46 protein-coding genes (2 of these 46 cut by a window edge) are annotated in these 57,671 nt (G+C 71.9%); 25 read left to right on the forward strand and 21 right to left on the reverse strand.

The features are described 5' to 3' along the window. The 14 genes from AACH10_RS03000 to AACH10_RS03065 form a co-directional block, all read left to right on the forward strand. Positions 1 to 553, forward strand: the 3' portion of a protein-coding gene (locus AACH10_RS03000) for a hypothetical protein (protein WP_341408869.1). The gene continues 383 nt to the left of window position 1, outside the view; the window shows 553 of its 936 coding nt (coding positions 384-936); the start codon falls outside the window, past its left edge; the stop codon is at positions 551 to 553. A 13-nt stretch (positions 554 to 566) separates the two neighbouring features. Continuing rightward, positions 567 to 1,211 carry a PilN domain-containing protein gene (locus AACH10_RS03005; protein ID WP_341408870.1) on the forward strand — a complete coding sequence of 215 codons (645 nt, stop codon included), beginning with the start codon at positions 567 to 569 and terminating at the stop codon, positions 1,209 to 1,211. After that, entirely contained in the window at positions 1,208 to 1,975 is a 768-nt protein-coding gene (locus tag AACH10_RS03010; RefSeq protein ID WP_341408871.1) for a hypothetical protein, read from the forward strand. Before AACH10_RS03005 ends, AACH10_RS03010 begins: the two co-directional genes overlap by 4 nt. 46 nt (positions 1,976 to 2,021) lie before the next feature. Next, a complete protein-coding gene (locus AACH10_RS03015; RefSeq protein ID WP_341408872.1) occupies positions 2,022 to 2,648 on the forward strand; it encodes a hypothetical protein in 627 nt (208 codons plus the stop codon). Further along, complete coding sequence (gene mshL / locus AACH10_RS03020; protein WP_341408873.1) at positions 2,645 to 4,435, forward strand: pilus (MSHA type) biogenesis protein MshL; 1,791 nt, start codon at positions 2,645 to 2,647, stop codon at positions 4,433 to 4,435. Before AACH10_RS03015 ends, mshL begins: the two co-directional genes overlap by 4 nt. Before the next feature lie 28 nt (positions 4,436 to 4,463). Continuing rightward, a complete protein-coding gene (locus tag AACH10_RS03025) occupies positions 4,464 to 6,197 on the forward strand; it encodes a GspE/PulE family protein (protein WP_341408874.1) in 1,734 nt (577 codons plus the stop codon). 20 nt (positions 6,198 to 6,217) lie between these two features. After that, positions 6,218 to 7,471 carry a type II secretion system F family protein gene (locus AACH10_RS03030; protein WP_341408875.1) on the forward strand — a complete coding sequence of 418 codons (1,254 nt, stop codon included), beginning with the start codon at positions 6,218 to 6,220 and terminating at the stop codon, positions 7,469 to 7,471. A gap of 101 nt (positions 7,472 to 7,572) precedes the next feature. Further along, positions 7,573 to 7,986, forward strand: a complete 414-nt coding sequence (locus AACH10_RS03035; RefSeq protein WP_341408876.1) for a prepilin-type N-terminal cleavage/methylation domain-containing protein — start codon at positions 7,573 to 7,575, stop codon at positions 7,984 to 7,986. 126 nt (positions 7,987 to 8,112) lie between these two features. After that, entirely contained in the window at positions 8,113 to 12,504 is a 4,392-nt protein-coding gene (locus AACH10_RS03040) for a DUF6701 domain-containing protein (protein WP_341408877.1), read from the forward strand. Then, on the forward strand, positions 12,494 to 15,397 hold the full coding sequence (locus AACH10_RS03045) for a DUF6701 domain-containing protein (protein ID WP_341408878.1): 2,904 nt from the start codon (positions 12,494 to 12,496) through the stop codon (positions 15,395 to 15,397). The genes AACH10_RS03040 and AACH10_RS03045 overlap by 11 nt, the downstream gene beginning before the upstream one ends. A gap of 70 nt (positions 15,398 to 15,467) precedes the next feature. Continuing rightward, complete coding sequence (locus AACH10_RS03050; RefSeq protein WP_341408879.1) at positions 15,468 to 15,911, forward strand: type II secretion system protein; 444 nt, start codon at positions 15,468 to 15,470, stop codon at positions 15,909 to 15,911. After that, complete coding sequence (locus AACH10_RS03055; protein WP_341408880.1) at positions 15,901 to 16,365, forward strand: prepilin-type N-terminal cleavage/methylation domain-containing protein; 465 nt, start codon at positions 15,901 to 15,903, stop codon at positions 16,363 to 16,365. Before AACH10_RS03050 ends, AACH10_RS03055 begins: the two co-directional genes overlap by 11 nt. Then, on the forward strand, positions 16,362 to 17,246 hold the full coding sequence (locus tag AACH10_RS03060; RefSeq protein WP_341408881.1) for a prepilin-type N-terminal cleavage/methylation domain-containing protein: 885 nt from the start codon (positions 16,362 to 16,364) through the stop codon (positions 17,244 to 17,246). Before AACH10_RS03055 ends, AACH10_RS03060 begins: the two co-directional genes overlap by 4 nt. Then, positions 17,243 to 17,752 (forward strand): MSHA biogenesis protein MshP, encoded by a 510-nt coding sequence (locus tag AACH10_RS03065; RefSeq protein ID WP_341408882.1) that lies wholly within the window; start codon positions 17,243 to 17,245, stop codon positions 17,750 to 17,752. Before AACH10_RS03060 ends, AACH10_RS03065 begins: the two co-directional genes overlap by 4 nt. 45 nt (positions 17,753 to 17,797) lie before the next feature. Here AACH10_RS03065 and AACH10_RS03070 read toward each other — a convergent pair whose 3' ends face one another. From AACH10_RS03070 to AACH10_RS03090, 5 genes are all read right to left on the reverse strand, one after another. After that, positions 17,798 to 18,667, reverse strand: a complete 870-nt coding sequence (locus tag AACH10_RS03070; protein WP_341408883.1) for a 2OG-Fe(II) oxygenase — start codon at positions 18,665 to 18,667, stop codon at positions 17,798 to 17,800. A 17-nt stretch (positions 18,668 to 18,684) separates the two neighbouring features. Beyond that, the gene (gene yaaA / locus AACH10_RS03075; RefSeq protein WP_341408884.1) at positions 18,685 to 19,467 is read right to left on the reverse strand and encodes a peroxide stress protein YaaA; all 783 of its coding nucleotides are present in this window, start codon (positions 19,465 to 19,467) and stop codon (positions 18,685 to 18,687) included. Positions 19,468 to 19,540: 73 nt separating this feature from the next. Further along, complete coding sequence (ypfH, locus tag AACH10_RS03080) at positions 19,541 to 20,287, reverse strand: esterase (RefSeq protein ID WP_341408885.1); 747 nt, start codon at positions 20,285 to 20,287, stop codon at positions 19,541 to 19,543. Positions 20,288 to 20,344: 57 nt separating this feature from the next. After that, positions 20,345 to 23,656, reverse strand: coding sequence for an error-prone DNA polymerase (locus AACH10_RS03085; RefSeq protein WP_341408886.1), 3,312 nt, complete (start codon positions 23,654 to 23,656; stop codon positions 20,345 to 20,347). Between the two features lie 15 nt (positions 23,657 to 23,671). Beyond that, on the reverse strand, positions 23,672 to 24,343 hold the full coding sequence (locus tag AACH10_RS03090; protein WP_479725273.1) for a phage integrase N-terminal SAM-like domain-containing protein: 672 nt from the start codon (positions 24,341 to 24,343) through the stop codon (positions 23,672 to 23,674). A 338-nt stretch (positions 24,344 to 24,681) separates the two neighbouring features. On the opposite strand from AACH10_RS03090, the gene AACH10_RS03095 reads away from it, so the two are divergent. The 6 genes from AACH10_RS03095 (at position 24,682) to AACH10_RS03120 (ending at position 28,901) form a co-directional block, all read left to right on the forward strand. Then, entirely contained in the window at positions 24,682 to 25,047 is a 366-nt protein-coding gene (locus AACH10_RS03095; protein WP_341408887.1) for a hypothetical protein, read from the forward strand. Between the two features lie 936 nt (positions 25,048 to 25,983). Further along, complete coding sequence (locus tag AACH10_RS03100) at positions 25,984 to 26,538, forward strand: hypothetical protein (protein ID WP_341408888.1); 555 nt, start codon at positions 25,984 to 25,986, stop codon at positions 26,536 to 26,538. An 80-nt stretch (positions 26,539 to 26,618) separates the two neighbouring features. Then, positions 26,619 to 27,020 (forward strand): hypothetical protein, encoded by a 402-nt coding sequence (locus AACH10_RS03105; RefSeq protein WP_341408889.1) that lies wholly within the window; start codon positions 26,619 to 26,621, stop codon positions 27,018 to 27,020. 68 nt (positions 27,021 to 27,088) lie between these two features. Beyond that, the gene (locus AACH10_RS03110; RefSeq protein WP_341408890.1) at positions 27,089 to 27,511 is read left to right on the forward strand and encodes a hypothetical protein; all 423 of its coding nucleotides are present in this window, start codon (positions 27,089 to 27,091) and stop codon (positions 27,509 to 27,511) included. Between the two features lie 104 nt (positions 27,512 to 27,615). Continuing rightward, positions 27,616 to 28,101, forward strand: coding sequence for a GNAT family N-acetyltransferase (locus AACH10_RS03115; RefSeq protein WP_341408891.1), 486 nt, complete (start codon positions 27,616 to 27,618; stop codon positions 28,099 to 28,101). Positions 28,102 to 28,412: 311 nt separating this feature from the next. Further along, complete coding sequence (locus AACH10_RS03120; protein WP_341408892.1) at positions 28,413 to 28,901, forward strand: hypothetical protein; 489 nt, start codon at positions 28,413 to 28,415, stop codon at positions 28,899 to 28,901. A 12-nt stretch (positions 28,902 to 28,913) separates the two neighbouring features. Here AACH10_RS03120 and AACH10_RS03125 read toward each other — a convergent pair whose 3' ends face one another. The 8 genes from AACH10_RS03125 to guaD all read right to left on the reverse strand — a co-directional run bounded on the left by AACH10_RS03125 (position 28,914) and on the right by guaD (position 42,245). Next, complete coding sequence (locus tag AACH10_RS03125; protein ID WP_341408893.1) at positions 28,914 to 29,963, reverse strand: adenosine deaminase; 1,050 nt, start codon at positions 29,961 to 29,963, stop codon at positions 28,914 to 28,916. 84 nt (positions 29,964 to 30,047) lie between these two features. After that, complete coding sequence (locus AACH10_RS03130; RefSeq protein WP_341408894.1) at positions 30,048 to 33,707, reverse strand: MASE3 domain-containing protein; 3,660 nt, start codon at positions 33,705 to 33,707, stop codon at positions 30,048 to 30,050. A 92-nt stretch (positions 33,708 to 33,799) separates the two neighbouring features. Next, positions 33,800 to 35,965, reverse strand: coding sequence for a putative bifunctional diguanylate cyclase/phosphodiesterase (locus AACH10_RS03135; RefSeq protein ID WP_341408895.1), 2,166 nt, complete (start codon positions 35,963 to 35,965; stop codon positions 33,800 to 33,802). A 196-nt stretch (positions 35,966 to 36,161) separates the two neighbouring features. Further along, on the reverse strand, positions 36,162 to 37,319 hold the full coding sequence (locus AACH10_RS03140) for a BMP family ABC transporter substrate-binding protein (RefSeq protein WP_341408896.1): 1,158 nt from the start codon (positions 37,317 to 37,319) through the stop codon (positions 36,162 to 36,164). Between the two features lie 24 nt (positions 37,320 to 37,343). Beyond that, positions 37,344 to 38,264 (reverse strand): ABC transporter permease, encoded by a 921-nt coding sequence (locus tag AACH10_RS03145; RefSeq protein WP_341408897.1) that lies wholly within the window; start codon positions 38,262 to 38,264, stop codon positions 37,344 to 37,346. Between the two features lie 4 nt (positions 38,265 to 38,268). Continuing rightward, positions 38,269 to 39,339 carry an ABC transporter permease gene (locus AACH10_RS03150; protein WP_341408898.1) on the reverse strand — a complete coding sequence of 357 codons (1,071 nt, stop codon included), beginning with the start codon at positions 39,337 to 39,339 and terminating at the stop codon, positions 38,269 to 38,271. Further along, the gene (locus AACH10_RS03155) at positions 39,336 to 40,913 is read right to left on the reverse strand and encodes an ABC transporter ATP-binding protein (RefSeq protein ID WP_341408899.1); all 1,578 of its coding nucleotides are present in this window, start codon (positions 40,911 to 40,913) and stop codon (positions 39,336 to 39,338) included. The genes AACH10_RS03150 and AACH10_RS03155 overlap by 4 nt, the downstream gene beginning before the upstream one ends. A gap of 30 nt (positions 40,914 to 40,943) precedes the next feature. Then, positions 40,944 to 42,245 (reverse strand): guanine deaminase, encoded by a 1,302-nt coding sequence (guaD, locus tag AACH10_RS03160; protein ID WP_341408900.1) that lies wholly within the window; start codon positions 42,243 to 42,245, stop codon positions 40,944 to 40,946. Positions 42,246 to 42,365: 120 nt separating this feature from the next. Between guaD and xdhA the strand changes: the two genes are divergently transcribed. From xdhA to AACH10_RS03180, 4 genes are read left to right on the forward strand one after another with little or no spacing between them, the layout of a single operon-like run. Beyond that, positions 42,366 to 43,913: a xanthine dehydrogenase small subunit gene (gene xdhA, locus AACH10_RS03165; protein ID WP_341408901.1), complete on the forward strand. Its 1,548-nt coding sequence runs from the start codon at positions 42,366 to 42,368 to the stop codon at positions 43,911 to 43,913. Further along, positions 43,910 to 46,300 (forward strand): xanthine dehydrogenase molybdopterin binding subunit, encoded by a 2,391-nt coding sequence (gene xdhB, locus AACH10_RS03170; RefSeq protein ID WP_341408902.1) that lies wholly within the window; start codon positions 43,910 to 43,912, stop codon positions 46,298 to 46,300. Before xdhA ends, xdhB begins: the two co-directional genes overlap by 4 nt. A gap of 7 nt (positions 46,301 to 46,307) precedes the next feature. Further along, the gene (gene xdhC, locus AACH10_RS03175) at positions 46,308 to 47,186 is read left to right on the forward strand and encodes a xanthine dehydrogenase accessory protein XdhC (RefSeq protein WP_341408903.1); all 879 of its coding nucleotides are present in this window, start codon (positions 46,308 to 46,310) and stop codon (positions 47,184 to 47,186) included. Further along, positions 47,183 to 47,623, forward strand: coding sequence for a copper chaperone PCu(A)C (locus AACH10_RS03180; protein ID WP_341408904.1), 441 nt, complete (start codon positions 47,183 to 47,185; stop codon positions 47,621 to 47,623). Before xdhC ends, AACH10_RS03180 begins: the two co-directional genes overlap by 4 nt. Here AACH10_RS03180 and AACH10_RS03185 read toward each other — a convergent pair. From AACH10_RS03185 to AACH10_RS03200, 4 genes are all read right to left on the reverse strand, one after another. After that, a complete protein-coding gene (locus AACH10_RS03185) occupies positions 47,598 to 48,806 on the reverse strand; it encodes a PepSY-associated TM helix domain-containing protein (protein ID WP_341408905.1) in 1,209 nt (402 codons plus the stop codon). The genes AACH10_RS03180 and AACH10_RS03185 overlap by 26 nt on opposite strands. Further along, entirely contained in the window at positions 48,803 to 50,902 is a 2,100-nt protein-coding gene (locus tag AACH10_RS03190) for a TonB-dependent receptor (protein WP_341408906.1), read from the reverse strand. Before AACH10_RS03190 ends, AACH10_RS03185 begins: the two co-directional genes overlap by 4 nt. 170 nt (positions 50,903 to 51,072) lie before the next feature. Then, complete coding sequence (locus tag AACH10_RS03195; protein ID WP_341408907.1) at positions 51,073 to 51,507, reverse strand: DUF2946 family protein; 435 nt, start codon at positions 51,505 to 51,507, stop codon at positions 51,073 to 51,075. Positions 51,508 to 51,604: 97 nt separating this feature from the next. Continuing rightward, complete coding sequence (locus AACH10_RS03200) at positions 51,605 to 52,408, reverse strand: Crp/Fnr family transcriptional regulator (RefSeq protein WP_341408908.1); 804 nt, start codon at positions 52,406 to 52,408, stop codon at positions 51,605 to 51,607. Positions 52,409 to 52,560: 152 nt separating this feature from the next. Between AACH10_RS03200 and AACH10_RS03205 the strand changes: the two genes are divergently transcribed. Continuing rightward, the gene (locus tag AACH10_RS03205; protein WP_341408909.1) at positions 52,561 to 53,118 is read left to right on the forward strand and encodes a hemerythrin domain-containing protein; all 558 of its coding nucleotides are present in this window, start codon (positions 52,561 to 52,563) and stop codon (positions 53,116 to 53,118) included. Here AACH10_RS03205 and AACH10_RS03210 read toward each other — a convergent pair whose 3' ends face one another. From AACH10_RS03210 to AACH10_RS03225, 4 genes are all read right to left on the reverse strand, one after another. Next, on the reverse strand, positions 53,119 to 54,018 hold the full coding sequence (locus AACH10_RS03210) for a 2-hydroxyacid dehydrogenase (RefSeq protein ID WP_341409194.1): 900 nt from the start codon (positions 54,016 to 54,018) through the stop codon (positions 53,119 to 53,121). 50 nt (positions 54,019 to 54,068) lie between these two features. Next, the gene (locus AACH10_RS03215; protein WP_341408910.1) at positions 54,069 to 55,046 is read right to left on the reverse strand and encodes a Bug family tripartite tricarboxylate transporter substrate binding protein; all 978 of its coding nucleotides are present in this window, start codon (positions 55,044 to 55,046) and stop codon (positions 54,069 to 54,071) included. Between the two features lie 43 nt (positions 55,047 to 55,089). Then, positions 55,090 to 56,589 carry an aldehyde dehydrogenase (NADP(+)) gene (locus AACH10_RS03220; RefSeq protein WP_341408911.1) on the reverse strand — a complete coding sequence of 500 codons (1,500 nt, stop codon included), beginning with the start codon at positions 56,587 to 56,589 and terminating at the stop codon, positions 55,090 to 55,092. Between the two features lie 62 nt (positions 56,590 to 56,651). After that, positions 56,652 to 57,671, reverse strand: the 3' portion of a protein-coding gene (locus AACH10_RS03225; protein WP_341408912.1) for an SMP-30/gluconolactonase/LRE family protein. Its footprint extends 117 nt past the window's final position; the window shows 1,020 of its 1,137 coding nt (coding positions 118-1,137); its start codon lies off the right edge, out of view; the stop codon is at positions 56,652 to 56,654.

The raw sequence follows: 57,671 nt of genomic DNA on the forward strand, positions 1-57,671 counted from the left end.
GCCGCAGCTGATCGCCGTGGCCGCCGCCGAAAGCCATGTGCGGCCGCTGGTCACGCAGGCGCACGACGCCGGCCTGCCCTGGACCGCCATCGACGTGGCCGAGACCGCGCTGCGCAACCTGGCCCTGCTGGTTCAGCCCGAGGGCCGCGCGCTGGCCCTGCTGCACTGCCAGGCCAGCCACGCCACACTGGTGGTCACCTATGCCGGCGAGTTGCTGTCGTCGCGGCAGATGGAGCTGTCGGCCGAGCAGTTCGTGGCCGACGACCTGGACGAGCGCCAGCGCGCCTTCGACCAGGCCGGCCTGGAACTGCAGCGCACGCTCGACGGCATCGAGCGCGCCTACGGCCAGGTGACGCTGTCGCAGCTGCTGATCACCCCGATGCCGGGCGTGGCCGACCTGGCCGCGCACCTGGCGCCGCTGCTGTACGTGCCGGTGGCCCCGCTCGACCTGAGCGAGGCACTGGACTGGTCGGCCGTGCCCGGCCTGCTGGACGACCCGGCCGCGATCAACCGCGCGCTGCTGGCCATCGGCGCCGCACTGCGCGAGCACTGACACCCCCCGCGCCATGGCCCAGCAGCTCAACCTCAACGACCCGCGCTTCGCGCCGCAGCCCCAGCGCTTTGCCGCGCACCACGGCCTGCTGGGCATGCTGCTGGTGCTGGGCCTGTGCAGCGTGGTCGGCGCCGGGCTGCGCATCACCGCCTCGCGCCAGCTGGCCCAGGCCCAGCAGCATGAAGGTGCGCTGGGCCCGCTGCGCCAGCAGCTGATGCGCCAGTCCGGCAAGGCCGGCCCCGCCGTCAACGGCGAGACCGAACTGGCCCAGCTGCGCCTGCAGGACAGCGGCCAGCAGCGCGTGCTGGCGGCCCTGCAGGCCGGCGTGGCCGGCGTGCGCGAGGGCCCGTCGGAGTTTCTCGTGGCCCTGGCGCGCCAGGCCAACGGCGCGGTGTGGATCACCGGCTTTGCGGTGTCCGAGGACGGCAACGCGCTGGAGCTGGACGGCCGCATGCTCGACCCGGCCGCGCTGCCCGACTACCTGCGCCGGCTGAATGCCGAACCCCGCTTCCGCGGCCGCCCGTTCGCGCAGCTGAGCCTCAAGGCCACCCCGCCCAGCGAGACCGGCCTGGCGCAGACCGTGGCCGGCAGCCACGCGCCGGCCACCACCGACTTCGCGCTGCGCTCGACCGTCGCCGCCTCGGGGGCGCAACCATGAACCTCGCCGAACGACTGCTGGCCAGCCCGCAGCTCACCCGACTGCACACCGAGCTGCGCCAGCTGCAGCGCCGCTTCGACGAACGCACGCCGCGCGAGCGCCTGGCCATCATCGCGGTGGGCCTGGTCACCGCGCTGTCGCTGGGCGATGCGCTGTGGATCAGCCCCGGCATGGCCGCGCTGCAGGCCGCACGCCAGCGCGCCCAGGCGGCCCAGGGCCAGCGCCAGAACGCCATGGCCGACCTGGAGCGCCTGCAGACCGTGGCCAGCGCGCAAGGCCAGCAGCTGCAGAGCGAGCTGAAGACCTGGCGCCACAAGGTGCGCGAGGGCGACGCCGCGCTGCGCCAGCACCAGGACACGCTGGTCGGGCCCGACGCGATGGTGCAGCTGCTCGACCATGTGCTGGCCCGCCACGGCGGCCTGCGCGTGCGCGCCATGCGCTCGCTGGGCCGCACCGACCTGCTGGCCACCACCACCCAGGCCACCGGCAGCACCAGCGGCGTGCTGGCGGCGGCCGCGGCCTCGGCGGCCCAACCGCTCACCGGCGCGGCCCCCGGCGGCGCGCCCACGCTGTACCGCCACGGCGTGGAGATCACGCTCGAGGGCAGCTTCGGCGACCTGCTGTCGTACCTGCGCACGCTGGAGTCCATGCCGCAGCACGTGCTGTGGGGCGGCCTGCAGCTCAAGACCGTGCAACACCCCAACACCCAAATGACGCTGCGCCTGTACACGCTCAGCCGCGACCGCCACTGGATGGAGATCTGACGTCGACACGCATCCCGCGTGGCGCGCCGAGCGCTGGAGAAACCGCATGCCTGCCCTGCCCACACCGTCGCTCGTCCTTCCTCTGTTCCCACCCCTGGGCCGCCGCCTGCTGCGCGGCGCACTGGCCGCGGCCACCGCGGCCGTCGCCGCGGTTGGCGCCGCGGTGGTGGCCGCCCCGCCGCTGACCGCCCTGCCCGACCCCACCCGCCCGCCGGCCGCGCTGGCCACCACCACCGTGCCGGGGCCGATCGCCTCGGGCCGCGTCAGCGGCGCCGCGCCGGCACAGCCCGCCGCCGAGGCCGCCCGCGCGCCGGCCCTGCCGCGGCTGCAGGCGGTGCAGCTGCGCCAGGGCAACGAGACCGCGCTGATCGACGACCGCATGGTGCGCGTCGGCGACAAGGTGGGCGACCGCGTCGTCGTCGCCATCGATGCCGAAGGCGTGCTGCTGCGCGGCGCCGCCGGCAGCGGCAACAACGCCAACGGCAGCGGCGGCGAGCGCCGCCTGCGCCTGCTGGGCGGCGACGAGAAGCAGCCGCCCGGCACGATCCAGATCACCCGCAGTGCCCGCTGGCAGCCGCCGGCCGAGCCGCTCGTCGCCGACCCGGCCCTGGCCGGTGCCTCGGCCCCCGGCCGCCCGGCCCCGGTCTCGCTGGCCGAAAGGACCCGTCCATGACATTCCGCCGCCACGCCCCCTGTCCCAGCCGCGCCACGGCCCTGGCCATCGGCGCCACGCTGGCGCTGGCCGGCCTGCTGCTGCAGGGCAGCGCCCGTGCCGCCGACACGCCGGCGGCGGCCGCCACGCCGGTGGCCCCCCAGGAGGACGTGTCGTCCACCGTGGTCATCACCGCGCGGTCGGCGCCACGCATCGTCATCACGCGCAGCCCGGCCGCCGACGCGCCCGAGGCCGCCGACACGCAGAGCGCGGCCCTGGCCACCAGCCAGGTGGCGCCCGCCGGTCCGGCACTGCAGGTGGCGGCCGCGCCAGCAGCCGTGCCGCGCAGCGCGGCCGAGCCGCGCTTCGACCTGTCGGTCAACAACGCCCCGGCGGCCCAGGTGTTCCTGCAGCTGGCCCAGGGCACCAGCTACAACATGCTGGTCTCGCCCGATGTCAGCGGCACGCTGTCGGTGACGCTGAAGGACACCACGGTGCCCGAGGCGCTGGACACGATGCGCGAGCTGTTCGGCTACGACTTCCGCATCACCGGCAACCGCATCTTCGTCTACTCCAACGCCGTGCAGACGCGGCTGTACCGCGTGAACTACCTGCCCGGCCGCCGCCAGGGCGAGAGCGACCTGCGCGTGACCAGCAGCGCCATCTCGCAGTCGGCCGCCGGCAACACCAGCAGCGGCAGCGGTACCGGCACCGGCGCCGCCGCGCGCCCGAACGACAACGCCCAGGTGCGCACCACCTCGGACGCCAACTTCTGGCAGGAGGTGCAGGCCTCGCTCACCGCCATGGTGGGCGCCCAGGGTGGCCGCGGCGTGGTGCTGAACCCGGCCGCCGGCGTGGTGGTGGTGCGTGCCACCCCGGCCGAGCTGCGCCAGGTGGAGCAGTACCTCAAGGCGGTGCAGCTGTCCATCGAGCGCCAGGTGATGCTGGAGGCCAAGATCATCGAGGTGGTGCTCAGCAAGGACGCGCAAAGCGGCGTCAACTGGGCCGGCTTCGGCAAGCTGCCGGGCAGCAACACCAAGTTCAGCATCGGCACCGCGGCGCCGGGCACCACGCTCAGCAACAACAGCAGCACGGCGCTGACCACGGCCGACGGCACCAAGATCTCGCCGGGGGCGGACATGGCCGCCGGCTCGCTGGGCCGCGGCTTCTACGGCCTGGCCTTCCAGGCCGCCAACTTCGCAGCGCTGCTCAACTTCCTGGAGACGCAGGGCAATGTGCAGGTGCTGTCCAGCCCGCGCATCGCCACGCTGAACAACCAGAAGGCGGTGCTGAAGGTGGGCTCCGACGAGCTGTATGTCACCGGCATCAGCTCCAGCACCACCACCGCCGGCAACAACGCGGTGAGCTCGCCCTCGGTGACGCTGCAGCCCTTCTTCTCGGGCATCTCGCTGGACGTGACGCCGCAGATCGACGACGCCGGCAACGTGATGCTGCACGTGCACCCGACGATCAGCGTGGTCACCGAGAAGAGCAAGAACATCGACCTGGGCGCACTCGGCAACTACAAGCTGCCGCTGGCCGCCAGCACCGTGAACGAGACCGACTCGATCGTGCGCGTCAGGGACGGCCAGATCGTCGCCATCGGCGGCCTGATGAAGCAGGAATCGACCAATGAGCGCACCGGCCTGCCCGGCCTGGCCGACGCGCCGGTGGTGGGCAACCTGTTCCGCCAGACCAGCGTGGTGACCAGCAAGCGCGAGCTGGTGATCCTGCTCAAGCCCTCGATCATCCAGCAGGACGGCGCCTGGCCCGAGCCGATGCCGCCCGAGGCCACGGCCAGCCGCTGAGCCCCCGTCAGAAGCAACGCGCAACACCATGGCCCGCCCCGAACGCGTCCGCCTCGGCGACCTGCTGATCCAGGAGGCGCTGATCACCGCCGCGCAGCTCGACGAAGCCCTCGTCGAGCAGAAGAAGACCGGGCGCAAGCTCGGCCGCATCTTCATCGACCGGCAATGGGTCACTGAAGTGCAGATCGCGCGCGCACTGGCCCGCCAGCTGCGCGCGCCCTTCATCGACCTGGCGCTCAGCCCGCCCACCGCCGAGATGGCCGCGCTGCTGCCCGAGATGCATGCGCGGCGGCTGCGCGCGCTGCCGATCGCCGATGCCGACGGCACCATGCGCGTGGCCATGGCCGACCCCACCGACCTGGCGGCCTACGACGAAGTGACGCGCCTGGCCAAGGTGGAACTCGACCTGGCCGTGGTGGCCGAGACGCAGCTGCTGGCCGCACTCGACCGCGTGTACCGCGGCGGCGACGAGATCGCCGGCCTGGCACGCGAGCTGACCAACGACATCGCCAGCGTCGAGGACGAGGTCGGGGACATCCTCGGCCTGTCCACCGCCACCGCCGAGGACGCGCCGGTGGTGCGCCTGCTCAGCTCGATGTTCGAGCAGGCGCTGCGCATGCGCGCCTCCGACATCCACATCGAGCCGCTGGACCGCCTGCTGCGCATCCGCTTCCGCATCGACGGCGTGCTGCATGTGCAGACCGAGGCCGATGCCAAGATCGCCGTGGCCGTGGCCCTGCGCCTGAAGCTGATGAGCGGGCTGGACATCTCCGAGAAACGCCTGCCGCAGGACGGCCGCTTCCACGTCAAGCTGCGCACCGGCGCGCTGGACGTGCGCATCTCCACGCTGCCCACGCAGCATGGCGAATCCGTGGTGATGCGTCTGCTCAACCACAACGCCAGCCTGCTGCAGCTGCGCGGCATGGGCCTGCCGCCGGCACTTGGCGCGGCCATCGAGCGCGCACTCGGCCGGCCCAACGGCCTGGTGCTGGTGACCGGCCCCACCGGCAGCGGCAAGACCACCACGCTGTACGCCGCGCTGAACCAGCTGAACAACACCGAGCGCAAGATCATCACCGTCGAGGATCCGGTCGAGTACCGCATGGCCGGCCTGAACCAGGTGCAGGTGATGGACAAGATCGACCTGAGCTTCGCGCGCGTGCTGCGCGCCGCGCTGCGCCAGGACCCCGACGTGATCCTGATCGGCGAGATGCGCGACCAGACCACGGCCGAGATCGGCCTGCGCGCGGCCATGACCGGCCACCTGGTGCTCAGCACGCTGCACACCAACGACGCGCTGTCCACCGCGCTGCGCCTGGTGGACATGGGCGTGCCGCGCTACATGGTGGCCATGTCGCTGCAGCTGGTGCTGGCCCAGCGCCTGGTGCGCACCGTGTGCCCGTCCTGCGCCCAGCCGCACCAGCCCGAGCCGGCCCAGCACGAGTGGCTGCGCCAGGTGCTGGGCGCCGAGGCCCTGGGCCAGGCCGAGGCCGACGCCACCATCGCCGGCCTGCGCCGCGGCCGCGGCTGCAGCGACTGCAACCACACCGGCTACAGCGGCCGCACCGGCGTCTACGAGTTCATCGAGATGACGCAGGAGCTGGTGGAGGCCATGGCCGACGACGACCCCGTGCGCTTCATGCAGGCCGGGCGCCGCCAGATGGCCGGCGCCACGCTGCGCCGCGACGCGCTGCGCCTGGCGTTTGCCGGCCGCACCACGCTGGACGAGGCCATGCGCGTGGGCACCGACATCGAGCTGTGAACCGCGCGCACTGAACACCCATGGCCATCCGTTTTGCCTACACCGGCCAGGGCCCCGCGGGCCCGGTCAGCGGCGAGCTCGAGGGCGCCGATGCCGCCACCGTGGCCGGCGCGCTGCAGTCGCGCGGCATCACGCCGCTGCGCATCGCGCCCGCGGCCGGCGGCGCCCCCAGCTCGGCACCGGGCCGCGGCCCCACCGCCGCGCCCGCCGAAGGGCCCTGGTGGCGCCGCGCCCGGGTGGGCGTGATCGACCTGATGCTGTTCTCGCGCCAGCTGCACACCCTGCTGCGCTCGGGCGTGCCCATCCTGCGTGCGCTGGCCGGGCTGCAGGAGTCGAGCGTGAACCCGGCGATGAAGCACACGCTGGCCGAGGTGCGCCACAGCCTGGAGTCGGGCATCGAGCTGTCCAAGTGCCTGGCCCAGCAGGCCGGCGTGTTCGACGCCTTCTATGTGGCCATGGTGCGCGTGGGCGAGATGACCGGGCGGCTGGACGAGGTGTTCATGCGCCTGTTCGCCCACCTGGAATTCGAGACGCTGATGACCCAGCAGGTCAAGTCGGCGCTGCGCTACCCGATGTTCGTGATCAGCGCGATGGTGGTGGCCGTGGGCGTCATCAACGTGCTGGTGATCCCGGCCTTCGCCGACGTGTTCCGCAGCTTCGGTGCGCAGCTGCCGCTGGCCACGCGCATCCTGGTGGCCAGCTCCAACTTCACGCTGCAGTGGGGCTGGCTGCTGCTGGCGGCCGCGGTGGGCGGCGGCATCGGCCTGAAGCGCTGGATCGCCACGCCCGAGGGCCGGCTGGCCTGGGACCGCTGGCTGCTGAACGCGCCGCTGGCCGGCCCGATCGTGCGAAAAGCCACGCTGTCGCGCTTTGCGCGCAGCTTCTCGCTGGCGCTCAAGAGCGGCGTGCCGATCGAGCAGGCACTGACCATCGTGGCGCAGACGGTGGACAACGCCTGGATCGGCCGCAAGGTGGAAGGCATGCGCGAGGCCGTGGAGCGCGGCGACACCATCCTGCGCGCCGCCGTGGCCACCGGGGTGTTCACGCCGGTGGTGCTGCAGATGATCGCCGTGGGCGAGGAGACCGGCGCGGTCGACGAGCTGATGGACGAGATCGCCACGCTCTACACCAGCGATGTGCAGTACGAACTGAAGACCCTGTCGCAGCAGATCGAGCCGATCCTGATCGGCTTCCTGGGCGTGATGGTTTTGGTGCTCGCGCTGGGTGTGTTCCTGCCGATGTGGGACCTGGGCCGGGTTTCCCTCAAGAAATGAAGCGCGCCGTCCGATATCCCCCACAGGCCCGCCCGAAGAAATTCCAAGCGGCAGAGCCGCTTGCCCCTTCCTCTCCTCTTCTCGCTGTCTGGAGTGCCACCATGAAAGCTCGCCAATCCGGTTTCACGATGATCGAACTGATCGTCGTCATCGTCGTGCTCGGCATCCTTGCCGCCACCGCCCTGCCCAAGTTCATCGACATGAGCAGCGATGCCAAGAGCGCCGCACTGCAGGGCGTCACCGGCGCCGCGGCCAGCGCGATGACCATCAACTTCAGCGGCTGCGCCGTCACCGGCCACGTGGCCACCACCGGCAAGTGCGTCAAGGTGGACAACTGCAACGACCTGGGCTCGATCCTGCAGGGCGGCATGCCCTCGGGCTACAGCATCGGCGCGGTGGCGCTGGGCGACGGCACCCACACCGCCGCGGGCAACGGCATCGAGGGCACCTGCACCATCACGCAGACCAGCGGTGGCGCCACGGCCACCTTCACCGGCATCTCGGCCGGCAACTGATTCCCGGCAAGCCGGCGCCCCAGCGGCGCCGGCACCGCGACGGCGCCACCCCGGTGGCGCAAAAGCACGCCACCTCTCCCGCTATTTCGCGCCTCCTCACGGCGGCAGCGGGACATCATCAGGTGGATGTGCAAGCTGCTTTCGCGACCTGACCCTGCCAGCGGGCGCCTTCGCGCCTGGCTGGCAGCGCTGTTTGTGCTGGCACTGCTGGCGGCCAGCCCCCGCGCCTGGGCCGCGGCCTACAGCTTTCCCGGCGCCCTGCCGGCCGGCTGCAGCGGCAGCAACGGCAGCTACAGCTGCACCAACCTGACGCTTGGCTACGGTGACACGGTCACCATCGGCTCGCCCAAGCCGGCCACCATCACCGTCAGCGGCAACCTCAGCACGGCCAATGCCCGCATCAATGCCAGCGGCTCGGCCAGTGACCTGACCCTGGTCGTCAACGGCCAGTTGCTGCTGCAGTACCAGGCCGTGCTGGTGGCCAACGTCACCGCCGGCAGCATCAATGACGAGACCGGCTCGGCCAGCGTCACCGGCCACCTCAGCGCCACCGGCACCGGGCCGCTGACGCTGCGCTGGAACACCACCGTCAGCGGCGACCTGAGCACCGGCAGCGGCACGCTCACGCTGATGGAAAGCAACACCATCGCCGGCTCGCTCAGCAGCACCAGCGGCGCGGTGAACATCGGCTACCGCAGCGCCATCAGCGGCAACGTGAGCAGCGGCGGCGCCATCAGCGTGGGCCAGGAGGTCACGGTCAACGGCAGCGTCACCGGCGGCAACGGCTCGGTGACGGTGGGCTACGCCGCACGCGTGACCAGCAACGTCACCACCAATGCCGGCGCCATCCTGCTGGCCAACCTGGCACAGGTGAACGCGTGCGTGAAGAGCACGGCCTCGGCCAGCATCACGCTCGACTACCAGTCAGTGGCCGCCGGCGTGTGCTGCGGCAGCGGCACCTGCGGCCAGGCCTGCGTGGCCAACAACTCCACCTACGCCATGCCGCCGGCCTGCAGCACGGCGGTGACACCCACCTACGCCAACGCATCCACGCCCTACGCCTGGATCGACGCCAGCAGCCACACCAAGATCGGCACCAGCACCACGCCTTACCGCTTCAACGGCGGCAACGGCTGCGGCACCACGCCGCCGACGCTGGACGACACGATCAGCGACCCCATCCCGATCGGCTTCAGCTTCAGCTTCCAGGCCACCACCTACACCAGCGTGCGGGTGATGACCAATGGCCGCGTGCAGTTCGGCAGCACCACCACCTGCGGCTACGGCACGGCCAATGCCGGCCCGCCGCAGGACTACGGCTACCAACTGCCCGACAGCGGGCTGAACACCACGATGAAGGTGTTCGGCGCCGACCTCGACCCCACCAACCTGGCCGAGAAGCCCGACTACCCCTCGGCCTCGTCGCGCACCAGCTGCACCAGCCTGGCCAACTGCTACGTCAGCGTGGCCACCATCGGCACGGCGCCGCAGCGCAAGTTCGTCGTCACCTGGTACCACGTGCCCGAATGGGTGTCGGCATCGAACACCAGCGGCTCGTTCGACGTGCAGCTGATCCTCAACGAGAACGGCACCTTCGTCTACCAGTACGGCACCATCAGCCACGGCGGCACCGGCACGGCCGAGGTGGGCTGGCAGATCAGCAGCACCGACTACGACGTGATCGAGTTCGGCGCCGCCAGCGAGCCGCCGCCCAATTCGGCCCTGGTGTTCTACGTGGCCTCGCCGGTGCTGGCCTGGTACCAGGCCGAGGAAGGCGCTTGGTCGGCCGGCGGCAGCGGCCAGGTGCGCGACAGCAGCGGCAACGGCCTGCACGGCACGCCACTGGGCCAGGTGCAGGTGAACGCCAGCGGCAAGATCTGCCGCGGCGCCAGCATCCCGCTGGACACCACGGCCGCCGGCGTCAACGCGCTGCGCCTGGGCGCCACCTTCGCGTCGGGCGGCAGCCAGACGCTGGCCGGCACCGGCGCGGTGATGTTCTGGATCAAGGCCAACACCGCCTGGCAGGGCGTGCGCGACGCCCAGCTGGTGGACGCGGCCACGGCCAGCGGCGAGTGGTTCCACCTGGTGCGCCTGGCCAGCGGCGTGCTGCGCTTCGCGGTGACCGACAGCACCGGCGTCGTGCGCAGCGTCGACACCCCGGCGCAGACCTTCGCCGCCAGCACCTGGCAGCACCTGGCCATCGTCTGGAACTTCAACGGCAGCCCCACGGCCAACAGCGACAGCCTGGCGATCTACGTCAACGGCACGCGCGTGGCCTACACCACCTTCACCAGCGACGGCTCGCTGCCCGCGTCGCTGGGCGCGCTGCACATCGGCGACAACCCCAGCGGCTACACCGGCCAGGGCGGCACGGTGAACTCGGCCGACGCGGTGATCGACGAGGTGCAGGTGCTGAACTACGTGCCCACCAACGCCCAGGTCACGGCGCGCATGAACGACACCCATGCCTGCGACACCTTCGGCTACGACCACCTGGAGCTGCGCCACGCCAGCTGGAGCGGCGTGGCCTGCTCGCCGGCCACCCTCACCGTGGTGGCCTGCGCCCACAGCACCGTGCCCTGCACCAGCTACTACACCAAGGGCGCCGTGATCACGCTGACCAACAGCACCGGCAGCGCCTACTGGCTGAGCGGCAACGACGCCACCGTGACGCTGGGCTGGGGCCAGTCCAGCGCCAGCAAGGACGTCTACGTGGGCACCGGCACCGCGCTGCTGGGCGTGGGCTCGGCCAGCCCGGCCCCCACCAACGTGGCGCGCTGCAACGGCACCGCCGGCAGCTGCCTGTGGACCAGCAACGCCAGCGGCCTGCTGCTCGATGCCAGCGCCATCACCGGCGGCAAGCCGCAGGCCTTCACGGTGCAGGCGGTGGAATCGGTGGGCGCCTCGCCGCCGCAGGCCTGCCGCGCCATCCAGGGCCTGGGCAGCGGCGCGCTCAAGCTGTGGGCCACGCCGGTGTTGCCACTGGCCTTTGCCGGCACCAGCACGTCGGCCGGCGTCACCGTGGGCGGCACGCCGCAGGTGGCCACCGCGCAGGGGGGCCCCTACACCGCGCTGGGCACGGCCATGCCGGCCAGCGCCACGCTCAGCGGCCTGAGCTTCGATGCGAACGCCGGCACGCCGCTGTGGCTCAAGCACATGGACAGCCACCGCTTCACGCTGTCGGCGCGGCTGAGCACCACCGCCCCGCCGCTCACGCTGGACGGCAGCGCCCTGGTCACGGCCCTGCCGGTCGGCCTGGGCGTCACGGTGCCGGCGGCGCGCCAGGCCAGCGCCGCGGTGCAGACCGCCTGCGCCGCCGGCCCCTCCAGCGGCTGCGACAGCACCGGCGGCGCCGCAGCGCGCACCGGCGCGGCGGGCGACAGCTTCAGCAGCACGGTGCTGGCCGCGCTGTGGACCTCGGACACCGACACCGACCTGTCGGACAACCCGGTGGCCCCCAGCGTCACCGCCGCGGCCACGCTGAGCCCGGTGCTGCTGGCACCGCAGGGCGGCAGCGCCGGCGTGCTGGGCAGCGTGGCGGCCACGCTCACCGGCGGCAGCAGCGGCGCGCAGACGCAGAGCTGGTCGCAGTCGGGCGTGATGCGCATCGGCGCCAGCGCCTCCTGGCTGGGCAGCAGCTTGAGCGGCCAGTCGGCGGCTATCGGCCGCTTCTCGCCACACCACTTCCGCACCGTGGCCAGCGTGCCGGGCTGCGGCACCTTCACCTACTCGGGCCAGCCGATCACCACGGTGGCGGTCAGTGCGATGGACGGTGCCGCCGTGCCCACGCCCACGGCCAACTACCGCGGCGCCTTCGCGCGCACGGTCACGCTCAGCGACAGCAGCGGCGCGGCCGGCAGCTTCAGCGCCAACACCATCGCGGCCGGCGGCTTCACGCTGGGCCTGGCCTCGGCCTCGCCGGTGTTCACCTTCACCAGCGCGCTCACCGCACCGGCCACGCTGAGCCTGCGCGCCAGCGACGGCGAGGCCAGCTCGGCCGGCATCACCGGTGCCGAAGCGTCGGCCCCGGTGCGCAGCGGGCGGCTGCGCCTGTCCAACGCCTTCGGCCAGGCGCGCGCCCCGCTGCAGGTGCCGCTGAGCGCCGACTACTGGAGCGGCGCCGCCTGGGTGGTCAACAACCTGGACAGCTGCACCCTGGTGCCGGCCGCCAGCATCAGCCTGACCAACCCGCGCGATGCGCGCGGCGAGCCCAGCGCGGCCACCAGCAGCGCCACGGCGGTCAGCCTGGTGGCCGGCCGCGGCCTGCTGGTGCTGACGGCCCCCAGCCCGGCCGGCAGCAGCCTGACGCTGGACATCGGCATCAACCTGGGCAGCGGCAACCAGGACAACGGCTGCCTGGCCGTGCATGCCGGCACCACCGGTGCCGCACGGCCCTGGCTGCGCAGCCGCAACGGCAGCTGCAGCACCACCTGGGACCGCGACCCCTCGGCCCGCGCCAGCTTCGGCATCCACAGCCCCGAGACGCGGCGCAACGTCCATGTGCGCGATGTGTTCTGAGGGCCGCGGCCACCAGGCTGTCCGCGCCCTCGGCCTCGCCCTGGCGCTGTGGCTGGCCGGCGGCTGGGCCACGGTGGCCCGCGCCGCCATCACCGAGGTGGTGTGGGGCACCTTCGCCACCAGCAGCGGCGGCCCGGTGACCAGCGCCACCGTGCCCACGCGCGGCATCGGTGCCACGCTGGCCACCGGCGACGTGGGCGTGGCCGTGCTGTCGCTGCGCAACACGCTCAGCATCACCCCACCGGCCGGCTGGACGCTGCTGGCCGATCACAGCGACGGCCTGGGCGGCCGCACCTGGGTGTACCTGCGCATCATCACCAACCCCAGCACCGAGCCGCAGTTCCACACCTGGACCTTCCCGCCCTCGTACCTGGTGGCCTCGGGCATCCTGCTGCGCGGCGTGGACACCGCCAGCCCGCTGCACACCAGCGCCACCTGGGGCGATGCCACCAGCGGCAGTGCCGTCACGCTGCCGGGCATCACCACCACCACATCGGGCGTGCTGCAGCTGGGCGTGGCCGTGGTGGCCAATGCGCCGGCCAGCTTCACGCCGCCCGCCGGCATGAGCGAGCGGGCCGACGCCGCCTCCAACAGCACCAGCGTGGGCATCAGCCACACCATGTTGACGCAGCTGGAAGGCACGGCCGGCAGCCTGAGCGCCGCGCGCACCGTCAATGCCAGCCGCAGCGGCGCGCGCACCGGCATTCTGGTCGGGCTGAACCCGGCGCCGCCGGCCCCCACGCTGCACCACATCGAGCTGCGCCACGGCAGCGGCCAGTCGGTCACCTGCATGCCGGCCACGCTGACCGTGGCGGCCTGCGCCAACGCCAGCTGTACCAGCCTGTACACCGGCGGCGTCAACGGCGTGCTCACGGCCAGCGGCACCGGCATGACCGTGAACTGGCCCGACGGCGCCAGCTTCGACATCCCGGCCGGCAGCGGCACCGTCACCCGCCGCATGCACCAGACCACGGCCGGCACCACCACGGTGGGCGTGCAGTACGCCAACCCGGCCGCCGTCTGCACCTTCGGCAGCCCCACGTGCAGCTGGACGGCCAGCAGCAGCGGCTTCGTGTTCGATGTGCCCGACCACCGGGCCGGCCAGACGCAGAGCGTGCAGATCAGCGCGCTGAGCGCGGCCAGCAACACCAGTTGCGCGCCGGCGCTGGCCGGTGCCACGCGCAGCGTGGTGCTTCGCTGCACGCCGCAGAACCCGGCCAGCGGCAGCCGCGCCGTGACCGTGGGCGGCGCGGCGCTGAATGCCGGCAACAACGCGCAGGCCAGCTGCGATGCCGGCGGCCGCAGCCTGAGCCTGAGCTTCGACGCCAATGGCCAGGCCAGCCTGGCGGTGGCCTATGCCGACGCCGGCCGCGTGGCGCTGTCGGCCACCTACACCGGCTCGACGGCCAATGGCGACAACGGCCTGGTGCTCAGCGGCACCGACAGCTTCACCGCCGCGCCGACCAGCTTCCAGGTGGTGCCCAGCGCCGGCCCGCTGCGCGCCGGCGGCAGCTTCTCGGCCACCGTCACGGCGCTCAACGCCGCCGGCACGGCCATGCCCAACTTCGGCCGCGAGAGCCCGGCCGAAACCGTGAGCCTGGGCTTCGTGCGCATCCAGCCCACCGGCAGCGGCGCCAGCGACGGCAGCTTCAGCGGCACGCGCACGTTGGGTGGCTTCACGTCCGGTGCGGCCACCGCCAGCGACCTGTCGTGGAGCGAGGTGGGCCGCGGCGACCTGGTCGCCCGGCTGGTGAACAGCAGCTACCTGGGCGCCGGTGTGCGCCCGGCCGGCAGCAGCGCCGGCAGCGGCGCCACGGTCTGCGCTGCCGAAGGCGGCAGCTGCACGGTGCCCGGCGGTGGCACCGGCACCGTGTACTTCGGCAGCGCCAGCGGCTGGGTGGCGCGCCCCGGCAGCAGCGGCAGCGTGGCCTGCACCAGCGCCGCGCTGGGCCAGCCCGCCGCCGACGCCGACCGCGGCTGCATCGCCGTGGCCACCAGCGGCAGTGCCACCGGCTCGGTGGGCGACTTCATCCCCAGCCATGTCGACCTGACGGCCAGCGCCGCCTGCGGCAGCTTCAGCTACGCCGGCCAGCCGGTCAGCCTGACGCTGACCGCCCGCAACGCCGCCGGCGGCGTGACGCTCAACTTCGACGGCAGCGGCAACACCACGCCCAGCTTTGCCCAGGCCTTCGGGCTGGCCGAAGCCGGCGCGCTGGGCCTGGGCAGCCTGACGGCGGCCTCGGTGCCGGCCACGGCCTTCGCGGCCGGCGTGGCCAGCGCCAGCGCCAGCTACGCCTTCACGCAGAAGACCACCGCGCCTCAGACGCTGACGCTGCGCGCCAGCAACGGCGCCAGCGGCGCCGCCGCCATCAGCTCCAGCGGCCAGGCCGAGCCGGCGCTGGCGCTGCGCAGCGGCCGGCTGCGCCTGTCCAACGCCTTCGGCAGCGCCCGCGCGGCGCTGCAGGTGCCGCTGAGCCTGGAGTACTGGAGCGGCCAGGCCTGGCTGGTGAACAGCGCCGACACCTGCACCACGCTGCCGATGGCCGCGGTGGGCCTGAGCCGCCCACGCGACGCGCTGGGCCAGGCCAGCACGGCCAGCACCACGGTCAGCGGCGTGGGCCTGACGGCCGGCCGCGGCGCCCTGACGCTGAGCGCGCCCTCGCCCGCCGGCCGCACGCTCACCGTGGACATCGCGCTCAACCTGGGCACGCTTTCTGCCGATCAAGCCTGTCAGGGCAGCCAGCCCCCCACCACCGGGGCGGGCGTGCCCTGGCTGCGCAGCCACAACGGGGCCTGCGCCGCCACGGCCGACCGCGACCCCGCCGGCCGCGCCAGCTTCGGCATCCACAGCCCCGAAACCCGCCGCCTCGTGCATGTGCGCGACCTCCACTGACCCCCACCGCCGCAGTCCCCGCCGCCGTACGCGCCGCCCCTGGCCGCCAGGGCGCGCGCGTGGCTTCACGATGGTGGAGCTGATCGCCATCGTGCTGCTGCTGGGCGTGCTGGCCGCGGTGGTGGTGCCGCGCCTGGACAGCGCGCTGGCGCTGGGCGGCAGCGCCTGGCGCGACCAGGTGAGCGCCGCGCTGAAGACCGCGCGCAGCCTGGCCCAGGGCCACCGGCGCCTGGTGTGTGCCAGCGTGGCCACCGGCAGCGTGACGCTGAGCATCGCCGCCACCAACCCGGCCAGCGCCTGCACCGGCACGCTGGCCGGCGCCGATGGCCAGTCGGCCTGGGCACGCGACGACGGCAGCCACACCACCACGGTGACGCCGGCCGGCATGCTGTACTTCCAGCCCGACGGCCGCATCACCAGCGACGGCGCCGGCACCAGCACCGTGAACGCCAGCATCGCCATCACCGGCGAGAGCGCGATCACCCTCACCGGCACCACCGGCCATGTGGACTGAGCGCCGCCCGCCGCGCGGTTTCACGCTACCCGAGGTGATCATCGCCATCGTGGTGGTGGGCGTGGGCCTGGCCGGCGTGCTGCTGGCGCTGCGCACGGCCACCGGCCGCAGCGGCGACCCCGTGGTGCAGCGCCAGATGCAGGCCATCGCGCAGGAGCTGCTCGAGGAGATCCAGCTCAAGCCCTATGCCCCGGCTGCCAACAGCGCCGCCGCCGGCTGCGCGCGCGACACCTTCAACGACGTGTCCGATTACCACGGCCATGCCAGCACCGGCATCTGCGCGGTGGACGGCACGGTGATCCCCGCGCTGGCCGGCTACAGCCTGTCGGTCAGCGTGAGCACCGGCACGCTGGCCGGCGTGGCGGCGGCCAAGCGCATCGTCATCACCGTCAGCCAGCCGGCCAGCGGCCAGTCGCTGCAGCTGGTGGGCTGGCGCACGGATTACGCGTCATGACGGCTGCATGGCCACGCCAGCGCGCCGCACGCCGGGCACCGCCCCGCGGCTTCACACTGATCGAGCTGGTGGTCACGCTGGTGCTGATCGGCGTGCTGGGCGCCACGCTGGCGGTGTTCTTCAAGCCGGCCTTCGACATGTACCTGGCCGCACGCCACCGCGCCGCGCTGACCGCCGAGGCCGACCAGGGCCTGCGCCTGATGCTGCGCGACGTGCAGACCGCCGTGCCCAACTCGGTGCGCGCGCCCACCAGCAACTGCTTCGAGACCGTGCCCACGCTGGGCGGCGGCCGCTACCGCCGTGACACCGACACCGTGAACAGCGGCTCGGCCCCGGTGGACACCGGCGGCAGCACCAGCCAGTTCGACGTGCTGACGCCGCTGACCACCGTGCCCGCCGTGGGCGACTGGGTGGTGGTGGACAACCAGAACCCCGGCGACGTGTACGCCGGCGCCAACCGCACCCAGATCACCGCGGTGAGCACGCCGTCGGCCACGCTGGGCCGCCACCGCCTGAGCGTGAACGCGATGCAGTTCCCGCTGGGCTACGACGGCGCGCGCTTCACGCTGGTGCCCAACAACCAGAAGGCGGTGTTCTACGTGTGCAGCGGCGCCGGCACCACGCTGGACGCCCAGGGCAACGCGCCGGGCCGCCTGGTGCGCCTGGCCAACTACGGCTTCAACGCCGCCACGCCCACCAGCTGCCCCGCGGCCACCGGCGGCGACGTGGTGCTGACTGGCGTGCGCTCGTGCCGCTTCGTCTACGAGGCCAACCAGGGCGCCACGCAGCAAAGCGGCTTCATCTCCATCCAGCTGGAGCTCACCCGCAACGGCGAGACCGCCAGCCTGGTGGTGGGCGCGCATGTGGTGAACATCCCATGACCCGGCACCCAGCCACCCCACGGCAGGCCCCGCGCCCCGGCACCGGCCGCACCAGCCGCACCGGCATGCCGGCCCGCGGCCTGGGTGCGGTGGCGGTGATCATCGTGCTGGTGACGCTGGCCGGCCTGGCCGCCGCAGTGCTGCGCCTGGGCCAGCAGTCGCAGGTGACGGTGGCGCAGGACGTGCTGTCACTGCGCGCGGCGGCGGCCGCCCGCGCCGGCGTGGAATGGGGCCTCTACCAGGCCTTCAAGGGCAGCTGGACCAGCTGCAGCAGCGCCAGCCAGACGCTGGACCTGGCCACCGACTACGGCATGAAGGTGGCCGTGAGCTGCGACTCGCGCGTCTACAACGAGGGCGAGAGCGCGCCCGGCGTGGCGCAGACCGTGCGCGTCTACACCATCGATGCGCTGGCCTGCAACGCCACCGCCTGCCCCGATGCCACGGCCGCGGTGCGGGCGGGTTATGTGGAGCGGCGCCGGCAGGTGCACGCGGTCGACGCCCAGTAGCCGCCAGACGGGCGCCGGCCGGCCTCCGGCGTGGTCGCTGGCGCGTCAGATGAACTCGCGCTCACGCAGCCACTTGGTGGCCACCCACTTGTCGCCCTTGACCACCGGCGCGCCGCCATGCAGCGTGCGGCTGACCGGGTGGGCGCGGTCGTAGCTGAAGAACACCGCGTTGCCCTTGATCGGCGCCACCTCGAAGCCCACGTCGGGGAAGGTGGTGGCGCCGCCCTGCTCGGGCGTGTTCAGGTACATCACCACCGTGCCCACGCGCTGGCCGCCACGGCGCAGCACCGCGGCCATGCCGGGCTGCGTGGGGTCGAAGTAGTCGTGGTGCGGCTTGTACTCGGCACCCGGGCGGTAGTGCAGCACCTGCAGGCCCTCGCCGTTCTCCACCGGCCAGCGCAGCAGCGCGGCGATGCGCGCCTCGACGGTCGCGCACAGGCCGTTCTCGGCGCGGCCGAAGAACATGCCCTCGCTGGTGCGGGCGGCGTTCACCTCGTTGCCGCCGGTCTCGTAGACCACGGTTTCCGAGCGCGCCATGCGCGGCGCGGCCGCGGCCACCATGGCGTCGCATTCCTCGTCGGACAGCAGGCCGCCGAACACCACCACGCGCGGATGGCTCATCACGGCCAGCACCGTCACCTCGCGGTCGTGCGCCCACAGCCGAGCCGGGGCGCCGCGCAGGTCGGGCTCGGGCACCGGCACCGAGGCCGGCAGGGCCTGCACCGGGGCCGCGCCCGGCACCTGGGCGCTGCCGGCCAGGTGCGCCGACAGCGTGTTCTCCAGCGCGGCCACGGCCACGTCCTCGTCCCAGCCACTGCCGCGCATGGCGGCCAGCACGTCCTCGGGGCGGCAGCCGGCGCGGGCCTGCTCGATGATCCACTGCCGCAGTTCAGGGGTGACTTTTTGCGTTGTCACGACGGGGCACCTCGCAATCAGGCGGTTCGGCGGCGGAACACCAGGCGATCGGGCGTGGACGCGCCGGCATCGAAGGCATAGCCGTCGGCGTCGAAGCCCTGCAGCGCGGCCACGCTGCGCACCCGGTGCTGGATGGCCCAGCGCGCGAACGCGCCGCGCGCCCGCTTGGCAAAGAAGCTGATGATCTTGTACTGGCCGGCCTTCCAGTCCTCGAACTGGCATTCCACCACGCGGGCCTTCAGCGCCCGCCGGTCGGCCACCTTGAAGTATTCCTGCGAGGCCAGGTTCACCACCACCGGGCTGCGCTCGTCGGCCTGGCGCTCGTTCAGGTAGCTGGCCACCGTGTCGCCCCAGTAGGCGTACAGGTCCTTGCCGGCGGCATTGGCCCAGCGCGTGCCCATCTCCAGGCGGTAGGGCTGCAGGCGGTCGAACGGGCGCAGCGCACCGTACAGGCCCGACAGGATCACCACATGCTGCTGCGCCCAGGTGAGGTCGGCCGCTTCCAGCGTGCGGATGTCCAGGCCGTCGTACACATCGCCGTTGAAGGCGTAGGCGGCCGGTCGGCTGTTCTTCGCGCCGTGCTCGGGCGTCCAGGCGGCGTAGCGGCCCACGTTGAGGGCAGCCAGCTCGTCGGACAGGTCCATCAGCTGCGCCAGCTGCGGCGGGGTCAGGGTCTTCAGGCCGTCGATCAGCTCGGCGGCGCGTGGCACGAAGGCCGGCTCGGTGGCGCGGCGGCCCACGCCGGCGGGCAGCGGGCGCTCGTAGTCCAGGGTCTTGGCGGGCGAAAGCAGAAACAGCATGCCGGCAGTGTACGAAGCCGCCGCGGGCCTTGCCGACGCTCGGGCGCGCGAGCCGGCGTCGGCGTGCCCCAGGTCAATCGTCCAGTTCGCCCGGCTGGCCGGCGCGGGCCGGCGCGGCCCCCAGCGCCTCGCGCCAGGTGCGCTGCGGGATGTGGCTGGTGAGCCGCTGCAGCGCGCAGCGCAGCAGGGCCGGCGGGATCTCGTGGCCGGCGCCCTCGGCGATGTCGATGGTGGCGTCGCCCTGCAGCGCGGCCAGGCGCTCGATGGCGGCCTTGGCATGCGTCACCGGGATCACGCCGTCGGCGCCGCCGTGGAAGAAGTGCAGCGTGGTCTCGCGCGGCGCGGCATCGGGCAGCGCGGCATAGCGGCCGGCGAAGGCCAGCACGCGGCCGGCGGCGCCGTCGTGGCGCTGCACCAGCTCGAGCGCGCAGATCGAGCCCTGCGAGAAGCCCACCAGCGCCGTGGCCTGGGGGCCCACGCCGGTGGCGGCCTGCGCGGTGCGCAGCCATTCGGCCAGGCGCGGCAGCACGGCGGCCACGCGGGCCGGGCGCTCGGCCTCGGTGATCATGCCGCCCTGGGCGCTGGCCAGGCTGAACCACTGGCGGCCGGCCATCTGCACGGCGCCGGTGCCATCCACCGGCTCGAAGCCCTCGGGCGCCAGCACCGCGCACTGCGGGAACTGCTGGCGCAGCACCTGGGCCAGCGGCGCCATGTCGGCCGCGCTGGCGCCCCAGCCGTGCAGCAGCACCATCAGCTGTTGCGGGGCGCTGCCATCGGCCGGCAGCCATTGCAGGGTGTGGGGCATCAGGGGCGTGGTCATGGTCGTCTCTCGGGCCACCGGGGCCGGATCGCAAAAGCGCGATTGTCCCGCGCGCCGTCAGTGGAAGTCGCGGCTGTGGGTGACGAGACCGTTCAGCAGTTCGGAATGGTCGACCAGGCGGCAGGCGATCAGGTGGCGCACCTCGCCCTCGGCCTGCCACACGCCGTACACGGTGAGCAGGCGCGCGGCCAGCAGCGGCCGGCGCTGTGCCTGGGCCACCTGCGGCCACACGATGACGTTGACGCAGCCGGTCTCGTCTTCCAGCGTGACGAAGACGACGCCCTTGGCCGTCTCGGGCCGCTGCCGGTGCGTGACCAGGCCCGAGGCCCGCGCCAGCTGCCCCGGCCGGTAGCCGGCCAGCACCGCCGCCGGCTGCACCTGAAACTGCGCCAGCTGCGCGCGCAGCAGGCCCAGCGGATGCGCGCTGAGCGACAGGCCCACGCGCCGGTAATCGGCCACCAGGGCCTCGCCCGGCGCCGGCGCGGCCATGGCCACCGCCGCCTCGTGCGTGCGGGTGCCGGCCAGCAGCGCGGTGGCGCGCGTGTCCACGCCGCGCACCGCCCAGGCGGCCTGGTGGCGGTGGCCGGTGAGCGACTGCAGCGCATCGCCCTCGGCCAGGCAGGCCAGCGCATGGGCATCCAGGCCGGCGCGGCGCGCCAGGTCTTCCACGCTGGCAAAGGGCCGCGCCGCTTCGGCCGCCTGCGCGCGCGCCGCCACGATGCGCCGCGCATCGGCCTCGCGAAAACCGATCAACCGGCTGAAACCCAGGCGCACCGGGTGCAGCGGCGGTGATTCACAGGGCTCCAGCAGCGTGTCCCAGTCGCTGGCCAGCACGTCCACCGGCCGCACCTGCACGCCGTGGGCGCGGGCATCGCGCACCAGCTGGGCCGGGGCGTAAAAGCCCATCGGCTGGCTGTTGAGCAGCGCAGCCAGAAACGCATCGGGGTGGCGGCACTTCAGCCAGGCGCTCACCCACACCAGCAGTGCAAAGCTGGCCGCATGGCTCTCGGGGAAGCCGTATTCACCGAAGCCCTCGATCTGCTGGAAGATGCGCTCGGCGTACTCGCGCTCGTAGCCCTTGGCCACCATGCGGCCCACCAGCCGGGCGTGGAACGGGCCCAGGCCGCCCTTGCGCTTCCAGGCGGCCATGGCGCGGCGCAGGCGGTCGGCCTCGCCGGGGGTGAAGTCGGCCGCCAGGATGGCCAGCTGCATCACCTGCTCCTGGAAGATGGGCACGCCCAGCGTGCGCTCGAGCGCCTGGCGCACCTCGGCGCTGGGGTAGTCCACCGGCTCCTCGCCGCTGCGGCGCTTGAGGTACGGGTGCACCATGCCGCCCTGGATGGGGCCGGGCCGCACGATGGCCACCTCGATCACCAGGTCGTAAAAGCACTTGGGCTGCAGGCGCGGCAGCATGCTCATCTGCGCGCGGCTTTCGACCTGGAAGGTGCCGATGCTGTCGCCGCGGCACAGCATGGCGTACACGCCGTCGTCCTTGGGCGGCACGTCCTGCATGCGGAACTCGGGCACGCCCGCCTTGAAGGCCACGAAGGCCAGCGCGCGGCGGATGGCACTCAGCATGCCCAAGGCCAGGATGTCCACCTTGATCAGGCCCAGGGCATCGAGGTCGTCCTTGTCCCACTGGATGACGGTGCGGCCGTCCATCGCGGCGTTTTCCACCGGCACCAGGCGCGAGACATCGTCGCGCGCGATGACGAAGCCGCCCGGGTGCTGGCTGAGGTGGCGCGGCCGGTTGATGAGCTGCTCGGTGAGCGCCATCCACTGCCGGCACACCGGCGCCTCGGGATCGAGCCCCTGCTCGCGCAGGCGTTCGGGATCGATCTTTTTGCCATCGAACCAGTGCTGTGATTTGGCCACCGCCGCGATCTGGTCGAGCGACAGGCCCAGCGCCCGGCCCACGTCGCGCAGCGCCGAGCGCGGCCGGTAGCGGATGACCACACCGGTGAGCGCGGCGCGGTGCCGGCCGTAGCGGCCGTAGAGGTACTGGATCACCTCTTCACGGCGCTGGTGCTCGAAATCGATGTCGATGTCGGGCGGCTCGTTGCGCTCAGGGCTGATGAAGCGCTCGAACAGCAGCTGGGTGCGGTCGGGGTCGACCTCGGTGACGCCCAGGCAGTAGCACACGGCCGAGTTGGCCGCGCTGCCGCGGCCCTGGCACAGGATGCCCTGGCTGCGCGCCCAGCGCACCACATCGGCCACGGTGAGGAAGTAAGGCTCGAACTGCAGCTGCGCGATGACCGCCAGCTCATGCTCGATGGCCGCGCGCACCTTGGCCGGCACGCCGGCGGCAAAGCGCCGCAGCGCGCCCTCTTCCGTCAAGGTGCGCAGCCAGCTGGCGGGCGTGTGGCCGGCGGGCACGATCTCCTGCGGGTATTCATAACGCAGCTCGGCCAATGAGAACGTGCAACTGGCCGCGATGCGCACCGATTCAGCCAGCCACTCGGGCGCATACAGCGTGGCCAGGCGCGCCAGCGGCCGCAGGTGCGCCTCGGCATTGGGCTCCAGCGCGAAGCCGCATTCGGCCACCGGCCGGTTCAGCCGCGTGGCCGTCATCACATCGAGCAGCGGCTTGCGCTGGCGCGTGTGCATGCGCACATCGCCCGCCGCCACCAGCGGCACGCCGCTGAGCCCGGCCACGCGCGGCAACAGCTCACGCAGCAGTGCGTCGTGCGGGCGGTGCAGCAGCTCGATGGCGATGGCGCAGCGCGCCGGGGTGCCCGCCGCCGCATCGCCGCCAAACCAGGTCTTCAGCCACATGGCCTGGGCGAACAGCGTGTCGAACGACGCCCCCGGCGCAGGCAGCAGGATGGCCACGCAATCGGGCAGGCCGGCCAGGTAGGGCGCGTTGGGCACGCGGCCTTCCAGATCGGCCGGATAGGCCAGATACGCCCCCTTGGCGGCGCGCCGCCGCGCCACGCTGATCCACTGCGCCAGGTTGCCGTAGCCGCGCCGGGTTTGTGCCAGCAGCAGCAGGCGCGGCGGCGCATGGCCGGCCAGCGGCGACGAGGCCGGCACGCCGAAGGCCGCCTGCGCCGCCGCATCGGCCTCGGGCGGCAACGACAGCTGCATCTCGGCGCCGATGATCAGGTGGATGGGCGCCGCGCCCTCATCGCCACCACCGGCCGGCCGCAGCGCCCGCGCGATCTGCGCCTGCTCTTGCACCCACTCATGCGCGCGCACCACGCCGGCCAGCGAACATTCATCGGTGATGGCCAGCGCCGCATAACCCCGCCTGTGGGCGGCGGCCATCAGCTCCTCAGGGCTGGACGCTCCGGCCAGAAAGCTGAAATGGCTGCGGCAATGCAGTTCGGCATAGGCCGGCAGGGCCGTTAAAGAAGGCGCGGGCGACATGCGGGCGGCGCATCGTCAGGCCGGCAGGGCCTGGGCATCGGGCATCTGCACGCCGGCGCGCCCCGACGCCACATCGCCTTCCCACCACAAGTGGGCGCGCTGCAACTGCATGCGCAGGCCCGGCACCAACTGCGCTGGAAGCATCACCACGCGGTCTTTTCCGCCCTTTCCGGCCCGGACGATCAGTGTGCCGCGCTCGAAATCGAGATCTTTCACCCGCAATTGCAAGGCCTCGGTGATGCGAAGCCCGGTGCCGTAGAGCAACCGCGCGAGCAAGCCGTGCTCACCATCCATCAGCGTGAGCACGCGCTGAACTTCGGCCACGCCCAGCACATCCGGCAGGCGGGGTTTGCGCTGGGGGCGGGCCAGCTCATCCATCCATGGCAAGGATTGACCCAGCACACGCTGGTACAGAAACAGCACGGCCGCCAAGGCCTGCCGGTGGGTAGACACCGACACGTGCCGTTCCACCGACAGCCACGTCAGAAACTGCTCGACCTCCGCCGCCCCCATGTCACGCGGGTGGCGCATGGCATGAAAGCGCACGAAGCCACGCACCCAATGCACATACGCCTGCTCGGTGCGCAAGCTGTAGTGCAGGTAGCGCAGTTGTTCGCGCACGCGATCCAGCAACCTGCCGCCCGTTGACACGGGCTGGCCATGGGCGGCATCGGTGGCGGACGGCATGGTGAAACTGTGTTTTTATACAGTTTACGAGCTTCATCCTGGGTGTGCAAGCACGCCGCGCACCGCGCCGGTTACGCCTGACAGAATCGGCCTTCTGCGATGCACGCCCTGACAGATTCGCGCCCATTGCGCCGGCCGTTCTGCAGAAACACCATCGAAAACAAGTTAGCCGTCACGGCCGTTTGTTCCCGGGGGAGCGGCGGAACGATGGCGCCCATCAAGTGACCGAGATACATTTGCGCCTGTGACAAAGGGAGATCAATATGAATCCAGCTCGCTCGCTCCGACATGCAATCGGCGGAATGTTGATCCTTGCCTGCGCGACGGCGCAAGCCCAAATGAACGTCATCGTCGAGGACACAGCGAATGAGGCTGTTGGGGGCCGACTGGCATTCGCAGTCAAGGAGCGAATTCGATCATCTTCCGGATTCAAACTTGTCACAGCTAGAGGCGATGCAGTCTACCGAATTTCCCTAGTCACACTGGACGACAAGTCCGGCTATTCCACCGTTTACTCTGTTGTCTTCGCCGCCTGGCAGCCGCAAACAAACACCTGGACATACCTAAACAACATCGTCGGGACATGCGGTAGCAACCGAATTGTCGAGTGTGCGGACGGACTGGTCGCTGATGCTGATAAGACTGCCGAGGCACCGCGCGAGTTCTATAAGACCTATTTCAGCGACCCCACAAAGAGGAAGTAATTGCCATTTTGGGTGGGTCCACCAAAAGTGACGCCTAACCCTTCGCTCGAGCTGACTCATACCGGCGTGGCACTTGGCCGTCTTCCCGGAGTGGCCCATCATCTGTACAGCCGGCCAAGCGCCACTCCGCCACTCGCAGCTCAGCTCAAACGTTAGGCGGCACAATACACCAAGTCGCCCACTTCCGCGTTCATCAACTTGCGTCTGGGAGGCGCCCAATGGGAAGAGCAGTAGTTTTCGTCGTATTCGCAATCGGCTTCGTTATCTTCATGCTAATAAAACTGGTCGCGACGGGGACCAAAGCCGCATACGAAGCCGTCTTTGACCCCAATGCAAAGGATGAACGCGTCCGTGGAGTGATTTCGGAGTGCATGCTTCGAGTAAGCCATGTCATGCATGAGAAGTACACCGGAAACGAGGCGGAACTTGGCATGGCTATCCTTCAACTTACTCCCGCAGTCCAGTCAATGGTGATGGACAAAGGCTATCGAATTGACTCCGCAATCGCACGGCAGATTGTCTGCGATGCCATAGTTGCAGGGGGCCATGCGAGTAGAGAAGCAGTAAATCGTGCCTAAGCAGACTTTTGTTTCCGAGTCGTGGTCGGAGTACTTGCAGCTAGTAAGCCGATTTGCGCCGAGGGCGCTCCGTGAGAAGCTACGCTCGCGCAAATTCAGGGTTGCTGTAGCGCTCTTCATCGCCATCGATATCTGCATCGCCGCTGCCCTAATCCTTCACTTCAACCGCAGTGCCGCCTAACCCCTCGCCCAAGCGGAGCGCCAACGGCAGGCCGCCAGGCCCGCGCTGCGCCGAGGTTTATTTTGCACCGCGCGGGCCTGGCGTCCCACCGCTGTAGCCTGCTTAGCCCGAACGTTGGGCGTCATAGTGAAGCAAACCGATCTCGACCGATACGCAAGCCTCATGCATGAGGCTCGTATGCGCTTGAACGTTTTGAGAAGCTTCGAAACTGGAGCGGCTGACACAACTTATGTCCGAACCAATACGGAATCAATTTGTCTGCAACTCAGGAAGGTTTTGGAGCTGATTGCTTTCTCCACGCTCGTATCTCATCGCGACGCCTACAGCAAGGCCCGTCAAGATATTGCAAAAGACTGGCATGGCAACCGAATTCTCAAGGCCGTAGAAAAAATCAACCCCGAGTTTTATCCAAGGCCAGTTAATGGCTGGGTGGAAAGAAAACCTGGTCGGCCGCGTTTCGAGCATTTGCGTGGTGGCTATCTCTCGAGAGGGCAGTTCGTTAAGCTTTATGACAAATGCGGCGAGCTACTTCACTCTACAAATCCATTCGCAAAAGCAAGGAGCTTCGAGGGTTTTTCACGGAAGTGCCCCGAGTGGACTCTAAGAATCGAAAGGCTTCTGTTGGAACACACAGTGTCTCTCCCGCCGCATGGCGACCTTCTCTGGGTCGATGTTCCGATGGAGCTTGAGAAGCCGGTCGTTGTTCATCACCTCGCACAGGTGCGCGCATGACGCCCAATCCTTCGGTCAAGAGGGACGCTTCGCCGGCAAGCCGGCTCCGCACCCCTTACCCCCAACGTTAGGCACCCGAAGTGCCATTCCTGCCGACATTCACCATGCTTTCCAGAGAGTCTGCGCTCACGGCACTTGAAATCGCACTGCATCCCGCCACCGATCTGCTTGTCGCAGATGGAGTCGACAGGGAAGAACTGACCCGCTTCCTTGAGCAAGACTTGCGTGCGAGCCTATGCGACCCATTCCAGGTCACCATTGAGGAATTCCAGCCCAACCTCAAGGCGGCGCTTTCAAGTAGGGAACTGGCGGTATTCTGTGTAGCCACCCGAAGCGGTACGTCGCTCTTCTACCATCCGCAGACCCACCGTTTCTTCGGCGCTCACGGCCAAGCTCCACACGGTCTTGTCCGTCAGGCTATCCAAGCCAGTCCACTTGCATGCTGGGCAGGGTCTGTCCGCCTAGCTTTGCGCGGCAACTGAGGTCCCGTCGTTCGCCGCCTGGACGGGCGCCTAACCCCTCGCTGGAACCGACACGTCCGCTACTCGCCATGAGCAGCTCCATCTACTGCAGCCGCTTTCGGCGCGGCGATCCACACCCATTCCCCGAGGCAGCCTTGGCGGTTCTGTCTCGCCCTGCGATCGATGCACCAACCGTATGTGCCTCGGGGCCAGGTACGGTCGATCCCTGGTTTGAGCACATGACGATGAGCCGCCTTGAAGGCGGCGGGTGCTTCGCAGTCACCCTTTCTCGGCCGTCCAATGCCCAAGACTTGTTGGAAGCACTGCTTGCCCTTCTCCGGCTCGAGGGAACAGTCGCGTACGCGCCTGGTAGCCCGCTTGTCAGCGGTCATGCCACAACCGCGGCGCATCTGCCAGCCAGCATGATCGAAGCGATCGGCGAGCCAATGCTTGTCACGGCAGCACCAGAAGTGAGCGCCGCTCTCTTTGGCAATACGCCAAGCGAAGCCTAGTCCTTCTACATGGACTTCCCGCTGCGTCCATTGTTGCCAACACGAGTGCGTTCCGCTATCCGATCTCTGACACCTGACTCAAAATTTCGGTGACCCAAGTCCCGATGCCGCCGTCCTTCAGGATTGATCCCGCCTGTGCGTCTGACGCCGCGGCGTTCATTGACCTGAGAGGACGAACCAGAGAGAACGCCGTTTCAGCCGCTCGACTGGCCAGCATTGGAATCACCGAGGAAAGTTGGGCCAAGGACATTGAATCTGGCGTCCTTGCCGGATTCACAGCAACGCGCCAGGGTGGACTCGTTGGCTACTGTTTTGGAGACACCCAAACAGGAGAAGTTGTTGTGCTTGCGCTTCTTCCCGACGCCGAAGGCTGTGGTCTGGGCCGGCAACTGCTCCAGCGTGTCGTGCAAGAACTCCATTCCTGTGGCCATCAGAATCTCTTCCTTGGCTGCTCCACGGATCCGAAGGTCAGGTCATACGGGTTCTATCGGCATCTCGGCTGGCAACCCACCGGCGCCGTTGACAGCAACAACGACGAAGTCCTGGAACTGCGCCTGTCTTCAAGGCAACATCCGACAGGCGAGGCCTGACCCACCCACATCCCATGCCCTTGCTGCGCTCCACCCTGGGCACCTTGCCTCTCGCACTCGCCCTGGCCGCTCTTGCCGGTGGTGGGCGCCAAGGCCAACGATCTGCAGCCGCACATGCAGCGCGCCCTGGCCAATCGGTGAAGCTCGTGATCAAGGCGCCGTCTGGCGAGTTGAAGCCCGTGACCGTGGTGGCCGCGTCGAAGTCTGACGAGGCACCCGGCCAGGTGGCGGGCAGCGCCCAGAGAGCCCCCGTCTCCACGGTGTTATGGTTTGCGGGCGCCGCAGGGTCAGGCGCCGCAAGGAGACACCCGATGAAGCCGATCGCCACCGTGCTGCTTGTAGCCGCCACGCTGTTGCACGGCGCCTGGGCGGCAGATGCGCCGCCTGGGCCGCAACCACCTCTGCTGGGCGCCTGGGCGGTGGACACCACCCGGCTGCCCATGCCGCCGCAGTCCCGGCCGCGCAGCGTCACCATCACGTTTTCGGCCGAGGGCCCCGACCGCCTGCGCACCCGGGTGGAGGTGGTCGACCCCACCGGCGCCCGGCTCGAGGCCGACGGTGTCACGCCGCTGGATGGCTCGCCCACGCCGGTGAAGGCGAACTTCGAGGCCGATGTGTCGGCCACCACCATGCCCAGGCCCGAGGTGCTGGTGATGCAGTTGGGCCGCAACGGCAGCCCGGCATCCACCCGCATCTATGCCGTGGCGGCCGACGGCCAGACCATGACCGAGACGGTGGCCTATTTCAGCCCCGACGGGCAGCCGGTGCTGCGCCGCAACCACTTCTCGCGGCTGCGCTGAGGCGCCGCGCGCTCAGGCCGCCGCGGCGCTGAAGGCCTGGTCCAGCGCGGCAATCCAGCCATCGCGCTGCTCGGCCGGCACGAAGCTGGCCTCGAAGCCGTTGCGCAGCAGCTGGTAGGCCTCGCGCACGCCCAGCTGCGGCAGGGCCTCGAAGGTGGCCAGCAGGTTGGTGTTGAGGTAGCCGCCGAAGTAGGCGGGGTCATCGCTGTTGACGGTGGCGCACAGGCCGGCCTGCAGCAGCGCTGGCAGGTTGTGGTCGGCCAGGGTCTTGAACACGCACAGCTTCACGTTGGATAGCGGGCACACGGTCAGCGGCATGCGGCTGGCAGCCAGGCGCTGCACCAGCGCCGGGCTTTCCAGGCAGCGCACGCCGTGGTCGATGCGCTGCACCTGCAGCACGTCCAGCGCCCCCTCGATGTAGGCCGGCGGCCCTTCTTCGCCGGCATGCGCCACGCAGCGCAGGCCCAGTGCGCGGGCGCGCGCGAACACCTCGGTGAACTTCTCGGGCGGGTGGCCGCGCTCGCTGCTGTCCAGACCCACGCCCACGATGTGCTGGCGGTACGGCAGCGCGGCCTCCAGCGTGGCCAGGGCCTCGTCCTGGCTCAGGTGGCGCAGGAAGCACAGGATCAGGCTGGCCGAGATGCCCAGCTCCTGGTGCGCGCGCTGGCAGGCGTGGTGCAGGCCGCGGATCACGGTGCCGATGTCCACGCCGCGCGCGGTGTGCGTCTGCGGGTCGAAGAACAGCTCGGCATGCACGATGTTGTCGGCCGCGGCGCGCTCGAAGTAGGCCCAGGCCATGTCGAAGAAGTCCAGCTCGTGCAGCAGCACGCTGGCGCCGGCGTAGTAGATGTCCAGAAAGCTCTGCAGATCGGTGAAGGCGTAGGCCTCGCGCAGCGCCTGCACGCTGGGGTAGGCCAGCGCCACGCCGTTGCGCTGGGCCAGCTGGAAGATCAGTTCGGGCTCGAGCGAGCCCTCGATGTGGATGTGCAGCTCGGCCTTGGGCGCGGTGCGCAGCAGGGCCGGCAGCGCGGCGCGCGGGATGCGGGCAAAGTCGATCGGCATGGTGAAGGCTCCCGGTGGGTGACGTGGCATGCTAACCAAGCACGATCCGCACCGGCCCACCGCCGCACCGGCGCTTGCGCTGGCTCAGGCCAGCTCGCCGGGCAGCCAGCGCAGCAGCGTGGCGAACAGGGCCTCGGGGTTCACCGGCTTGGCGATGAAGTCGTTCATGCCGGCCTCCAGGCAGCGGGCGCGGTCTTCGGCGAAGGCGTTGGCCGTCAGCGCCAGGATGGGCACCGTGGCACCGCCCGGCTGGGCGCGGATGGCGCGGGTGGCGGCCAGGCCGTCCAGGCGCGGCATCTGCATGTCCATCAGGATCAGGTCGTAGTGCTGCGCGGCGGCCCGGGCCACGGCCTGCAGGCCGTCTTCCACGATGTCGGCCTGCAGCGCGGCATCGGCCAGCAGGTGGCCGGTGACCTCGCGGTTCACGGGCTCGTCCTCGGCCACCAGCACGCGGCGGCCGGCGTGGCGGCTGCGCAGGGCCTGTTCGGCGCCGCCGGGGGCCTCGGGCTGGCTGACGCCCGGGGCCGGCGCACGGCGCAGCCGCGCGGTGAACCAGAAGGTGCTGCCCTGTCCCGGCGCGCTGAGCACGCCGGCGTCGCCCCCCATCTGCTGCGCCAGCCGCCGCGTGAGCGCCAGGCCCAGCCCGGTGCCGCCGTAGCGCCGCGTGGTGGACGCGTCGCCCTGCGCAAAGGGCGTGAACAGCCTGGCCTGCACCTCGGGCGGGATGCCGGGCCCGGTGTCGTGCACCTCGAAGCGCAGGCACACGCGCTCGTCGTCGGGCTGGCCCGGCGCGTCGTCGATCACCGCCACGCGCAGCGTCACCTGCCCGGCATCGGTGAACTTGATGGCGTTGGCCGCGTAGTTCACCAGCGCCTGGCGCAGCCGCGTGGCGTCACCCAGCAGGTGACGGGGCACGTCGTGCACCTGGGTGTCCAGGCGCAGGCGGCGGCTGCGGGCATCGTCGGCCAGCATCGAGGCCACGTTGGCCACCAGCGCGCCCACGCTGAGCTCGCTTTCCTCCAGCGTGAACTGCCCGGCCTCGATCTTCGACAGGTCGAGGATGGCGTTGATGGTGCCCAGCAGGTGGTCGCCCGCGGCGTCGATCTTGGCCAGGCGCTCGGCCTGCTGGGCCGACACGCCGGCGCGCCGCACCAGGTGCGCCATGCCGATGATGGCGTTGAGCGGGGTGCGGATCTCGTGGCTCATGTTGGCCAGGAAGGTGCTCTTGGCCACGTTGGCCGCCTCGGCCGCGGCCTTGGCCTGGGCCAGCTCGGCGGTGCGCTCGGCCACCAGCTGTTCCAGGTGGTGGCGGTGGCGGGCCAGCTCGGCATCGGCCGCCTTGCGGTCGCTGACATCCACGCAGTGGCCGATGAAGCCGATGAAGCGGCCGGCGCTGTCGTGCCGCGGCGTGGCCTGGTCGGCGAACCAGCGCCACTGGCCGTCGTGCCGGCGCAGCCGGTACTCGGCGCTGGCCGCGCTGCGGGTGTGCAGCGCGCCGTCGAACACCGCCTGGCACTGGGCGCGGTCGTCGGGGTGCACGGCCTCCAGCCAGCCGGCCGCGCGCTCCTGCGCCAGCGTGCGGCCGGTGTAGCGCAGCCAGGGCTCGTTGACGTAGTTGCACTGGCCGGTCTCGTCGGTGGTCCAGATCAGCGCGGTGCCCGAGTTGGCCAGGTTGCGGAAGTGCTGCTCGCTCTCGACCAGGGCTCGCTCGGCCTGCTTTCGCTCGGTGATGTCGGTCCAGATCGATGCGAAGTGCGGCCGCCCGCCGACGTTGAGCACGCGCACGCGCACCAGCGCGTCACGCAGCTGGCCGTCGCGGGTGCGGTGGCGGGTCTCGAACCGGGCGCTGCCCTTGCGCAGCATGCGGGCCAGGCCCTGGCGCACCGCCTCGGCACTGGAGACAGCCTCGAAGTCGGGCACGCTCAGCCGGGCGAATTCCTCGCGGCTGTAGCCCAGGTGGCGGGCCGCGGCGTCGTTGAATTCGACGATGCGCGCGGTCTCGGCATCGATCAGCGCGATGGCGTCGTCGGACTGGCTGGCGATGGCGGTGAACACGGCCTCGCGCTGGTGCAGGTGGCGCGTGGTGTCGCGCTGCGCCACCACGGCCGCCAGGCGCGCGGCCACGGTGCGGGCCAGGTGCTGCACGTCGTCCAGCCAGCCGGCTGGCTCGCCCGGCGGGGCGGCGCCGCAGCACAGCGTGAAGCCGGCCTCGTCGGCGGGGGCCTCGCCCACCTCGGCGGCGGCAGGCAGCGGCACGTGCAGGGTGTGCGCGGGGTCGGCCTGGCCCGGCGCCGGGCCGGCCTGGTAGTGCGCGCCGCCCAGCACCAGCCGCACGGCCACCGGCGCGGGCGCAGTCTGCAGGGCCTCGGCCAGCGCATCCACCACGGCCTGCAGCTGGGTGGGCAGCGGCGCCAGCAGGTCTTCGGTGAGCGTGAACACGCGGTGCAGGCAGTTCAGCTCGGCCACGCGGCGCTCCAGCTCGTGCTGCATCAGCCGCTGGCGGGTCACGTCGTGGGCCACGCCCAGCACACCCACCAGGCGCCCGTGCGGCGTGCGCATGGCCACCTTGGTGGTCTCGAACAGGCCGCGGTAGCCATCGGCCGCGAAGGTGAGCCATTCCTCGTTGACCAGCGGCTTGCCGGCAGCCATGGCCGCCTGGTCGTGGCGGCGGAAGAACGCGGCCAGCTCGACACCGACGAAGTCGATGTCGGTGCGGCCGACGATGCGGGCCTCGGGCGCGCCATACAGGCGTTCGAAGGCCGCGTTGCACGACAGGTAGACGCCCTGGCCGTCCTTCAGCCACACCGGCGCGGGCATGGCGCGCAGCAGCGTGCGCAGCCGGGTGCGCTCGAACTCCAGTTCGCGGTAGGGCTGCTGCACGCCGGCCACGAACAGCGCCCGGTACACCATCAGGTAGGCCGCCACCTTGTACAGATGGCCCAGCAGGTTGTGGGTGTCCGTCACGTCGCTGTAGAGCGTGAAGAACATCTCCGCCAGCGCCTGCGTCCACGCGGCGGCGGCCAGCCAGCGGCGCGATGCGGCCTGGCCCGCGGCCTCGGGCCGGGCCGTGTGCGCCAGGTCAGGCGCCAGCAGGCCCCAGGCGGCCAGCGCGTACAGCAGGGCCAGCACCACCTCGGCGCCGATCTTGAACGGCGTGAGCCCCTGCCCGGCCACGAAGGTGTGGGGCGCCCACTCGGGGTGCGCCAGGCCGGCCCACACCACGCCCAGCGCCAGCAGCAGCGCCGTGGCCAGCGTGGGCCAGGGCAGCAGCCGCCGCTGCGGTAGCCAGGCTGCGGCCAGCAGCGCCAGCGCCGCCACCGCGCGGCCGGCCAGCCACAAGTTGATGGCCTTCTCGGGCTGGCTGGGGGTGATCACCTCGGGCATGCCCGGATACGACAGGCTGTGCGCCAGATCGATCAGGGCCACGGCCAGGAAGGCCACGCCCAGCAGCAGCGGCTGGTGGGCCTCGACCTGCCGGCGCAGGTTCCAGGCCAGCGCGAAGACCATCACCGAGACGGCCACCGACACCACCTCCAGCAGCGTGTGCAGCGGCAGGTAGTGCGTGGGGCTGGCGAAGTAGCGCCCGGCCGGCAGCAGGCCACCCAGGGCCAGCAGCAGCGTCAGGCCCAGGGCCCAGGCGGCCTGCGGCGCACGACAGGCGGCGGCACAACGCGCCAGGCGCTGCGGCCAGGACCGTGAAGCGACGGATCGGTGCGCTGAATGCGGGGTCGTGGTCGGTTCCATCCTGTCGCAGCCCCCTCCGGGACGGGTACAGGCTATCACGGCCGACTGCGGCCGCGAACCGGTGCACACACGGGCTGGCGGCCGCCCAGCGGCTAAGCCGGCGCGGCCACCTCGGGCGTGCGCAAGCCGGGCACGGGCCGGGCCGATGGCGGGTCGAAGCGCAGCAGCGCCGGGCCGCCGCCCTCGATGGCCCAGGCGCTGAGCGTGTCGGGCGGCACCGGCCGGCTGTAGAGGAAGCCCTGCAGCTCGTCGCACTGCAGCGCGCGCAGCTGCTCGCGCTGGGCCTCGGTCTCGACGCCCTCGGCCACCACCGCCAGGCCCAGGGCGTGGGCCAGGCGCACCACGGCCTCGACGATGGCGCGTGCATCGGCGCTGCTGTCCAGGTCCTTAACGAAGCTGCGGTCGATCTTGAGCTGGCTGGCCGGCAGCCGGCGCAGGTAGGACAGGCTGGAGTAGCCGGTGCCGAAGTCGTCGATCGACAGCTCGGTGCCCAGGCGCGCCAGCTCGGCGAACACGCGCAGCGTGGTGTCGATGTGGGTCATAGCCGCCGATTCGGTGATCTCGAACATCAGTTGCTCGGGCGGCAGGCCATGGCGGCGCAGCGCCTGCTGCACATGGGCCACCAGGCCGGGCCGGCGCAGCTGGTGCATCGACAGGTTGACCGCCACGCGCAGCGCCAGGCCCTGGGTGCGCCAATGCGCCATCTGCAGGCAGGCCTCGTCGATCACCCAGTCGCCCAGCGCCTCGATCAGGCCGAAGCGCTCGGCCAGCTCGATGAACACCAGCGGACTGATCGGGCCGCGCTCAGGGTGGTGCCAGCGCAGCAGCGCCTCGACACCGGTGACATGGCCGTCGCTGGCGCGCACCTTGGGCTGGTAGTGCAGGCTCAATTCGCCGCGGCCGTGCTGCTCGATGGCGCGGCGCAGGTCCAGGCGCAGCGCGGCCAGGTCGCGCGTCTCGCTCTCCATGTCGGGGGCGAAGAACAGCGCGCGGCCACCGCCCTGGCGCTTGGCCTCCACCATCGCGGTGTCGGCGCAGCTCAGCAGCTTGTCCACCGAGGCGTCGGCCGGGTACAGCGCAATGCCGATGGCCGCGCTCAGGTGCGCCTGCTGGCCGTGCACCTGGAAGGGCTGCTGCAGCGCCTCCTGCACGCGCAGGCTCACGCCGCGCGCGGCGGTGGCGTCGGGCACCTCGTCGAGCAGCAGCACGAACTCGTCGCCGCCCAGCCGGGCCAGCGTGTCGTGCTGGCGCGCCAGCGTGCGCAGCCGCAGCGCCACCTGGCGCAGCAGATCGTCACCAGCGGTCTGGCCGTACTGGTCGTTCAGGTCCTTGAAGCCGTCGAGGTCCACCACCAGCAGCGCCGCGCTGTGGTGCTCGCGGTCGCAGCGGCGCGCCACCTGGGCCAGGCGGTCGTCGAACAGCAGGCGGTTGGGCAGGTCGGTGATCGGGTCGTGCAGCAGCGCGCGCTGCAGTTCGTCGCTCTTGGCACGCAGCGAGTCGGCCAGCACGGCGGCACGGGCCTGCATGCGCTCTTCCAGCAGCGAGGCGAAGAAGGTCAGCCCCAGCAGCAGCATCGCCGACAGCGCCACCAGCAGCGCCATGCCGTCGCCACGCAGCTGGCCGGCGGTGAGGCACACCGCACCGGCCGGGATGGCCGCGGCGGCCATCGCCGTGTAGTGCATGCCGCAGATGCCCAGCGCCAGCACCACGGCCGCTGCCAGCTGGCCCAGGCGCCGGTGCTGGCGGCCCAGCCGGTCGATGTGCGTGAACAGCGTCAGCGCCACGCCCGCCGCGGCCAGCGCGACGCCGATGCCCGCCGCCACCGTGGGCCCGTGGAACTGGATGCCCGGCGCGAACTGCAGCGCCGTCATGCCGATGTAGTGCATGGCGCTGATGCCCGCGCCGACCAGCAGCGATGCCAGGGCCAGGCCGGCCCGGCCGAAGGCCGGATGCGCGGCCGCCAGCATGGCCACCATCGACACCCCCACCGCCACCAGCCAGGACAGCGCGGTGGGCAGTGGCGCGAAGCCCAGGGCCACCGGCACCTCGAAGGCCAGCAGCCCCAGGAAGTGCATGGCCCAGATGCCGGTGCCCAGCGCCAGCGACCCGCCCAGGCCCCAGCCCAGCGCCAGCAGGCGGTCCGGGCTGCGCACGCGGCGCGCCAGGTCCAGCGCCACGTAGGAGGCGGCCAGGGCGATCAGGAACGACAGCGCGACGATCCGGGGATCGTGGGCGGTCGGCATCAGGGCGTCGGGCATCGGGGGGCGAGGAGCCACCCCGGTCGCCGGCCCGGGCCGGTGGGCAGGGCATCGGCTGCCGGGGCAGACGGTTCTTGCCCGCCTTATCGACCCCCACGCACCGGCCTTGATCGGCGACAGGCCCGGCTGCGCAGGTGTTCAGAGTTCCCCACGCGGGGCATCCAGACGCCCTGGACACCCCACGGGCGCGGGCGGCTTACTTGCCTTCGCCCGGCACCTTGCCTTCCACGCCCTTGACGTAGAACTTGATGCCGCCCAGGAAGGCGTCGTCGGCGACCTTGTCCTTCTCGAGCACCGGCTTGCCGGCGTTGTCGGCGATCGGGCCCTTCCAGATCACGAAGCTGCCGTCCTTCAGGCCGGCCTTCACTTCGTCGAGCTTCTTCTTGGCGGCTTCGGGCACGTCGGCCGCCACCGAGACGAAGTCGATCGCACCTTCCTTCACGCCCCACCAGGCCTGGCCGGTGGCCCACTTGCCGTCCAGCATGTCGCGCACGGCCTTGGTGTAGTACGGGCCCCAGTTGATGACCGCCGAGCCCAGGTGGGCCTTGGGGCCGTAGGCGCTCATGTCGCTGTCCCAGCCCACGGCGCGCTTGCCCTTCTCTTCGGCCGTCTTGAGCACGGCGGCCGAGTCGGTGTTCTGCATCAGCACATCGGCGCCGCCGTCGATCAGCGCCGTGGCGGCCTCCGTTTCCTTCGGCGGGTTGTACCACTCGTTGACCCAGACCACCTTGGTCTTGATCTTCGGGTTCACGCTCTGCGCGCCGAGGGTGAAGCTGTTGATGTTGCGGATGACCTCGGGGATGGGGATCGAGCCCACCACGCCCAGCACGTTGGTCTTGGTCATGCTGCCGGCCACCACGCCGGCCATGTAGGCGCCCTCGTAGGTGCGGCTGTCGTAGGTGCGCAGGTTCTCGGCGGTCTTGAAGCCGGTGGCGTGCTCGAACTTCACCTTGGGGTTGTCGGCCGCCACCTTGAGCATGCTTTCCATGTGGCCGAAGGTGGTGCCGAAGACCATGGTGTAGCCCTGGCCCACCAGGTCGCGCATCACGCGCTCGGCATCGGGGCCCTCGGGCACCTTCTCCACGCCGATGGTCTGCACCTTGTCGCCGAACTCCTTCTCGACGGCCTTGCGGCCGTTGTCGTGCGCGAAGGTCCAGCCGCCGTCGCCCACCGGGCCCACGTAGGCGAAGGCGATCTTCAGCGCGGCTGGCGCCGAGGCGGCGGCGGCCGAGGCCGGCGCGCTGGCCGCGGGCGCGGCCGGGGCGGCCTCCTCCTTCTTGCCGCAACCCACCAGGGTGGCGACGGCCGAGGCGGCAGCCAGGGCGAGCAGGGAACGTTTGGCGAGGTCGGTCATGGGGTTCTCTCTCCGTCGATGAAATCAGGCGCTCGGGTGGAAGGGCTTGCCGAGCGATGCAGGCATGTTGGCCTTGATCCAGGCTGGGTTGCGCGAGATCAGCGCCAGCACCACGATGGTGGCCAGGTACGGCAGCATGCTCAGCCACTGGCTGGCGATCTGCACACCCTCGCCCTGCAGGTGGAACTGCAGCATCGTGACACCGCCGAACAACCAGGCGCCCAGCAGCACGCGCAGCGGCCGCCAGGTGGCGAAGGTGGTGAGCGCCAGCGCGATCCAGCCCTTGCCGGCGATCATGCCCTCCACCCACAGCGGTGTGTACACGGTGCTGACATGCGCGCCGGCCAGGCCGCACAGCGCGCCGCCGGCCACCACCGCGGCCAGGCGAATGCGCCGCACCGGGTAGCCCAGCGCATGCGCCGATTCAGGCGATTCGCCCACCGCGCGCAGCACCAGGCCGGCGCGCGAGCGTGTGAGCCACCAGGCCAGCGCCAGCGTGGCGGCCACGGCCAGGTACACCATGGCGTGGTGGCGGAACAGCGCCGGGCCGAGCAGCGGGATGTCGGCCAGCCCCGGGATCTCCAGGCGCGGCGGTGCGCTCAGCCGCTCCTGCGTGAAGCGCTGGCCCACGAAGGCCGAGAAGCCGGCGCCGAACAGGCTGAGCGCCAGGCCGGTGGCGTACTGGTTGGTGTTGAGCCAGATCACCAGCCAGCCGAACAGCGCCGCCAGCAGCGCGCCGGCCAGCAGCCCGGCGCCCAGGCCCAGCAGCGTGGAGCCGGTGCCCACCGCGGTGGCGAAGCCGGCGATGGCGGCCACCAGCATCATGCCCTCGGCCCCCAGGTTGACGACACCGGCCCGCTCGTTGATCAGCAGGCCCAGGCCGGCCAGGGCCAGCACGGTGCCGGCGTTCAGCGTGGCGGCGATCAGCAGGGCAATGGCGTCCATGTCGTCAGACGGTGCGCGCCGCGGCCAGGCGCAGGCGGTAATGGATCAAGGTGTCGCAGGCCAGCAGCGTGAACAGCAGCAGGCCCTGGAACACGCCGGTGATGCTCTTGGGCAGGCCCATGCGGCTTTGCGCCAGCTCGCCGCCGATGACGAACATGCTCATCAGCACCGCCGCGGCCACCACACCCACCGGGTGCAGCCGGCCGACGAAGGCCACGATGATGGCCGCGAAGCCGTAGCCGGCCGGCACATACGGCGTCAGCTGGCCCAGCGGGCCGATGGCCTCCAGCCCGCCGGCCAGGCCGGCCAGGCCGCCCGAGAACAGCAGCGCCATCCACAACGCCCGCCGGCTGGAGAAGCCGGCATAGCGCGCCGCCGCCGGCGCCAGCCCGCCCACCTGCAGCTGGAAGCCTGCGTAGGTGCGAAACAGCAGCACCCACACCGCCAGCACGCCGGCCAGCGCGAACCACACGCCGATGTGGGCGCGAAAACCCTCCACCAGGCGGGGCAGCTTGGTGACGGCCAGGAAGGTGATGGTCTGCGGGAAGTTGTAGCCCTTGGGGTCCTTCCAGGGCCCGTAGACCAGGTACTGCAGCAGCAGCTCGGCCACGTAGACCAGCATCAGGCTGACCAGGATCTCGCTGGCGTTGAAGCGGTCGCGCAGCAGCGCCACCACCGCGGCCCAGGCCATGCCGCCCAGCACGCCGGCGGCCAGGATGGCCGGCACCAGCAGCGCGCGCGAACTGTCGGGCCCGGCCTGCAGCGCCACGCCGCCGGCAGCGATGGCGCCCAGGATGAACTGGCCCTCGGCGCCGATGTTCCACACATTGCTGCGGTAGCACACCGCCAGGCCCAGGCCGATCAGCGCCAGCGGCGTGGCCTTCACGGCAATCTCGCTCCAGGCGTAGGCGCTCTTCACCGGCTCCCAGAAGAACATCGCCAGGCCCTGCGCCGGGCTCTTGCCGAGTGCCGCGAACAGGCCCAGGCCCAGCAGCACGGTGAGCACCAGCGCCAGCAGCGGCGAGGCCAGCACCATCACCCTCGACGGCTGCGGCCGTGGCTCCAGGCGCATCATGCGGCGGCTCCTTCGGTCGTGGCTGCAGTTGCAGCGGGCGCGTCGTCCCACAGCCCGCTCATCCAGCTGCCGATGCGTTCCACCGTGGCCTCGGCCACCGGCAGCGATGGCGACAGGCGCCCGCGGGCCATCACGCACAGCCGGTCGCTGATCTCGAACAGCTCGTCGAGCTCTTCACTCACCACCAGGATGGCGCAGCCGGCATCGCGCAGCGCGATCAGCGCCTGGCGGATCTGCGCCGCGGCGCCCACGTCCACGCCCCAGGTGGGCTGGGCGATCACCAGCACCTTCGGCGCGGCGTCGATCTCGCGCCCGACGATGAACTTCTGCAGGTTGCCGCCCGACAGGCTGCGCGCCGCCGCATCCGGCCCGCCGGCCTTGACCTGGTAGCGGGCGATCAGCTCGGCCGCCAGGGTCTTGAGCCGGGCGGGCGTGATCCAGCCCAGCGGGCCCAGCGATTCGGTGCGCGTGAGCAGCGTGTTCTGCGCCAGGCTGAAAGACGGCACGGCGCCGCGGCCCAGGCGTTCTTCGGGCACCGCGTGCAGGCCGAGTGCGCGGCGCGCGGCCGGCGGCAGATGGCCCACCGGCTGGCCCAGCAACTGCACGGCGCCGGGCGCGGCGCGCGTGTCCTCGCCCGAGAGCACGCGCAGCAGCTCCTGCTGGCCGTTGCCCGACACCCCGGCGATGCCCAGGATCTCGCCGGCACGCAGCGCGAAGCTCACATCCTGCAAGGCCGTGCCGAACGCATCGGTCGCCGCCAGGCTGAGCTGGTGCGCGGCAAAGGCCACCGCACCGGGCGTGGCCGGGCGGTGCTGCAGCGGCGGCGGCTCGGCGCCGATCATCAGGCGCGACAGGCTGGCATTGCTTTCCTGCGACGGATCGACCTCGCCCACCACCCGGCCGCCGCGCAGCACGGTGCAGTGGTGGCACAGCGCGCGGATCTCGTCGAGCTTGTGGCTGATGTAGAGGATGGCGCAGCCCTCGGCCGCCAGCTGACGCAGCGTGATGAACAGGCTTTGCACCGCCTGCGGCGTGAGCACCGAGGTGGGCTCGTCCAGGATCAGCAGCTGCGGCTGGGCCAGCAGTGCGCGCACGATCTCCACGCGCTGGCGCTCGCCGACGCTCAAGCTGTGCACCGGGCGCAGCGGGTCCACCTCCAGCCGGTAGTCGCGGCTGACCTGGCGGATGCGCTCGGTCACCTCGGCCAGCGGCAGCGCCTTGTCCAGGCCCAGCCACACGTTCTCGGCCGCGGTGAGGGTGTCGAACAGCGAGAAGTGCTGGAACACCATCGCGATGCCGAGCGTGCGCGCGGCCTGCGGGTTGGCGATCTGCACCGGCTGCCCGTTCCACAGCATCTCGCCGGCATCGGGCCGCACCGCGCCGTAGACGATCTTCATCAGCGTGCTCTTGCCGGCGCCGTTCTCGCCCAGCAGCGCGTGGATCTGGCCGGGCGCCACGGTGAGGCTGACATCGTCGTTGGCGCGCACCGCGGGGTACTGCTTGGTGATGCCGCGCAGCGCCAGGCGAGCGGGCGCCTTCTCGGCAGGGGCTGCGGCAGGGATGTGCGACGACATCGGTGAATTGTGTCTCGGCTGCGGGTGGCTTCAGGCGCTGTCCGGGCGGGTGTGGCGGGCCACGCCGGCCACGCGGGCCTCGACCAGGTGGCGCTCGTCGCCCAGCGTGAGCCAGGCGAACACGCGCTCGTGCAAGCCGCGCGCCAGCGCATCGCGGCGCTGGCCCACCGGGCCTTGCGCCCAGTCCCACACGCACACATCGGCCAGCAGGCCGGGCTCCAGCCGGCCGATCTCGTGGCCCAGGCGCAGCGCCTCGGCCGCGCCGCGCGTGGCCCCGTGCAGCAGCGCCCAGGCGGTGACGCGCTGGCCGGCCAGGGCCTGCACCTTGTAGCCATCGGCCAGCGTGCGCAGCTGGCACAGCGCGGTGCCACCGCCCACGTCGCTGGCCAGGCTGACATTCACCCCCGCCGCACGCGCCTGCGCCCAGCCGAACAGGCCGCTGCCCAGGAACAGGTTGCTGCTGGGGCAGAAGGCGATCTGCGCGCCGGCATCGGCCAGGGCGCGGCGGTCCACGTCGTCCAGCCAGATGCCGTGGGCCAGCACCGCGCGCTCGGTCAGCAGGCCGTGGCGGGCGTACACGTCCAGGTAGCTGCGGGCCTGCGGGAACAGCTCGGCCACCCAGGCCACCTCGGCGCGGTTCTCGGCCACATGGGTCTGCAGGTACAGGCCCGGGTGGCGCGTCAGCAGGCGCCCGGCCATGGCCAGCTGGGCCTCGCTGCTGGTGGCGGCAAAGCGCGGCGTCACGGCATAGGCCAGGCGGCCCTGGCCGTGCCAGCGGGCGATCAGCGCCTCGCAGTGGCCTTCAGCCTGCACCACGTCGTCGCGCAGGTTGTCGGGGGCATGGGTGTCCATCAGCACCTTGCCGGTGATCAGGCGCATGCCGCGGGCCTGCGCACCGGCCAGCAGCGCATCGGCACTGACACGGTGCACGGTGGCGAACACCGCGGCGCTGGTGGTGCCATGGGCCAGCAGCGCATCCAGGAAGCGCTCGGCACCGGCCTGGGCCACGGCCGGATCGGCATACGCCGCCTCGGCCGGGAAGGTGTAGGTGTTCAGCCAGTCCAGCAGCTCGGTGCCCCAGGAGGCGATCACGTCCAGCTGCGGCGCATGCACATGGCTGTCGATGAAGCCGGGCAACAGCAGGCGCCCTGCGTGGTCCACCTTGTGCCAGTCATCGCCCGGGGCCTCGGGCTGCACCGCGGCAATGCGGCCGTGGGCGTCGATCAGCAGCCAGTGGTCGGGGCGCCAGCGCACGGCCGGGCTGGCGCGATCGTCCAGGCCGGGGTCGGCCACGAAGTCCAGCAGGTCGGCGCGGATCGCGGTGGGGGTCATGCGGCGGGGGCGTTGGGGCAGGACAGTGGGGCCGGAAAACCTGACGGCTTGGCCAGGAATGGTAAGTGCTATCGTGAAAGCGACCCCCGTCCCGAGCCGGCCTTGCCGCCGCTGTGCCCGATGTCCGATTCCGCCCCTTCAGCAACTTCCGGTCCCGCCCCCGAGGCCACCGCCCCGGCCGGCGCCACGCGGCCGATCCGCTTCGTGCACCAGGGTGCCGTGCGCACTGTCAGCGGCCTGCCGGCCACCACCACGGTGCTGGGCTGGCTGCGGGAAGATCAACGCCTGACCGGCACCAAGGAAGGCTGCAACGAGGGCGACTGCGGCGCCTGCACCGTGCTGGTGGGCGAACTGGACGCGGCCGGCGCGCTCCGCTTCAAGCCGGTGAACAGCTGCATCCAGTGGCTGCCGGCACTCGACGGCAAGGCGCTGGTGACCGTGGAAGACCTGGGCGGCAACCACCCGGTGCAGCAGGCCATGGTGGCCTGCCATGGCTCGCAATGCGGCTTCTGCACGCCCGGCATCGTGATGTCGCTGGTGGGCACGGGCGAGCGCTGCGCCGAACACTGCGCGGGATCGGGCCAGGCGCCCAGCCGCGCGCAGATCGCCGACGACCTGTCGGGCAACCTGTGCCGCTGCACCGGCTACCGGCCCATCCTGGATGCCGGCGCGCAGGCGCTGGCCGATCCGGCCACCCTGCCCCGCCTGGCCACGCCGGCGCTGGCCGAACAGCTGCGCACCCTGCAGGCCGATGCGCCGCTGCACCTGCCCGGTGACGGCGCGCTGGCCCCGCCCTTCCACGCGCCCCGCACACTGGACGAGCTGGCCGCACTGCGCGAAGCGTTTCCCGAGGCCACGCTGCTGGCCGGCTGTACCGACATCGGCCTGTGGCTGAACAAGCAGTTCCGCCGCTTCGAAGGCGTGATCGCGCTGGGCGCGGTGCCTGAACTGCAGGCGATCGAGGTGGTCGACGGCGCGTTGCACATCGGCGCCGGCGCCTCGCTGCAGGCCGCGTGGGACGCCCTGGCGCAGCACTGGCCCGCCAGCACCGAGATGGGCCGGCGCTTCGCCTCCCGCCCGGTGCGCGAGGCCGGCACGCTGGGCGGCAACATCGCCAACGGCTCGCCGATCGGTGATGGCGCGCCGGTGCTGATGGCCCTCGACGCCACGCTGCGGCTGCGCCTTGGCCAGTCCACACGCAGCGTGCCGCTGGACCGCTTCTACCTCGGCTACATGAAGAACGCGCTGCAGCCCGGCGAGTTCATCGAGGCCATCACCGTGCCGCTGCCGCAGCCGGGCGACCTGCTGCGCGCCTGGAAGCTGAGCAAGCGTTTCGATTGCGACATCTCGGCCCTGGCCTGCGGCCTGCACCTGCGGCTGGACGGTGAGCGCGTGGCCGAGGCCCGCTTCGCCTTCGGCGGCCTGGCCGCCACCGTGGCCCGCGCACGGCAGGCCGAAGCCGCCGTCACCGGCCAGCCCTGGACCGAAGGCACGGCGCGCGCCGCGATGGCCGCGCTGACGCAGGACTACCAGCCGCTGACCGACCTGCGCGCCAGCGCCGGGCACCGCCAGCGCACGGCGGCCAATCTGCTGTGGCGGCTGTGGCTGGAGACCCGCCCCGTCGATCCGCTGCCCGCCAACACCACCACCGTCTGGGAGGCGGCATGAACCGCCCGGCAGAACCGCTGATGGCGCAGGCCGCCACGCAGGCCCAGATGGGACAGGCCCGCCCCCACGAGTCGGCCCACCTGCATGTGGCCGGCGCCGCGCCCTACACCGACGACCTGCCCGAACCCGCCGGCACGCTGCACGCGGCCCTGGGCCTGTCGCCGCTGGCGCATGGCCGCATCACGGCCATCGACCTCGACCGCCTGCAGGCCCAGCCCGGCGTGGTGGCCGTGCTCACCGCGCTCGACATCCCCGGCCCCAACGACTGCGGCGCGATCGTGCACGACGATCCCATCCTGGCCGAATTGAGCCGCGGCCCCGACGGTGCGCTGGACGGCACGGTGCGCCATGTCGGCCAGCCGGTGTTCGCGGTGATCGCCCGCACGCGCGAGTCCGCGCGCCGCGCCGCCGCGCTGGCGCCGCAGGTGCTGACGATCACGCCGCTGCCGGCGGTGCTGGGCGCGCTGGACGCCCACGCGCAGCAACAGTACGTGGTGCCGCCGATGCACCTGGTGCGCGGCGATGCGCCCGCCGCGCTGGCCCAGGCCGCGCAAATCACCGAAGGCCGCTTCTCCCTCGGCGGCCAGGAGCAGTTCTACCTCGAAGGCCAGATCAGCCTGGCCGTGCCGCAGGAGGACGGCGGCATGCAGGTGCTGTGCAGCACCCAGCACCCCAGCGAGATGCAGCATGCCGTGGCGCACGCTCTGAGCGTGGCCGCGCACCGCGTGCAGGTGAGTTGCCGGCGCATGGGCGGCGGCTTTGGCGGCAAGGAGAGCCAGAGCGCGCAATTCGCCTGCGTGGCCGCGGTGGCGGCGGCCCGGCTCAAGCGCCCGGTGAAGCTGCGCCCCGACCGCGACGACGATTTCATGGTCACCGGCCGCCGCCACCCCTTCGAGTTCGACTGGCGCGTGGCGCACGACGACGCCGGCCGCATCACCGCGGCCGAGGTCAACATGGTGTCCAACGCCGGCCACAGCGCCGACCTGTCGGCGCCGGTGATGACCCGTGCGCTGTGCCATGTCGACAACGCCTACTGGCTGCCGCATCTGGCGGCGCACGGCCACTGCGCCAAGACCCACACGCAGAGCAACACCGCCTTCCGCGGCTTTGGCGGGCCGCAGGGCGCGCTGGCCATCGAGATGGTGATCGACGACATCGCGCGCCGCCTCGGCCGCGATGCGCTGGACGTGCGCCGCGCCAACTTCTACGGCACCGAGTCGAACAACGTCACGCCCTACGGCCAGGTGGTGCGCGACAACCAGATCGGCCCGCTGGTGGCGCAGCTGGCCGCTGAATGCGCCTATGCCGAAAGGCGAGCGTCCATCGCCGCCTTCAACGCCGCCAGCCCGGTGCTGAAGAAAGGCCTGGCGCTGACGCCGGTGAAGTTCGGCATCGCCTTCAACGTGGCGCACTTCAACCAGGCCGGCGCGCTGGTGCATGTGTACACCGATGGCTCGGTGCTGGTGAACCACGGCGGCACCGAGATGGGCCAGGGCCTGAACACCAAGGTGGCGCAGGTGGTGGCGCACACGCTCGGCATCCCGTTCGAGCGCGTGCGCTGCAGCGCCACCGACACGGCCAAGATCGCCAACACCTCGGCCACCGCCGCCAGCACCGGCAGCGACCTGAACGGCAAGGCCGCCGAGGATGCCGCGCGGCAGATCCGCGCCCGGCTGGCGGCCTTCGTGGCCGGGCGGCTGGGCGGCCGCGCCGAGGCCGTGCGCTTCGCCGAGGGCCACGCCACCGCCGAGGGTGGCCAGACGATGGCCTGGGCCGAGCTGGTGCAGGCCGCCTACATCGCCCGCGTGCAGCTGTGGAGCGATGGCCACTACGCCACGCCCGGCCTGCACTGGAACCGCGACACGCTGCAGGGCGAACCGTTCCAGTACTTCGCCTATGGCGCCGCGTGCAGTGAAGTGATCGTCGACACCCTGACCGGCGAGCACCGCGTGCTGCGCGCCGACCTGCTGCACGACGTGGGCACCTCGCTCAACCCGGCCATCGACATCGGCCAGGTCGAAGGCGCCTACATCCAGGGCCTGGGCTGGCTGACGATGGAAGAGCTGTGGTGGCAGCCGATGGATGGCAGCAAGAACGCCGGCCGGCTGATGACCCACGCCCCCAGCACCTACAAGATTCCCACCGCCAACGACGTGCCGGCGGTGTTCAACACCCGACTGTACGGCCAGCCGAACGCCGCCGACACCATCGGCAAGAGCAAGGCCGTGGGCGAGCCGCCGCTGCTGCTGGCCTTCTCGGCCTTCCTGGCCATCCGCGATGCCATCTCGGCCGCCGGCGGCCACCGGCTGAACCCGCCGCTGCGCGCCCCGGCCACGCCCGAGGCGGTGCTGGATGCCTTGCAGGCGGTGGGCGCTGGCCAGCCCTGAGTCACCGATGACCGACGCCGACCTGCACGCCACCGCCGCCGCCTGGCTGGCCGCCGGCCGCGCCGCGCGCGTGGTGCAGGTGTTGCGCCACCGCGGCTCGGTGCCGCGCGAGGCGGGCACGCGCATGCTGGTGGCCGGTGATGCCGTGGCCGGCACCATCGGCGGCGGGCATCTGGAGTGGCAGGCCATCCAGCAGGCGCGGGTGCGGCTGCGCCTGGGTGAGCCGGCGGCCGAGCGTGACATCGCACTCGGCCCCACGCTGGGCCAGTGCTGCGGTGGCGCGCTCACGCTGCGCGATGCGCCGCTGGACGCGCAGGCGCTGGCCGACTGGCCGCAGCCGGCACCGCTGTTCACGCTGCAGCTCTACGGTGCCGGCCATGTGGGCCGCGCCATCGTGGCGCTGCTGGCCGGCATCGACTGCCGGGTGCAGTGGATCGACGAGCGCGAGGACGCCTTTCCGGTCGACCAGACGCTGCCCGCGCACATCGAGCGCGTGTGTGTGGAACCGGTGGCTGCCGAGGTGCGCGCCGCTGTGCCGGGCAGCCTGGCGCTGATCCTGACCCACAGCCACGACCTGGACCTGGCCATCTGCGAGGCCGCGCTGCGGTCGGACCGGCTGGCCTGGGTGGGCCTGATCGGCTCGGCCACCAAGCGCGCGCGCTTCGAGCACCGGCTGGCCGCGCGCGGTGTGGCGCCCGGGCGCATCGCCGCGCTGGCCTGCCCGATCGGTGTGCCGGGCATCACCGGCAAGCAGCCGGCGGTGATCGCCGTGGCGGTGGTGGCGCAACTGCTGCAACAGGCCAGCACGGCCGCGCTGCGGCCACCCGCCCTGACCGGCCGGCCTGGCGCGGCCCAGCCCTGCGACCCAACCCGCCTGCACCGATGAAACGCCGACACCTGCTGCTGGCCGCCTGGCCCCTGCCCGCCCTGGCGCACGACTTCCGCGTGGGCGCCATCGTCATCGAGCATCCCTATGCCCTGCCGTCGGCCGCAGGCAGCCGCGACACGGTGGTGCACTTTCGCGCGCTGCTCAACCGCGGCCGTGCGGCCGACCGGCTGGTGGCCGCGCACTGTGCCGAGGCCGCCACGGCGCAGTTGCGGCAGGCCGTGCTGCAGGACGGCGTGCGCCGCTGGGTGCCGGTGGCCGCCATCGCGCTGCCGCCCGGCCAGGCGCTGGCCAGCCGCCACGACGGCGAGTGGCAGATCGCGGTCGGCGGCTTCAAGGCGCCGCTGGCCGCGGGCGACGAGTTCGCGCTGCGCCTGCAGTTCGAGCACGCTGGCAGCCGCGAGGTGACGGTCACGGTGCAGGCCCCGCGCCGCTGACGGGGGCGGCCCGTGCCGCCGGCGCGCGCGCGGCCACCGTCGTCGGCCGGCCCTGGCGCGCACGCCGCTTGTGCCACCAGCGCAGCCCGCCGGTCACGGCCAGCAACAGTGGCAGCACGCCGCAGGCGCACACCAGCAGCCGGCCGGGCAGGCCGAAGGCCTCGCCACTGTGCAGCGGGTGCATCCAGCGCCACACGCAGTCGCCGGCGCTGAAGCCCGCCGGATCCCGCCGCGCCAGCACCTGGCCGCTTCGGCTGTCGATCCACACCAGCGTGTCGGGGAAGCGGTCGCCCGGCTCGCCCGGCTGGCGCAGCCGCACGCGGTACGGCGCGCCCGGCGCGGCGGGCGTGTCCACCCAGCGGGCGCGGGCGTCGGGCCAGGCCTGCTCGGCGCGGGCCACCGCCGCATCCACGTCCATGGGCCCGGTGAGGCGGGACGCCTCCGCGGCCACCGGCATGCGCAGCTGCGGCATCGGCGTCAGCGGGCTGAACCGGGCGATCAGCGGCCGGGCCAGATCGGGCAGCGCCAGGGCCGCGCCGGTCAGGGCCAGCACCAGCAGCAGCAGGCCGCCGTACAGGCCCGCCAGTTTGTGCAGGTCGTACACGCGGCGCGGCGCCGCGGCCTGGCGCTTGAACTGCCAGGCACGCCGCCAGCGCCCGGCGCCGCCGCCCGCCGCCGGCCACCACAGCCACAGCCCGCTGACCAGAGACGCGGCCAGCGCCACGCCGGCCCAGCCCACGGCCTGGTGGCCGGCCTCGCCCAGCAGCAGCGTGTAGTGCAGGTCGTACAGCCAGGTGCCGGGCGTCTGCCCCCAGAAGCGGTCGGCCACCACCTGCCGCGTGAGCGGGTCCACGCTGCTGAGCAGCGGCGCGAAGCGCTGGCCACGGCTTTCCACCGGTGCCAGATGGCGCGCGGTGATCGGCTCGCCGGGCTCGCGCGGCAGCTCGATGCGCCAGGACATGCCGCGCTGCGGATGCGCCGTGCGCAGCGCCTGGTACACGGCCTCCAGCGGCGGCGAGGCCGCCACGCCGGGGCGCGCGGCCAGGCGCGGATCGGCCCATTCGTCCAGCCCGCGGTAGAACACCAGCGCGCTGCCGGTCAGGCCCAGCAGCACGAACCACAGGCCGAGCACCAGGCCCAGCCAGCGGTGCACGGCCAGCCACAGCCGGCGGGCGCGGTTCACAGGCTGGCGCTCACGCCGACGTACAGCGCACGCGGCGCGCCCGGCGAGTGCAGCGCCTGCGTGCCGTCGTGCCACACGTACTCGGTGGCGCGGTCGGTGGCATTGCGCAGCTGGGCTTCCAGGCGCAGCGCGCGCGCGGTCTGCTTCACCACGTCCCAGGTGGCGCCCAGGTTCAGCACGGTGTAGGCGCCGTAGCGGCCGGTGGTGTTGGTGTTGGTCAGGTGGTAGGCGCCCTGGCCCTGCACGCTGGCCGTGAACTTCCAGCCCGCCAGCGGCCGCCAGTCCACACCACCGTTGAGCAGGCGGCGCGGCACGTGGTCGATCTCCTTGCCCGCGGTGGCCGGGGCATTGGGGTCGGGGGTGACGATCACGCCCTTCTGCCAGGTGAGTGCCAGCCAGCCGTCCAGCGTGTCGGCCGGGCGCAGGCCCAGCTGCAGGTCGATGCCGCGGCGGCGCGTGGCGCCCAGGTTGTCGGAGTCACCGCTGGGGTCGTTGAGGCGACGCGCCACCTCGTCTGTGGCGGTCTGCTGCCAGCCGGCCAGGCGGCCGTCGATCCACGCGGCCGGGCGCCAGGTGCCGCCCAGCTCCCAGCCGGTGTTGGTGGAGGGCTTCAGGTCGGCCACGCGCGGCGGGATCTTGAACGTGCCCGAGCCCACGCCGACCTGGAAGGTGCGGCCCCAGTTGGCATACAGGCTGGCATCACCGTGCGGCGTCCACACGGCGCTGAACTTGGGCTGCTGGATCAGGCCGAAGTCATTGGCCTGGGCGGTGGCGCCGCTGAGCCGGTTCTCGAAGTGGCCGCCGATGTGCTCCACGCGCCAGCCCGGCACCAGCTTCAGCGTGGCGCTGGGCTGCACCACGGCCTGCACATAGGCGCCGGTGATGTCCAGCGTCCAGGCCTGGTCGCGGGTCTGGCTGGTGCGCACGCGCAGGGTGCTGAGGTAGCGCAGGCTGCGGTCGTCCTGGTGCTCATGGTCCAGCCCGCCTTCGATGGCCAGGCCGTGCAGGCCCTGGCGCAGCGCGGCGCCGGGGCGCCAGCTGATGGTGGCGCGCAGGCCGGTGTGGGTCTCGTCGGCCACGCGCTCCTGCTGCGAGGCGGCGGCCGAGAAGCGCACCCAGCGCGTGTCGGCAAAGCGGTTCAGGTACAGGCGCAGCGCGGCGTCCACGGTGCCGCCGCGGCCGTCACTGCCCTGCCAGTCCAGGTGGCCGGCCAGCTGGTCGGCGCGGCGCTCACCACCATCGGTGGCCGACACCGGCAGCGAGCTGCGCGGCGCGCTGTAGGCCTCGGCATCGGTCAGGTAGCCCGGCTCCTGCGCATCGTGCGTGAAGTGGCGCGCGCTCACGCCCATCCGCAGGCCGGCTGTCTTCCAGCCGATCTGGGCGGCCAGCGTGGTCTTGCGCGAATCCGAGTGATCGCGCCAGCCGTCGGTGCGCTTGTGGCCGATGAAGTAGTTCTGCTGCAGCGTGCCGCCGCCGGCCGCCACCTCCACGGCGTGCGCCAGCTGCAGGTCCTGGCTGTTGAACGCGCCCAGTCCCAGGCGGGCCTGCGTGCCGTTGCCGCCGCGCCGCGTGACCAGGTCGATGTTGCCGGCGATGCTGTGCAGGCCGTGGCGCGCGTCGTTGGTGCCGCGCACGATCTCGATGGCCTGCAGTTCCAGCGGGAACACGGCATCCAGGAACGGCATGTTGCCGTCGTTGCTGTTGGACGGGATGCCGTCGACCAGCAGCTTGACGGCGTTGACATTGCCCTCGCCATTGAAGCCGCGCATAGCCACCTTGCCCGAGGTGGTGCCCTGGTTGAAATGAGTCAGCAGCGCCCCCGGCGCCAGCGTGAACAGCTCCCAGGTGGCCTGCACCGACTGCTCGGCCAGCACATCGGCGTGCAGCACGTCCACCGAGGTGAGCAGGCTGCGGCTGGACAGGGGCCCGCGGCGCAGGCCGGTGATGGTGACGCGGCCGATGTCGAAGGCCGGTTCGGCGGTGGCAGAGGCTGCAGAGGCGGCCGCAGCGGCGACGGCGGTTTGTGCCTGGGCGGCGGGCAGAAGCGCCAGGCCGGCCAGGGCCAGCACGGGGTGAAGCAGGGAACGGGAGGTCATGACGGTCAGCTCGGTCTGGCGCGCAGGCACGCCGGCCGGCCGGCGCGCGGGCACGGCAGGGGGCCGGCCGGGCGGGCTCGGGGCGGCGGGGTCAGGCCGGGCCTGGCGTGCCGCCCGCGGGCAGCACCGCCAAACCCCGCCTGCGCGCGGTGTTCAGAGAAAAAGGGGGGTCAGCAGAGGGCGCGCGTGGCGCCGGCGGGCGGTGCCCGCGCCTGGGCGGGCGCCCAGGCATGCAGCGTGCGGGGGGCACGCAGGAAGGCCGGCGGTGGCGCGGCCGTGAACGGCGCCGCCACCCGCAGCACGTGGTCCGGCGGCGGCAGGGCCGTCGCCTGGTGCTGCAGCGCGCACCACGGGCAGTGCTGCAGCGCGTGGGTCATGCCGCCGGGCAGGCCGGGGGCGGCCGCGGGGTCGGCGTCCGGGGTGGACACGGCCGCAGCGCCGTCGGCCATCGCCACCCAGCGCGAGCCCTGGGCCGAGCACACCTCGGTCCAGGTGACCGGGGGCACGCCGCCGCGCGCCAGCGCCAGCAAGGGGCCCAGCGCCACCAACAGCACCGCCAGCATGGCGGTCCAGGTGATGGTGTGGCGGGCGGGGCTCAGGCGCATGGCCTGGATTCTAGGCAGCCGGGCGGCGCGGCCACCTTGAACCGGTTCAAGTTCCGCCGCGCGGCGGAACGGCGGCCGGGGTGCCGCTGCCGGCGGATCAGGCCTGGGCCAGGCGGCCCAGTGCCGCGGTGTCGAGCACGCGCACCAGGTAGCCGCTGACCTCGATCACGCCCTGGCGGGTGAAGTTGCGCATCAGCCGCGACAGGGTTTCGGGCGTGATGGCCAGCTGCGAGGCCACATCGCGCTTGCGCTCGTGCAGCCGCACCACCGCCTGCTGGCCGCTGGCATCCACCGGCTCGCAACGCTGGTGCAGCCACTGCGCCAGGCGGGCCGGCGCGTCCTTGTGCATCAGCTCGTGCGTGTTGGTGGCCAGGGCCTGCACCTCGCGGGCCAGGCCTTCGATGACGCGCTGCGCCAGCCCCGGATGCACGGCCAGTCGCGCCGCCAGCGCGGCGCGCGGCAGCTCGATCACCTGGGCCGGGCCCAGGGCCTGGGCGTCCATCACATGCGGCTCGCCGGTCCAGGCCGAGCTGAGGTCCAGCCAGGCCGGGCCGCGCACGATGCGCTCGGTGCGGAAGGTGCCGTCGGCCGTGCGGAAGCCCAGCGCCACCTCGCCGCTGCGCAGCGCCACCAGGGTGTCGGCGGCCTCGCTGCGGCTGAGCACGCCTTGGCCGGCCGGCACGGGCCGCGCCAGGGCCAGGGCCTCCAGCGCGCCGATCTCGGCATCGGACAGTGGCGCGCCGCCCAGCAGTGCGCGCCAGACTTCGGCATCGGCCGGGACGGTGGCGGAAGACTTGTTGGACACGGTGCGCAACGCGGCAGCGGGATCGCCTGGCAGCCGGATGCCGGCGGCCTCGCGCAGCACAGGTGCGCCAAGAGGTGCAGCGTAGCGGGGTTCCATGCGTCGGTCGGGTTCGGTGGCGGGTGGCGGTGGACGCCGCCCGGCATCTCCTTGGATGAGCTGGCGGCCGACGTCCCGATGGGCGAACTGTCGGCGAGCGCCACGCCCCCCGGGTTGCGTTGGATCAAGCGGCGAAGGCGACAATGCCGCCGATGAGCCGCCTGCACCGCATCACCGCCCCCGGCCACGCGGCGCCGGGGGTCGGCTTCGAGCAGCCTTTCGAGATGCTGACGGCCTGCCATGAACGCGTGGCGCGCACGCTGGCGCTGCTGGGCCGCCTGCTGGCGCACTGGCACCAGAACGGTGCCGACGAGGCCTCGCGCAGCGCCGCCGCCGATGTGTGGCGTTATTTCGAGATCGCCGCGCCGCAGCACCACCTCGACGAGGAACGGCACCTGGTGCCCCGTCTGCAGGCCAGCGCCGACCCCGCGCTGCAGGCCGCGGCCGCGCGCCTGCTGGCCGACCATGCGCTGTTCCGCGATCTGTGGTCGCGCCTGGGCCCGGCGCTGCAGGCGCTGCGCGACGGCGCCGAGCCCGCACCCGGCTGGGTGGACGACGCCCGCGCCTTCATCGACCGCCACCAGGGCCCCGACGGCCACCTGGCGCTGGAGGATGGCCTGGTGTTCCCGGCCGCCCGCCAGGCCATGCCCGAGGCCGACTGGCCGGCCATGGGCGCCGAGATGGCCGCGCGGCGGCGGCCACCGGGATGATCAGGCCGCGCTGATCAAGGTGCCCGTGGCGTAGAACGCCGCCAGGTTCTCGGCCACGCGGTCGGCCATGGCCTGGCGCGTCTCGCGCGTGCCGCTGGCCATGTGCGGGGCCAGCACCACGTTGTCCAGCGCGAAGAAGGCCTCGGGCACATTCGGCTCGTGCTCGTACACGTCCAGCCCCGCGCCGGCGATGCGCCGCTGCTGCAGCGCGGCCAGCAATGCGGCCTCGTCGACCACGCTGCCGCGCGCCACGTTGATCAGGAAGCCATCCGCGCCCAGCGCGTCCAGCACCTCGGCGTTCACCAGGTGCCGCGTCTCGGGCCCGCCGGCGGTGATGACCACCAGGTAGTCGGCCCAGCGCGCCAGCTCGGTCAGCACCGGCGCGTGCGGCCAGGCCACATCGGCCACCGGGCGGCGGCTGTGGTAGCGGATGTCCATGTCGAAGCCCGACGCGCGCCGCGCGATGGTGCGGCCGATGCGGCCCAGGCCCACCAGGCCCAGGCGCGCGCCGCTCACCTTGCGCGTCAGGCCGAAGGGTCCGCACGGCCAGTCGCCGCGACGCACGAAGCGGTCGGCCGCACTCACCGAGCGCGCCACGTCCAGCAGCAGCGCGAAGGCCAGGTCGGCCACGCAGTCGTTCAGCACATCGGGCGTGTAGCCCACGGCCACGCCGCGCGCCTTGGCGGCTGCCACCGGCAGCTTGTCCAGGCCCACGCCGAAGGACGAGATCACGCGCAGATGGGGCAGCACATGCAGCGTGGCCTCGCTCAGGCCCACGGCGGCCGAGGTGACGACCGCATCCACCCGCCCGCCATGCTGCGCCAGCCAGTTGTTGCGCGCCACCTCATCGGGCAGGGCCAGCAGATCCTGCAGTTCGTACTGCGCGGCCAGCTGCTGCATCAGGGCCGGCGGCAGGCGGCCGGTGTTCAGGACCAGGGGGCGGCTCAAGCTCAATCTGCCTTGATGTTGGCGGCCTTGACCACGTCCGCCCACTTCTTGCGCTCCTTGTCGAAGAAGCTGGTGAATTCGGCCGGGCTCATGGTGTTGACCTCGGCGCCCTGACTCACCAGGCGCTCACGCACGGCCGGCGAGCGGATGATGCGGATCAGCTCGGCATTGAGCTTGGCCACCTGGGCCGCGGGCATGCCGGCCGGCACCATCAGGCCCTGCCAGGTGCCCGACTCGAAGCCCTTGACGCCCTGCTCGGCCAGCGTGGGCACCTGGCCCACCAGCGGCATGCGCGTGCCCTTGCTCACGCCCAGCAGCTTGAGCTTGCCGTTGCTCACCATCGGCAGCGTGGCCAGCATGCCGTTCATCAGCACCTGCGTCTGGCCGGCCACGGTGTCGCCAATCGCCTGGGCGCCGCCCTTGTAGGGCACGTACTCCCAGCGCGCGCCGCTGGCCTGGGCCACGGCCACGGCCGCCACATGGGCCGCGCTGCCGATGGCCGGGATGGCCATGTTCAGCGGCTCCTTCTTCGACAGCGCCACCAGCTCGGCAAAGCTGTTGGCCTTGACCGACGGGTGCACCACCAGCAGGTGCGGTGAGTAGGCCAGCATGGTGATGCCCTTCAGGTCCTTGCTGGGGTCGAACGGCAGCTTGGTGTAGACCGACGGCGAGATGGCCAGCGCGCCGATGTCGCACAGCAGCACGGTGTGGCCGTCGTTGGCCTTGGCCACCGCGTCGGCGCCGGTGTTGCCGTTGGCGCCGGGCTTGTTGTCGACGATGACGGTCTGGCCCAGCGCCTCGCTGAGCGGCTGGCTGATGGCGCGGGCGATGATGTCCGACGAGCCCCCGGCCGGGTAGGGCACCACGATGCGCAGCGGCTTGCTGGGCCACTTGTCCTGGGCCTGCGCGGCCAGCGGTGCGGCCAGGGCCAGGATGGCGGCCAGCGCCAGGGCGCCGCGGCGGGGGATCGAACGGGTCATGTGGGTCTCCGGAAGGTTCTTGTCGTGTGTGACAGGCAGGGAATCAGAGCGGCTGGCCTTGACGGGCCGTGAGCCACGCCGGCGCGTCCTGCAGGCACACCGGGCGCAGAAAGCGGCCGAGTGCGGCATCGCCCACCGAGGTGGTCTCGGGCCGGCTGCTGCTGGGCCAGGGGCCGCCATGCTGCTGACCGGCCGACACGGCCACGCCAGTGGGCACGCCGGCAAACAGCACGCGGCCGGCGATGGCCATGGCGCCGCGCACCAGGGCGCGCACATCGTCACCCTCGGCCTGCGCACCCCACACGGTGACGGTGAGCGAGCCACCCACCGCCTGCAGCACCTGCAGCGCCTGGGCCACGCTGGCCGCGCGCACGATCAGGCTGCTGGGGCCGAAGACTTCTTCGCGCAGAGCAGCCCTGGCGTTGAAGTCCAGCGCGCTGACCTGAGCCAGTACCGGGCGCGGCGGCTGGCCGGCGGCCGCCTGCTCGCGCACCAGAAAGCTGGCCCCCGCCTCGGCCCAATGCGCCACGCCGCCCTCGAAGCCGGCGCGCATGGCCTGCGTGAGCATGGCGTGCGGGTTCTGCGTCTTCAGCGCCTCGGCCAGCTGGGCCACGAAGGCATCGTTCACCGCCTTGGCATCCAGGCCCGGCTGCAGTTGGTCGATCAGCACGATGACACCGGGGTTGGTGCAGAACTGGCCGCAGCCCAGCGTGATCGATCCGGCCAGCGTGGTGGCCAGCGTGGCGCCGTTGGCGGCCAGCTCGGCCGGCAGCGCGATGACCGGGTTGACCGAACCCAGCTCGCCATAGAACGGGATCGGGCGCGGCCGCGCGGCCGCCTCGGCGGCCAGCGCCGCACCGCCTTGCGTGGAGCCGGTGAAGGCGCCGGCGGCGATGGCCGGGTGGCGCACCAGGCGCACGCCCACATCACGCCCGCCGCCCTGCACCAGGCCGATCAGGCCGGCCGGCAGACCCTGCGCCGCCAGCACCTGTTGCACGATGCCGAACACCGCCTGCGACAGCAGCAGGTGGCCGCTGTGGGCCTTGACCACCACCGGGCAGCCGGCGGCCAGCGCCGAGGCCGTGTCACCGCCCAGCACCGAGAACGCGAACGGGAAGTTGCTGGCCGAGAACATGGCCACCGGGCCCAGCGGCACCTGCACGCGCTGCATGGCCGGATGGCCCACCGGCGGCGCACCGGCCACGGCCGGATCGTCGGTGAAGGCAAACGGCACGCCGCTCTCGGCAAGGCTGGCAAAGCGGCGCAGCTGGAAGGCCGTGCGGTCCAGTTCACCGTTCAGGCGCACCGGGCCGAGCGCGGTCTCGCGGTCGGCCAGCGGCACCAGGGTTTCGCGGGCGGCTTCCAGGCCGTCGGCCAGGCCGCGCAGCAGCGCGGCGCGCTGGGCGCCGCTGCTGGCCTGCCAAGCGGCAAAGGCCGCGGCCGCGGCCTCGGCGGCGGCATCCACCGCGGCCGGCGGGGTGGGCGCAAGTTCACCCAGCACCTCGGCGGTGCGGGCATCGAAGGAGGTCAGCATGGCGCTCATCGGAAACGGCTCTCGGTCAGTACGGATGGTGGGGGTGCGGGCGTGGCGCCTCAGATGACGCCTCAGGTGGCGCCGTGCGCCTCGAAGTACATGGCATACAGCGAATGGCAGCTGGCCATGTACAGGCGGTTGTTCTTGGGGCCGCCCCAGCACAGGTTGGCGCAGCGCTCGGGCAGGCGGATGTGGGCCAGCGGTTTGCCGGCCGGGCTGAAGACCATCACGCCGTCCAGCGCCTCGGGCTGGCCGCGCAGCGGATAGACCTTGCGGCCGCCCTGCTCCACGGCTTCGGCGGCGATGGCGCCGTTGCTGCCCCAGCCGCACCACAGGTTGCCGTCGCGGTCGACGCGAAAGCCGTCCAGCGCGCCCTGGTCGGCGGCGTCGATCAGCTTGGTCTTGTTGCTCAAAGACCGGCCGTCGGCCGCCACGTCATAGGCCCAGATGCTGCGGTTGGGCGTGCCCTTCCACTCCACCACGTAGAGCTTCTTCTCGTCGGGACTGAAGGCCAGGCCGTTGGGGTTGACGATGTCGGTGATCACGGCTGTGAGCTGGCCGCTGGCGGGATCGAGACGGTATACGTTGGTGGTGGCCTGCTCGGGCTTGGCGCGGCTGCCTTCCCACTCGCCATTGATGCCGAACAGCGGGTCGGTGAACCAGATGCTGTCGTCGCTCTTGACGACGATGTCGTTCGGGGCATTCAGGCGCTTGCCCTCGAAGCGATCGGCCAGCACGGCGATGCGGCCGTCGTGCTCGGTGCGCGTGATGCGGCGGGTGACCGAGTGCTCGCAGCTGACCAGGCGGCCCTGGCGGTCGCGGGTGTTGCCGTTGGCGTAGTTGGCCGGGTTGCGGAAGACGGTGAAGGCACCGGTCTTCTCGTCGAACTTCATGATCCGGTTGTTCGGAATGTCGCTGACCAGCACATGGCCCGGCGCGCCGTTCTCACCCGGGAAGTACACCGGCCCCTCGGCCCAGCGCATGCCCGTGCCCACCTGCTCCAGCGTGCTGCTGTAGATGCGGTACTTCAGGAAGGCCGGGTCCAGCACCTGCAGCGCCGGATCGGGGTAGCGCTGGTTGGGCTGGAACGC

This window comes from Pseudaquabacterium inlustre (assembly GCF_038066595.1).
Taxonomy (GTDB): Bacteria; Pseudomonadota; Gammaproteobacteria; order Burkholderiales; family Burkholderiaceae_C; genus Pseudaquabacterium; species Pseudaquabacterium inlustre.

Bases quoted from the DNA above. Each gene is read 5' to 3' on its own strand.
- AACH10_RS03210 (WP_341409194.1), bottom strand. From the start codon at position 54,018: ATGCAGCAGCTGGCCGCGCAGTACGAACTGCAGGATCTGCTGGCCCTG.
- AACH10_RS03145 (WP_341408897.1), bottom strand. From the start codon at position 38,264: ATGGACGCCATTGCCCTGCTGATCGCCGCCACGCTGAACGCCGGCACC.
- AACH10_RS03110 (WP_341408890.1), top strand. From the start codon at position 27,089: ATGAGCAGCTCCATCTACTGCAGCCGCTTTCGGCGCGGCGATCCACAC.
- AACH10_RS03180 (WP_341408904.1), top strand. From the start codon at position 47,183: ATGAAACGCCGACACCTGCTGCTGGCCGCCTGGCCCCTGCCCGCCCTG.
- AACH10_RS03035 (WP_341408876.1), top strand. From the start codon at position 7,573: ATGAAAGCTCGCCAATCCGGTTTCACGATGATCGAACTGATCGTCGTC.
- AACH10_RS03010 (WP_341408871.1), top strand. From the start codon at position 1,208: ATGAACCTCGCCGAACGACTGCTGGCCAGCCCGCAGCTCACCCGACTG.
- AACH10_RS03040 (WP_341408877.1), top strand. From the start codon at position 8,113: ATGTGCAAGCTGCTTTCGCGACCTGACCCTGCCAGCGGGCGCCTTCGC.
- AACH10_RS03060 (WP_341408881.1), top strand. From the start codon at position 16,362: ATGACGGCTGCATGGCCACGCCAGCGCGCCGCACGCCGGGCACCGCCC.
- AACH10_RS03135 (WP_341408895.1), bottom strand. From the start codon at position 35,965: ATGCCCGACGCCCTGATGCCGACCGCCCACGATCCCCGGATCGTCGCG.
- AACH10_RS03015 (WP_341408872.1), top strand. From the start codon at position 2,022: ATGCCTGCCCTGCCCACACCGTCGCTCGTCCTTCCTCTGTTCCCACCC.
- AACH10_RS03025 (WP_341408874.1), top strand. From the start codon at position 4,464: ATGGCCCGCCCCGAACGCGTCCGCCTCGGCGACCTGCTGATCCAGGAG.
- AACH10_RS03200 (WP_341408908.1), bottom strand. From the start codon at position 52,408: ATGGAACCCCGCTACGCTGCACCTCTTGGCGCACCTGTGCTGCGCGAG.
- AACH10_RS03190 (WP_341408906.1), bottom strand. From the start codon at position 50,902: ATGACCTCCCGTTCCCTGCTTCACCCCGTGCTGGCCCTGGCCGGCCTG.
- AACH10_RS03065 (WP_341408882.1), top strand. From the start codon at position 17,243: ATGACCCGGCACCCAGCCACCCCACGGCAGGCCCCGCGCCCCGGCACC.
- xdhC (WP_341408903.1), top strand. From the start codon at position 46,308: ATGACCGACGCCGACCTGCACGCCACCGCCGCCGCCTGGCTGGCCGCC.
- ypfH (WP_341408885.1), bottom strand. From the start codon at position 20,287: ATGACCACGCCCCTGATGCCCCACACCCTGCAATGGCTGCCGGCCGAT.
- AACH10_RS03125 (WP_341408893.1), bottom strand. From the start codon at position 29,963: ATGCCGATCGACTTTGCCCGCATCCCGCGCGCCGCGCTGCCGGCCCTG.
- AACH10_RS03095 (WP_341408887.1), top strand. From the start codon at position 24,682: ATGAACGTCATCGTCGAGGACACAGCGAATGAGGCTGTTGGGGGCCGA.
- xdhA (WP_341408901.1), top strand. From the start codon at position 42,366: ATGTCCGATTCCGCCCCTTCAGCAACTTCCGGTCCCGCCCCCGAGGCC.
- AACH10_RS03220 (WP_341408911.1), bottom strand. From the start codon at position 56,589: ATGAGCGCCATGCTGACCTCCTTCGATGCCCGCACCGCCGAGGTGCTG.
- AACH10_RS03195 (WP_341408907.1), bottom strand. From the start codon at position 51,507: ATGCGCCTGAGCCCCGCCCGCCACACCATCACCTGGACCGCCATGCTG.
- AACH10_RS03085 (WP_341408886.1), bottom strand. From the start codon at position 23,656: ATGTCGCCCGCGCCTTCTTTAACGGCCCTGCCGGCCTATGCCGAACTG.
- AACH10_RS03100 (WP_341408888.1), top strand. From the start codon at position 25,984: ATGCGCTTGAACGTTTTGAGAAGCTTCGAAACTGGAGCGGCTGACACA.
- AACH10_RS03130 (WP_341408894.1), bottom strand. From the start codon at position 33,707: ATGGAACCGACCACGACCCCGCATTCAGCGCACCGATCCGTCGCTTCA.
- AACH10_RS03150 (WP_341408898.1), bottom strand. From the start codon at position 39,339: ATGATGCGCCTGGAGCCACGGCCGCAGCCGTCGAGGGTGATGGTGCTG.
- yaaA (WP_341408884.1), bottom strand. From the start codon at position 19,467: ATGCTGTTTCTGCTTTCGCCCGCCAAGACCCTGGACTACGAGCGCCCG.
- AACH10_RS03050 (WP_341408879.1), top strand. From the start codon at position 15,468: ATGGTGGAGCTGATCGCCATCGTGCTGCTGCTGGGCGTGCTGGCCGCG.
- AACH10_RS03045 (WP_341408878.1), top strand. From the start codon at position 12,494: ATGTGTTCTGAGGGCCGCGGCCACCAGGCTGTCCGCGCCCTCGGCCTC.
- AACH10_RS03030 (WP_341408875.1), top strand. From the start codon at position 6,218: ATGGCCATCCGTTTTGCCTACACCGGCCAGGGCCCCGCGGGCCCGGTC.
- xdhB (WP_341408902.1), top strand. From the start codon at position 43,910: ATGAACCGCCCGGCAGAACCGCTGATGGCGCAGGCCGCCACGCAGGCC.
- AACH10_RS03120 (WP_341408892.1), top strand. From the start codon at position 28,413: ATGAAGCCGATCGCCACCGTGCTGCTTGTAGCCGCCACGCTGTTGCAC.
- AACH10_RS03090 (WP_479725273.1), bottom strand. From the start codon at position 24,343: ATGCCGTCCGCCACCGATGCCGCCCATGGCCAGCCCGTGTCAACGGGC.
- guaD (WP_341408900.1), bottom strand. From the start codon at position 42,245: ATGACCCCCACCGCGATCCGCGCCGACCTGCTGGACTTCGTGGCCGAC.
- AACH10_RS03155 (WP_341408899.1), bottom strand. From the start codon at position 40,913: ATGTCGTCGCACATCCCTGCCGCAGCCCCTGCCGAGAAGGCGCCCGCT.
- AACH10_RS03205 (WP_341408909.1), top strand. From the start codon at position 52,561: ATGAGCCGCCTGCACCGCATCACCGCCCCCGGCCACGCGGCGCCGGGG.
- AACH10_RS03055 (WP_341408880.1), top strand. From the start codon at position 15,901: ATGTGGACTGAGCGCCGCCCGCCGCGCGGTTTCACGCTACCCGAGGTG.
- mshL (WP_341408873.1), top strand. From the start codon at position 2,645: ATGACATTCCGCCGCCACGCCCCCTGTCCCAGCCGCGCCACGGCCCTG.
- AACH10_RS03005 (WP_341408870.1), top strand. From the start codon at position 567: ATGGCCCAGCAGCTCAACCTCAACGACCCGCGCTTCGCGCCGCAGCCC.
- AACH10_RS03140 (WP_341408896.1), bottom strand. From the start codon at position 37,319: ATGACCGACCTCGCCAAACGTTCCCTGCTCGCCCTGGCTGCCGCCTCG.
- AACH10_RS03115 (WP_341408891.1), top strand. From the start codon at position 27,616: ATGCCGCCGTCCTTCAGGATTGATCCCGCCTGTGCGTCTGACGCCGCG.
- AACH10_RS03215 (WP_341408910.1), bottom strand. From the start codon at position 55,046: ATGACCCGTTCGATCCCCCGCCGCGGCGCCCTGGCGCTGGCCGCCATC.